Consider the following 56682-nt stretch of genomic DNA (forward strand, 5'->3'; position numbering starts at 1 on the left):
CGAAGCCCCAGATGCGCTGCTCGGGGTCGAGCATCGTGTCGTTGTGGCCGTCGGACGACTCCAGCTCGACGCTGAGGCAGTGCGCGACGACCTCGTCACCGGGCTTCCAGGAGTTGACGCCGGGGCCGGTGCGCAGCACCACGCCCGCGAGGTCGGAGCCGATGATGTGGTACGGCAGGTCGTGGCGCTTGGTCAGCTCGCTGAGCCGGCCGTAGCGCTCCAGGAAGCCGAACGTGGAGAGCGGCTCGAAGATCGAGGTCCACACCGAGTTGTAGTTGACCGAGGAGGCCATGACGGCCACCAGGGCCTCGCCCGGGCCCAGCTCGGGCAGCGGGACGTCGTCGAGGTGGATCGACTTGCGCGGGTCCTTGTCGCGGGTCTCCAGGCCCGCGAACATCTCCGTCTCGTCCTTGTGGACGGTGATGGCGCGGTACGACTCGGGGAGCGGCAGGGCGGCGAAGTCGGCGGACGTGGAGTCCGGCGACTGGATCGCGTCCAGGATGGCCTGTGTGGTCACGGTGTTGCCTCCGGCGATGAGCGCCCTGAGGGCGGGGCGCTGAGGGTTACGTCGGGTGTGCTGCTGAGGGTTTTGAGGGAGTGCCGTCGGTTCGGCGGTGGTGCTGGGTTCGGCAGCGCTTGGTGGCGCGGGAGGGTGCCTGTGACGCAGGCGTCCGGGCGCGCAGGCCATGTGCTTGCGGGGACAGCCGGCGTACGTATGGTCTCTGCACGCCGGCCGCCCGGACTCCTTCAACGTATGACACCGTGTGCCAGGCCGCAAGGCACTGAGTGCCACAACCTGGGCTCAGGTGAAATCTTTACGTAACAAATGAGCGATGATCGATCGAACGGGCTCCGAAACCCTCGGGAAATCCACGAGAAAAGGTGCCCTGACATGCCAAAACGGCCACCCCGTCGGGGTGGCCGTCGTCACAGCGCGGAAACGTGGGGGAGCGGCCCCTCAGCGCTCCTTGAGCGCCTGCTCGATGGTCCGCATGACCTCGTCCAGCGGGGCGTCCGTGCGGGCGACCGTCACCAGCACCTCGCCCCGGTCGGAGACCGCCGCGGGCGCCGGCCGCGGGGACGCCGCGGTGCTCCGCCCGGCCCCGATGCCCGTCCCGAAGGTCCGGCGCACGATCGCGAACGCGTGGTCGAGCTGCGCCTCCACGTCCCCCTGGCCGCCGGCCCTGAGCCAGCGCCGCAGCACATGGTTGTGGGCGGTGACCACCGCCGAGGCGGCGACCTCGGCCAGCAGCGGGTCGTCGTTGGCGTCGTCGTCGTGCGCGTGCTCGTCGAAGTGGCCCAGGAGATAGCGGGTGAACAGCCGCTCGTAGCGGGCCACCGAGGCGATCTCCGCCTCCCGCAGCGTCGGCACCTCACGGGTCAGCTTGTAGCGGGCGACCGAGATCTCCGGCCGGGCCGCGTACATCTTCATGACCTCCTTGATGCCCCGGCACACCGTGTCGAGCGGATGCTCGTGCGCGGGCGCCGCGTTGAGCACCGCCTCGGCGCGGATCAGGGTGTCGTCGTGGTCGGGGAAGATCGCCTCTTCCTTGGAGCGGAAGTGACGGAAGAAGGTGCGGCGGGCGACTCCGGCCGCGGCCGCGATCTCGTCGACGGTGGTCGCCTCGTACCCCTTGGTGGCGAACAGCTCCATGGCCGCGGCCGCCAGTTCTCGGCGCATCTTGAGGCGCTGGGCGGCCGCGCGGCCGCCGGCGGCACTCTCCGGCGCGTCGGGCGTGGCTGGTGTACGTGAGGACCTGGCGGGCTGGGGCATGACCCGAACGTACTGCATGTGCGCAGCTCGGTGCGCCTGTCCGGGGTTTCCCCCGCCCTCGACGGGCGGGGGTCCGCCGGTGGGGCCGAGCAGTCCGCCCCACTCCCGGTCGTCGGTGAACCAGTCGCCGACGCCGTCAGCGGCGGGCATATTCGCGGAAGCCACGGCCGGTCTTGCGGCCGAGGCAGCCCGCGGCCACCAGATGCTCCAGCAGCGGCGCCGGCGCGAGCCCGGGGTCCCGGAACTCGCGGTGCAGAACCTTCTCGATGGCCAGCGAGACATCGAGCCCGACGACGTCCAGCAGCTCGAAGGGGCCCATCGGGTAGCCGCCGCCCAGCTTCATGGCGGCGTCGATGTCGTCCAGCGAGGCGTAGTGCTCCTGCACCATCTTGATCGCGTTGTTCAGGTACGGGAACAGCAGCGCGTTGACGATGAAACCGGCCCGGTCACCGCAGTCCACGGCGTGCTTGCGGATCGTGCCGCAGACCTCGTGCACGGTCGCGTGGACGTCCTCGGCGGTCAGCACCGTACGCACGACCTCGACCAGCTTCATCGCGGGCGCCGGGTTGAAGAAGTGCATGCCGATCACGTCCTGCGGACGCGAGGTGGCACGGGCACAGGCCACGACGGGCAGCGAGGAGGTGGTGGTGGCCAGGACCGCGCCCGGCTTGCAGACCTTGTCCAGCGTCGCGAAGAGCTGCTGCTTGACCTCCAGGTCCTCCGCGACCGCCTCCACGGCCAGATCGACCTCGGCGAAGGAGTCGTAGGACCCGGCCGGGGTGATCCGCTCCAGGGTCTGCGCGGCGGCCTCCGCGGTGAGCCGCCCCTTGTCGACGGAACGGGCCAGCGACTTGCCGATCCGGGCCTTCGCCGTCTGCGCCTTCTCCTCGCTGCGGGCGGCCAGGACGACGTCGTAGCCCGCCTTGGCGAAGACCTCGGCGATCCCGGAGGCCATCGTGCCGGAGCCCGCGACCCCGACGCTGCGCACGGTCCGGCCGGCGGTGCCGGTGCCCCCGGCGGCCGGGGTGAGCGCGTCCGGCACGACCGTGGCGCTGCCCGGGGCCTCGTAGGTGTAGAAGCCGCGGCCCGCCTTGCGGCCGGTCAGGCCCGCCTCGCTGAGCTGCTTGAGGATCGGGGCGGGCGCGTGCAGCCGGTCGTGGGACTCGGCGTACATGGCGTCCAGGACGGTACGGGCCGTGTCGACGCCGATCAGGTCGAGCAGCGCCAGCGGGCCCATCGGCAGGCCGCAGCCCAGCCGCATCGCGGCGTCGATGTCCTCACGAGAGGCGTAGCGCGCCTCGTACATCGCGGCGGCCTGGTTGAGGTAGCCGAAGAGCAGCCCGTCGGCGACGAAACCGGGCCGGTCGCCGACCGCGACGGGCTCCTTGCCGAGGTCCAGGGCGAGGTTGGTGACGGCGGTGACGGCGGTCGGCGCGGTCAGCACCGAGGAGACCACCTCGACCAGCTTCATGGCCGGCGCCGGGTTGAAGAAGTGCAGGCCGAGGACCCGCTCCGGGCGGGCCGACTCGGCGGCGAGCCGGGTCACGGACAGCGCGTTGGTGCCGGTCGCGAGGATGGCGTCGGGACGCACGATCCCGTCCAGCTCACGGAAGATCTGCTGCTTGATCTCGTACGACTCCGGCGCCACCTCGATCACCAGGTCGGCGTCGGCCGCCGTGCGCAGGTCGGTGGAGACGCGCACCCGGGCCAGGGCCTCGGCGCGCTCCTGCTCGGTCAGCCGGCCGCGCTCCACGGCACGGGCGGTGGAGGCTTCCAGACCGGCGAGCGAACGCGCCGCCTGGGCCTCGCTGATGTCGATGCCGAGCACCGTGCGACCGGCCTTGGCGAGGACCTCGGCGATGCCGGTGCCCATCGTGCCGAGGCCGACCACGGCGATCGTCCGCAGCGGGGACAGAGAGGTGTCGGACAGGGGAGTGGCCATCGCGGGACTCCAGAAAAGAGGGTGACGACTGGGAGACACGCCCGGGTGCGCCGAGGGAGGCCCTCGCGGGCCGTGGCGCACCGGGGTGCGTGAAGAGAGATGCGGAGATGCGGGTGTGTCCGGGCTGCGAGCGCACACGCCCGGTGCCGTACGCCGCGGGCGCCCACACGCCCGGAGAGACGAACGGAGGAGATCCGGTGATCCGACCGGCCCTGTCCCGAGGCCGGGTCGTACTGCGGTACACGAGGTACCGAACCGACTGCGCTCACGACGGCTGCGTCACCAGGCCGTCATGAGGAGTACCGCGAGTGGGTAACTCGCTCGTCTGAGCTTAACCGGTGGGTAACGAGCGCGCCAGCCCCCGGGGTTTGTGATGTAGGTCCCGGCGGCCCCACGACCCCCATAAGCTCGGCTTCATGGACGAAGAGTTGCGGATGCTCACGGAGCGCTTACGGCGGGAGTCGGGCGGCACGGCGGCCTACGAGCGGCTCACCGGCCCCGTCGGCCAGGACGAACTGGCGGCCGTGCTCACCGAACCGGGACAGCCGCTGTGGGCCAGGGAACTGGCCGCGTTCCGGCTGGGGGTGGCGGGCGACCGGCGTGCCTTCGAGGCGCTCGTCCTGCTGCTCAACCACCGCGATCCGCCGCGCTGCGCCTCCGCCGCCCACGCCCTGGCCCGCCTCGGCGATCCGCGCACCGCCCGCGCGGCCGCCGCCCTGGCCACCAACGAACTGCGCGTCGCCTACGCCCTGCACCCGGTCCGGCTGCTGGTGGAGCTGCGCGCGCCGGAGTCCGTACCCGCCCTGATCACCACCCTGCGGCGGCGCCTGAAGCCGCACGACCCCTACCGCCGGGTCGCTCTCGCCTGCGTCGACGGCCTCGGCACCCTGGGCGACGACCGGGCCTGCCCCGTCCTCAACGAGGCCCTGGCCCACCCGCCCCTCGCGGAGGCGGCGGTGCGGGCCCTGACGTTGATCCCCCACCAGCGCTGACCCCGCCTCCCCCTCCTCAGCCCTGGAGCGGGCGCACGTACCGCACCTCCGGCACCACGGTCCCCTCCACCTCGAAGGGCTCCTCGGTGCCGTCGGCGTGGAAACCGGCGCGTTCGTAGAAGCGGCGGGCCGGGGTGTTCTCCTTCAGCACCCACAGGAACATCCGGGCCCGGCCGAGGGCACCGGCCCGCCGCACCGACTCCTCCAGCAGGGCGTGTCCGACGCCGCTGCCGAGGTGGTCGCCGGACACATAGAGCGCGTACAACTCGGCGTCCCCGGTGCGGACCTCGCCCTCCCGGTACGGCCCGAGCGCCGCCCACCCGACCACGGCCCCGCCCCGCTCGGCGACGAGGTTCACCACCTCACCGCTGCCACCTCTTGTGAACCGCTTCCGGCGCACCTCGGCGTCCTCGGCGACGCTCAGCGAGTCGAGGTACCCCTGCGGCATCAGCCCCCGGTAGGCGCGCTGCCAGCCACGAATGCGGATCTCGGAGACCCGGTCGCAGTCGGCGAGGGCCATCTCCCGCACCGTGACGGAGGCGGGGCCGCCGGGGGCGGGGGTCCTGGTCGGCTCGATCATGTGTCCCATGGTGGACCATGGCACCGACAACGCCCCCGGCGGCCGTCCCTCAGCCGCGGAAGCCCAGCATGCCGTGGAGCACCGTGCCGTGGGCCGTCCGCGAACCGACCTTCGAGCCCAGCGGCTTCGGTTCGGGCTGGGCCTTGCACTCCGCGTCGACCGAGCCGGTGCCGCGCGGGACGGTGCCGTCGGTCAGATAGGCCGTCAGATGCTTGTCCAGGCAGGAGTTGCCGCTCAGCGTGATGCCGTGGTTCCCGCCGCCGCGCTCCACCACCAGGCTGGAACCGCGCAGCAGCGCGTGCACCATGGCGCCGCCCTCGTACGGGGTCGCCGCGTCGCCGGTCGCCTGGAACAGCAGCACCGGCGGCAGTTGGCCGTTGGTGATGTCGACCGGGCCGAGCCGCCGGGTCGGCCAGAACGCGCACGGCGCGTTGTACCAGGCGTTGTTCCAGGTCATGAACGGCGCCTTGGTGTGCGTCGACCAGTTGTCGGTGCGCCACTCGTCCCAGTCGCGCGGCCAGTACGCGTCCCGGCACTGCACCGCCGTGTAGACGCTGTAGCCGTTGTCCCCCGAGGCGTCGACGGCGCCGAAGGTCTCGTACGCCTTGACCAGCGGCCCGGTGTCCTTCTTCTTCGCGTAGGCGGCGAACGCGTCGGCGAGGTAGGGCCAGTAGCCGTCGTAGTAGCCGCCCGGCAGGAAGGTGTCCTCCAGCTCCGAGGCGCCGACCCGGCCGCCCGCCGGCTTCTTCGCCAGCGCAGCCCGCATCGCGTACCAGCGGGCCTCCACGCGCGCGGGGTCCTTGCCCAGGCCGTACGCCTTGTCGTGCTTGGCGATCCACGCCATCAGGGCACGGTGACGGTCGTTGAAGGCGAGGTCCTGCGTGAGGTTGTCCTCGTACCAGACCCCGGTGGGGTCGACGATCGAGTCCAGCACCAGCCGCCGCACCCGCTCCGGGAAGAGCTTGGCGTAGACCGCGCCGAGATACGTGCCGTACGAGTAGCCGAAGTAGTTGATCTTCGGTGCGCCGAGCGCCGCGCGGATCAGGTCCATGTCGCGCACGGTGCTCTTCGTGTCGATGAACGGCAGCACACGCGCGTGCTTCTTCGCGCAGGACTCGGCGAAGGTGCGGGCGCGGTCGAGGTTGGCCCGCTCGATCGCCTCGGTCGACGGCACCGAGTCCGGCCGCACGGCCGCGAAGTGGTTCGGCCGGCACTTCAGCGCGGGCGTGCTCTTGCCGACCCCGCGCGGGTCGAAGCCGATGACGTCGTACTGCGCCGCGACCGCCTTGGGCAGCGCCGACGCCACGTACCCGGCGAGCGAGGTCCCGCTGCCGCCGGGGCCGCCGGGGTTGACCAGCAGCGGCCCCTGGAAGGTCTTCGCGGTGTGCGGGACACGGGACAGCGCCAGCGTGATCTTCTCCCCGCCGGGATCACGATGGTCGAGCGGCACCTTCAGGGACCCGCACTGGAGGGTCGGACGGCTCTCGGTGCCGCACGCCTTCCAGGCGATCTTCGCGGGCGCCCGCACGGCGGACGGCGTGCCGGCGCCGGCGGGCGCGGCGGCGCAGGTCCCGGCCGCTAGGGCGACGACGGTGGCGGCGCACAGCACGGCTGCGCGTGTGTTCATGAAGCCTCCCAGGACGGAGGTGGCGGTGGCCGGACCGCGTGGATCACGGCCCTCGCCGCATCGTCCCGGAAAGATCGTCCGTAAGAACCCGATCTGACGATAGTTGACCCGATCGGGCCGCCCGATGCCCTCGGACGCGCTCAGATCAGGGTGAGCTGGGTGGGCCCGGCCGGTGCCGGCTCCTCCTCCTGCCCGGGCGGCGGGATCCGGCGGGGCATCCCTCCGCGCGCGGGACCGATCCCGTACTTCTCGGCCAGCTCGTGCACCTGACGCGTGATCCGGCGCTGGTACCACTTCGGGGCGTAGGAGCCGTCCGCGTACAGCCGCTCGTAACGGCGCACCAGATGCGGATGGTGCTGCCCGAGCCAGGCCATGAACCACTCGCGGGCACCGGGCCGCAGATGCAGCGCCAGCGGGGTCACCGAGGTGGCCCCCGCCGCCGCGATCGCCCGTACGGTGGCCCGGAGCTGGGCGGGCTCGTCGGAGAGGAACGGGATCACCGGTGCCATCAGCACCCCGACCCCGATGCCGTGTTCGGTCAGCGTGCGCACCACGTCCAGGCGCCGCTCCGGGGCCGGGGTGCCCGGCTCCACGGTCCGCCACAGGCCGGGGTCGGTGAAGCCGACCGAGACGGAGACGCCGATCTCCGTCACCTCCGCGGCCTGCCGCAGCAGCTCCAGATCGCGCAGGATCAGGGTGCCCTTCGTCAGGATCGAGAAGGGGTTGGCGTAGTCGCGCAGCGCGGCCAGGATGCCCGGCATCAGCCGGTAGCGGCCCTCCGCGCGCTGGTAGCAGTCGACGTTGGTGCCCATCGCCACGTGGTCGCCGTGCCAGTGGGACGAGCCGAGCTGGCGGCGCAGCACCTCCGGCGCGTTCACCTTGACCACGATCTGGGTGTCGAAGCCGACACCCGTGTCCAGGTCCAGATAGCTGTGCGTCTTGCGGGCGAAGCAGTACACGCACGCGTGCGTGCAGCCCCGGTAGGGGTTCACCGTCCACTCGAACGGCATCCGGGAGGCGCCCGGCACCCGGTTGAGGACCGAGCGCGCCCGGATCTCGTGGAACGTGATGCCGGCGAACTCGGGCGTGTCGAACGTCCTGGTCGTGACCGCGTCCGCGCCGAACAGCGCGGCGTCGGCCGGCCGGTCGTGGCGGGCCTCCGCGGTGAGGTTCTCCCAGCGCATGAACGCCTCCTCGGTAGCACTCGGCCCCACAATAGAACATGTGTTCCCATGATCGTGCGGGACGGTCGTTCGACGCACCGTTTCGGTCGCTCTGCGACCGGTTCCGGGCCCCGATTTGGGCGCCCGAGTCCCGGGGTGGTTGGCTTGCCCCGACCCCGAGATACAAGGCCCTGGAGGAACTCATGGCGCAGGTCGAGGCCACCACCGAGCGCGTCGTCGCGGCGGACCCGGACAAGGTGTTCGACACGCTCGCCGACTACAGCGGCACCCGCGCGAAGCTGCTGCCCGAACAGTTCAGCGAGTACGAGGTGCGCGAGGGCGGCGACGGCGAGGGCACCCTCGTCCACTGGAAGCTCCAGGCCACCAGCAAGCGGGTCCGCGACTGCCTCCTGGAGGTCACCGAACCGACCGACGGCGAGCTGGTCGAGAAGGACCGCAACTCCTCGATGGTCACCGTCTGGCGCGTCACCCCGGCCGGCGAGGGCCGCTCCCGGGTCGTCGTCACCACCACCTGGACCGGCGCCGGCGGGATCGGCGGCTTCTTCGAGCGCACCTTCGCCCCCAAGGGCCTCGGCCGGATCTACGACGCGATCCTCGCCCGCCTCGCCACCGAGGTGGAGAAGTAGGGCGAACGGCCAACCCCCGGCCGCCCGCCGGGTGTTGAACCCGTTCACCGGTTCGGGTGGTTCTCCCTTGTGACCGGGTTGCTGCCGTAACTCGTCGCGCTTGCTCGGAGTTGTCGCTTTTGCGCGGGAACTGTGGGGCAGGTGCGACGAGGGGAGCGGTACATGGGCGGGACCACGCTGGTGCAGGACGAGCCGGTCACGGCCGCGCCTCCGCAGAACCCGCCGCCCCCGGCACCCGCCCCCGCACCGCCCGGCCTGAGCCCCCGCCGGGTGCGGCTGGTCTTCCTCGCCCTGATGCTCGCGCTGCTCCTCGCCGCGCTGGAGCAGATGATCGTCGCCACCGCGCTGCCGAAGATCGTCGGCGAACTGCACGGCCTGGACCGGATGTCCTGGGCGATCACCGCCTATCTGCTCACCGCCACCGTCGGACTGCCCGTCTACGGCAAACTCGGCGACCTCCTCGGCCGCAAGGGCGTCTTCCAGTTCGCCATCGTCGTCTTCGTCGTCGGCTCCGCGCTGGCCGGCCGGGCGCAGACCATGGACCAGCTCATCGCCTTCCGCGCGGTCCAGGGCGTCGGCGCCGGCGGCCTGATGATCGGCGTCCAGGCGATCATCGCCGACATCGTGCCGCCCCGTGAACGCGGCCGGTTCATGGGGCTCATCGGCGCCGCCTTCGGTCTCGCCTCCGTCGCCGGACCCCTGCTCGGCGGCTACTTCACCGACCATCTCTCCTGGCGCTGGTGCTTCTACGTCAACATCCCCTTCGGCCTGCTCACCCTCGCCGTCGTCGCCCTCGTCCTCGACCTGCCGAAGCCGGCCGTGAAACCCCGGTTCGACGTCCTGGGCGCGCTGTTGCTGGCCGCCGCCTCCACCTGCCTTGTCCTGCTCACCAGTTGGGGCGGCACCGAGTACGCCTGGGACTCCCGCGTCGTCCTCGGCCTCGGCGCCGGCGCGGCCGCGGCCGGCCTCCTCTTCCTGCTCGCCGAGCGCCGCGCCGCCGAACCCCTCATCCCGCTAAGGCTGTTCAGGGACTCCGTCTTCAACGTCACCGGACTCGTCGGCCTGGTGACCGGCGTCGCGCTGTTCGGCGCGGCCAGCTATCTGCCGACCTTCCTCCAGATGGTCGACGGCGCCACCGCCACCGAGTCCGGACTGCTGATGCTGCCCATGATGGGCGGAATCGTCGGCGCCTCCGTGATCTCCGGCCAACTCGTCAGCCGCACCGGCAGATACAGGCTCTACCCGGTCCTCGGCGGCGCGCTCTCCGCGCTCGGCATGTGGCTGCTCTCCCGGCTCGAGGCCGACACGCCCCGCCTCCACTACAGCCTGTGGATGGCCGTCCTCGGCGCCGGCATCGGCCTCGCGATGCCCGTCCTGATCCTCGCCGTGCAGAACTCCGTGCGCCCCGCCGACCTCGGCACCGCCACCAGCGCCAACAACTACTTCCGGCAGATCGGCGGCAGCGTCGGCGCCGCCGTCTTCGGCACCCTCTTCGCCGGCCGGCTCACCGACGCCCTGCACGACCGGCTGCCCGCCGACGCCGGACTGCCCGACCCCGAGTCCCTCACCCCGCAGCTCGTCCACGCACTGCCCCCGGCCCTGCGCGACGCCTACGTCGGCGCCTACGCCGACGCCATGCCGAGGATCTTCCTGTACCTCGTGCCCGTGCTCCTCGCCGGCCTGCTCATCGCCTGCTTCCTCAAGGAGAAACCGCTGGTGTCCCACCCCACCGCCGGCACGGAGCCCGCGCCCGTGCCCGTCCCGCAGGCCCGCACCCACCCCGCCGACGACCGGACGTCCCTCGCGTTCCGCCCGCCGTACACCGCCGGCATCCCCGTCTGCGGCACCGTGCAGCACCCCGACGGCACCGTCGTACCGCGTGCCGCGCTCACCCTCATCGACGTCTCCGGGCAGCAGATCGGACGCGGCGCCAGCGGCGACGACGGGCGGTACGCGCTGTCCACGCCCGGCACCGGCGCCTACGTCCTGATCGCCGCGGCCGGCGGCCACCAGCCGCAGGCCGTCTCCGTCACCGTCGGCGAACGCCCCGTCGAGCTGGACGTCGTCCTCGGCGGCGCCGGACGCCTCGCCGGGACCGTCGTCACCGCCGACGGCACGCCCGTGCGGGACGCCGTCGTCACCCTCACCAATGTGCACGGCGAGGTCGTCGCCGCCACCCGCAGCGGACGCGAGGGCGGCTATGTCATCACCGACCTGGTGGCCGGCGAGTACACCCTCGCCGGCAGCGCGCCCGCCTTCCGCCCGGCCGCCCTTCCGGTCACCGTCCAGGCGTCCCGCGAGACCCGCCAGGACGTCGAACTGGCGGGCGGCGCCGTCCTGCGCGGCACCGTGCGCGCGGGCGGCGGACGGCCCGTCGAGGACGCCCGCGTGACCCTGCTGGACGCCGCGGGCAATGTGGTCGACACCCTCACCACGGGCCCCGACGGCACCTTCCGTTTCGTCGACCTGTCCTCCGGCGAGTACACCGTCATCGCCGCCGGCTATCCGCCCGTCGCCACCGTCCTCCAGGTGGCGGGCGGCGGCCGCACCGAGCGTGACCTGCAACTCGGCCACGAGGACTGATCGCGCGCCCCGGCGCGAAGCACGGGCGCGTGCCCCGGCGCGTGCTGCCGAAACCAATTCCAGAATTGCCGCACATCCCCGCCGCCGCGCGCCGTACGGTGGTGGTTACGGGACAGATCTTGCGTAGCTCTGGGGAGAGAGGGCCTGGGCCGTGGACCGTGGCACCGAGAGAGACGCACCTCCCCGCGGCACGGCGGGGGACGCCACGGGCGACGGCACCGGCGGCGCCGGGCGCGTCCCGCTGGCGGCGGTCGTCGTCGACCGCGAGGGCCTCGTCTCGCACTGGAGCCCCGGCGCGCGCCGGCTCTTCGGCGTCCCCGAGGCCGAGGCGATCGGCCGGCCCGCGCTCGACCTGCTGCCCGTCTCCGGCGCTCTCCCCGACCCCGACGACGACCCGCCGTACGGCGCGTACGACGCCTACGACGGGCTGGGGCCGGGCCTGGAGCCCTCCCTCGACCGCGGGCTCGGCCACCCCGCCGCCGGACGGGCCCGGCTGACCGTGCCCGAACGCGACCGCGTCGACGTGCTGTGGTGGGCGTACCCGCTGGTCGGACCGGGCCCGGAGCGGCTGCTCGTGCTCGCCGCCGACGCGGGCGCGCTGCACCGGGCGGACGCCGTCGGCGGCGCGGCCGTCGAGCACATCGCGCCCGGCTTCGCCCTGCACACCGACGTCCCCGACGCCGAGGACTTCGCCCGCCGGCTCCCCGAGATGCTGCCCGGCATGAGCGCCGGCGCCGGTGCCCGCATCGCCGCGCAGATCCTCGAACTCGGCTACCCCGTCATGGAGTTCAGCCAGAACGAGCGGGTGGCCGTCACCCCCGACTGGGGCCTGGCCCGGCCCGTCGAACGCGCCGGCCGCCGGGAGCGGACCGCCCGGACCGTCACCGAGGGCCGGCCACCACCGGACGACTCCGCCGACCCCGACGGCTCCGACGACCCCGAGGGCTCCGACCGTTCCGACGGCGACCTGACGGACCTCGAACACCCCGCGCTGCGCGCCCGTCTGGCGTTCGTCGCCGGTCCCGGTCCGTGGCCGGCCGGCTGCTGAGGGATCAGGCCGAGGCCAGCCGCGTCAGCGTCTCCTCGAAGGGACGGGCGTCCTTCGGCGGCCGGTTGTACGGCAGCCGCGCGAGCAGCACGGCCATCCCGCAGGTGCCGGTCGCCCCCGAGAAGAACAGGCCCGCGCCGACCAGCCCGGACAGCCAGTGCGCGGGAGGCCAGACCAGCCCCGCGAGGAAGCCCACGAGGACCAGGGCACCGGCGACCAGCCGGACCTGACGGTCCATCGGCCAGCGGGTCACGGCTCCCGCCGGGCGCTCCACGGGCAGCCCGGCCGCCGCCCAGCCGCCGGTGCCGCCCTCCAGCGTCGCCGCCTCCACACCCAGCGCCACGAGCTGCTCGCAGCCCCGGGCCGACCGGTTCCCGGACGCGCAGACGATCAGCAGCGGCCCGCGCGCGGCGGCCGCCGCGAGGGCGGACGCGGCCTCGTCGAGCCGGTCCAGCGGGACGTTGAGGGCGCCGGGCAGCCGGCCGCCGGCGTACTCGCCGGGGGTGCGGACGTCGACGACGGTGAACTCGGCGTACCGGGCGCTCGCCTCGGCGGCGGTCAGCCGGGCCGGGACGGTCGGGGGAGGGGTCATGGAACAGATCCTTTCGGCGGAACGTTGCCCCCCGCGGGTAGGATACCCATGGGGGTATAGGTGGGGCACTGGAGGAGGAATCGTGCAACTCGACATGTCGGCCGAGGAGCTGAAGTCGGCGCTCAACCGGCTGCGGCGGGCCCAGGGCCAGCTCGCGGGCGTGATCCGGATGATCGAGGAGGGCCGGGACTGCGAGGACGTGGTCACCCAGCTCGCCGCGGTCTCGCGGGCGCTGGACCGGGCCGGCTTCTCGATCATCGCGACCGGACTGGAACAGTGCATGACCAGCGAGGACCCGGAGGTGCGGGACTCCGCGCAGATGCGGGCCCGGCTGGAGAAGCTCTTCCTGTCGCTGGCCTGACCCGGCCGGGACCGGTGTGACGTCGGCGTCCGTTCACCACACGGCCGTCACCGCCATCCCCGCCGCGACCGTCAGCAGCACCGCGCCGAAGGCCCGCCGCAGGGTCGCGGCCGGCACCTTCGCCGCGAGCCGGCCGCCGTCCCACGCCCCCAGGACGGCGGCCGCCAGGAACGGCAGGATCAGCGCCCAGTCCAGGTCCACGGCCGTGTACGCGCGGGCGCCCAGGGCGACCAGCGCGTTGGCGACGATCACCAGCAGGCTGGTGCCCACCGCCGCGTCCATCGGCACGGCCAGCACCCCCACCAGCGCCGGTACGGCGAGAAAGCCGCCGCCGACCCCGAGGAACCCGGTGACCGCGCCCAGCCCGGCCCCGGCGCCCAGCGCGCGCACCCCGGAGACCCGGCCGGTGCCGCCCGGCGCGCCGCCGCGCAGCATCCGGACGGCGGCCAGGGCGGCGAGCGCCGCGAACAGCGCCGTCAGCACCCCCGCCGGGATCCGCGCCGACAGCGCGCCCGCCACGGCGGCGGGGAGCAGTCCGGCCGCCGCGAACAGCAGCCCGGCCCGCCAGCGCACCGACCCGGTCCGCGCGTGGGCGGCCAGCGCGGTGACCGAGGTGACGATCACGATGACCAGGGCGCCGGTGGTGGCCGCCGCCGGATCGAAGCCCAGCAGATAGATCAGCGCCGGCACGGTCAGGATGCTGCCGCCTGCCCCGAGCGCGCCCAGCGCCAGCCCGACCAGACCGCCGGCCAGCAGCGCCAGAACCAGCGCGCTCATGCGTCGGGGGCTTCGACGGCTTCGACCGCTTCGGGGGCTTCGACGGCTTCGGCGGTGGCTTCGGCGGGGGCCGTGGCGAGGGGGAGCCCCGCCTCGGCGGCCGCGGCGAAGCCGTCGTCCACGGCGACCACCGGCCGTCCCGCCGCGTCCAGCAGCGACGCGGCGACGGCCGCGCGCATCCCGCCCGCGCAGTGCACCCATATCGTGCCCGGCGGCACCTCGGCGAGCCGCCGGGGGAGCTGGTGGACCGGGATGTGCGTGCTGCCGTCGATCCAGCCGCCCGCCCGCTCGGCGTCCCGCCGGACGTCCAGGACGACCACGTCCTCCCGGCGCGCCCGGGCGGCCGCCAGACCGGCGAACGTCGACCGCGGGAAGGAGGCGGGCTCCGCCCCGTCGGCGAGCCAGTCGGCGGGCGTGCCGACGGCCGCCGCGGCCGGGCGGTCGATGCCGACCCGGGCCAGCTCGCGCTGGGCGCGGGCGACGTCCTCGGCGGTCGCGGCGAGCAGGGTCACCGGCCGGCCCCACGGGACCAGCCAGGCCAGATAGGTCGCGAGCTGCCCGTCGACCTCGAAGTTGAACGAGCCGGACACATGCCCCTCGGCGAACGCCGTCCGGCTGCGCAGGTCCACCACCCACTCCCCGGCCGCCAGCCGGCGCGCGATCTCGGCCGCGTCGGCCCGCCGGGGCGGGGTCAGATCGAGAGGGGCGGGGCCCCGGGCGTTGGCCGGGCCCATGTGGGCGTAGTAGGCGGGGACGTCGTCCAGACCGGCCAGCAGCTCCTTCACGAAGGTGTCCACGTCCTGCGCGAGCACCGGGTTGGACGCCTTCTCGGCGCCGATCGTGCTGTGCGTGTGCCCGGCCGGGGCGGACGAGCAGAAGCTGCCGAAGCCGTGGGTGGGCAGGAGGGCGACCTCGTCGTCCAGAGCGGCCGCGAGCCGGTGCGCGGAGGCGTGCTGGGCGCGGGCCAGCGACTCGGTCAGCCGGGGTTCGACCAGGTCGGGGCGGCCCACGCCGCCGATCAGCAGCGAACCCCCGGTGAAGGCGGCCACCGCCCGGCCGGCGTCCTCCAGCACGTAGGCGGTGTGGTGCGGGGTGTGTCCCGGGGTGGCCACGGCCCGCAGCACCAGGTCCTCGTCCACCGGCTCGACGTCCCCGTCCGCGACCGGCACGCGCGCGTACGCCACGTCGGCGCCGGCCGGCACCAGATAGCGGGCCCCGGTCAGCCGGGCCAGCTCCAGGCCGCCGGACACGTAGTCGTTGTGCACATGGGTCTCGGCGACGGCGACGATCCGCACCCCGCGCCGGGCCGCCGCGGCGATCACCCGGTCGATGTCGCGCGGCGGGTCCACGACGACGGCCGCCCGCGCGCCGCCCGCCAGATGGCTGCGGTTGCCCAGCCCCTCGGTCTCCAGGACGTCGGCAAAGAACACGGCACTCTCCCTCACTGCGATCCGCTGAGAAATTACCCCCGGGGGTATCCGAACCCGTTCTCCACGGTAGCAGAGATACCCCTAGGGGTATTTTCGGGAGCGGTGGGCGGTGCCGTACGGGCCGCCCGGCCCCGGCCCGCTAAGCTCGGGGCCTGCCGGACGGATCAGGACGGAGCCGCGCATGAAGATCCTCATCAGCGCCGACATGGAAGGCGCCACCGGCGTCACCTGGCCCGCCGACGTCCTGCCCGGCACCCCCCAGTGGGAGCGCTGCCGGGCGATGTTCACCTCGGACGTCGACGCGGCCGTGCGCGGCTTCTACGACGGCGGCGCCGACGAGGTGCTGATCAACGAGGCCCACTGGACCATGCGCAACCTGCTCCTGGAGCGGCTCGACGAGCGCGCCCAGATGCTCACCGGCAAGCACAAGGACCTCTCCATGGTCGAGGGCGTGCAGCACGGCGACGTGGACGGCATCGCCTTCGTCGGCTACCACGCGGGCGCCGGCATGGAGGGCGTCCTCGCCCACACCTACCTCGCCAACTCCATCACCGGGGTCTGGCTGAACGGCGTACGGGCCAGCGAGGGCCTGCTGAACGCGCATGTCGTCGCCGAGTACGGCGTCCCGGTCGTCCTCGTCACCGGGGACGACGTGGCCTGCGAGGACGCCCTCGGCTACGCGCCCGGCGCGCTGAAGGTCGCCGTCAAGGACCATGTCTCGCGGTACGCGGCCGTGTGCCGGACCCCCGCGCGCACCGCCGCCGACATCCGGGCCGCCGCCAAGGAGGCCGCCGCGCTGGCGGTCCGCCGCGAGCCCGGGAGCGACGGGCCCGGGAGCGACGGGCCCTTCACCGTCGAGGTGGAGTTCGACGCCGAGCACCTCGCCCGGGCCGCGACCGTCGTCCCCGGGGTGGGCCTGGCGGGCGAGCGCCGGATCGCGTACACCAGCGGCACGATGTACGAAGGCATCCGCACCTTCAAGGCGGTGACCACGATCGCCTCCGCGGCGATCGAGGAGCAGTATGGCTGAGGAGCACCATGGCTGACGCACAGGCGAGGGACGAGGTCGTCCGTTTCACCTCCGACCTCATTCGCATCGACACCACCAACCGGGGCGGCGGCGACTGCCGGGAGCGGCCCGCCGCCGAGTACGCGGCCGCGCTGCTCGCCGACACCGGGGTGGAACCGGTCCTCCTCGAACGCACCCCGGGACGCGCCAACGTCGTCGCCCGGATCGAGGGCACCGACCCGTCCGCCGACGCGCTGCTCGTCCACGGCCACCTCGACGTGGTCCCCGCCGAGGCCGCCGACTGGAGCGTCCACCCCTTCTCCGGGGAGGTGCGCGACGGCGTCGTGTGGGGGCGCGGCGCGGTCGACATGAAGAACATGGACGCGATGATCCTGGCCGTCCTGCGCTCCTGGGCCCGCGAGGGCGTACGGCCCCGCCGCGACCTCGTGGTGGCCTTCACCGCCGACGAGGAGGCCAGCGCCGAGGACGGCTCCGGCTTCCTCGCCGACCGGCACGCCGCGCTCTTCGAGGGCTGTACGGAGGCGATCGGCGAGTCCGGGGCGTTCACCTTCCACGACGGCGCCGGACGCGAGATCTACCCGATCGCGGCGGGGGAGCGCGGCACCGGCTGGCTGAAGCTCACCGCGCGCGGCCGCGCGGGACACGGCTCCAAGGTCAACCGGGACAACGCGGTGACCCGGCTGGCCGCCGCCGTCACCCGGATCGGCGAGCACCGCTGGCCGCTCCGCCTCACCCCGACCGTGAGCGCCGCGCTCACCGAACTCGCCGCCCTGTACGGCGTCGACGCCGATCTGAGCGACGCGGCGGGCGTCGACGCGCTGCTCGACAAGCTCGGCCCGGCCGCCTCCCTCGTCGAGGCGACCGTCCGCAACAGCGCCAACCCGACCATGCTGAGCGCCGGTTACAAGGTCAACGTCATCCCGGGCGAGGCCACGGCCTTCGTCGACGGACGCTTCCTGCCGGGCGGCGAGGACGAGTTCCGCGCCACCCTCGACGACCTCACCGGCCCCGACGTCGACTGGGAGTTCCACCACCGCGAAGTCGCCCTCCAGGCACCGCTGGACACCCCGCTCTACGCACAGATGCGGGCCGCCGTCGAGGAGTTCGCGCCCGAGGGGCACGTGGTGCCGTACTGCATGTCCGGCGGCACGGACGCCAAGCAGTTCTCCCGGCTCGGCATCACCGGCTACGGATTCGCCCCGCTGCGGCTGCCGTCGGGCTTCGACTACCAGGCGATGTTCCACGGCGTCGACGAGCGCGTCCCCGTGGAGGCGCTGCGCTTCGGCGTGGACGTCCTCGACCGCTTCCTGCGCACGGCCTAGGGGAGCGGGGAGAACGTGCACATCCTGCCGTACGGGTCCTGGCCCTCACCGATCGACGCCGCGCTCGCCGCCGCGCACGACGGGCGGCCCGAGTACGTCGGTCTCGTCGGCGACGAGATCTGGTGGACCGCGCCCCGCCCCGCCGAGGGCGGCCGCCGCACCCTGGTGCGCCGTCACCCGGACGGCACGGAGGAGTCCGTCCTGCCCGCCCCCTGGAACGTCCGCAGCCGGGTCGTCGAGTACGGCGGCCTGCCCTGGGCCGGCGTGACCCGCCCGGACGGCGAACCCCTCGTGGTGTTCGTGAACTTCGCCGACCAGCGGCTGTACGCCCTCGAACCCGGCTACGAGCCGCGTCCGCTCACCCCGGTCTCGGCCGTGGGCGGCGGACTGCGCTGGGCCGAACCGCAGTTGCTCCCCGGGCGCGACGAAGTGTGGTGCGTCCTGGAGGAGTTCACCGGCGACGCCCCCACCGACGTCCGCCGCGTCCTGGCCGCCGTACCGCTGGACGGCTCCGCCGCCTCCGACCGCGCGGCCGTGCGCGAACTCACCGATGACCGGCGGCGGTTCGTCACCGGGGCCCGCGTCTCACCGGACGGCCGCCGGGCCGTCTGGCTGGCCTGGGACCATCCGCGGATGCCGTGGGACGGCACCGAGGTGATCGTCGCCGACGTCGGCGACGACGGCACGCTCACCGGGGCCCGCGCGGTGGCCGGCGGACCCGAGGAGTCCGTCGCCCAGGCCGACTGGGCCGCCGACGGCTCCCTGCTCTACACCAGCGACCGCGGCGGCTGGTGGAACCTCTACCGCGACCACGAGCCGGTCTGCCCGCGCGAGGAGGAGTTCGGCGGCGCGCTGTGGAAGCTCGGACTGCGCTGGTTCGCGCCGCTCGCCGACGGACTGGTCGCCGTCGTCCACGGGCGGGGCGCCACCGCCCTCGGCGTCCTCGACCCCGAGACCGGCGAACTCGTCGACGCGGCCGGACCCTGGACCGAGTTCGCCCCCGCCCTCGCCGTACGCGGCGAACGGGCCGTCACCGTGGCCGCCTCCCCGCGCAGCGCCTACGAGGTGGTCGAACTGGACACCCGCACCGGGCGCGCCCGGGTGATCGGCGCCGCGCACGACGACGCGGTGGACCCGGCGTACTACCCGGAACCGCAGATCCGCGCCTTCACCGGCCCCGAGGGCCGCGAGATCCACGCGCACGTCTACCCGCCGCACAACCCCGGCTGCGCCGCGCCGGGACACGAACTGCCGCCGTACGTCGTATGGGCGCACGGCGGGCCCACCGACCGGGCGCCGCTCGTACTGGACCTGGAGATCGCCTACTTCACCTCCCGGGGCATCGGCGTCGCCGAGGTCAACTACGGCGGCTCCACCGGGTACGGGCGCGCCTACCGCGAGCGGCTGCGCGAACAGTGGGGCGTGGTCGACGTCGAGGACTGCGCGGCCGTCGCCCTCGCGCTCGCCGACGAGGGCACCGCCGACCGCGCCCGGCTGGCGATCCGGGGCGGCAGCGCGGGCGGCTGGACCGCCGCCGCCTCGCTGACCGGCACCGACGTGTACGCGTGCGGCACCATCAGCTACCCCGTCCTCGACCTGGCCGGCTGGGCCGGGGGCGAGACCCACGACCTGGAGTCCCGCTACCTGGACGGCCTCGTCGGACCGCTCGCCGAGGTGCCCGCCCGCTACGCCGAGCGCTCGCCCGTCACCCACGCCGACCGGATCACCGCCCCGTTCCTGCTGCTCCAGGGCCTGGACGACGTGATCTGCCCGCCCGTCCAGGCCGAACGCTTCCTCGCCCGGCTGGCCGGCCGGGGCGTGCCGCACGCCTACCTCGCCTTCGAGGGGGAGGGCCACGGCTTCCGGCAGGCGGCGACCGTCGTCCGCGCGCTGGAGGCCGAACTGTCCCTGTACGCCCAGGTGTTCGGGCTGCGCCCGCCCGGCGTCCCCACCCTGGAGCTGGCACCGTGAGAGAACTCGTCCGGCCGGCCCGGCTCGCCCCCGGCGCCCGGGTCGCCGTCGTCGCCCCCAGCGGGCCGATCGTGGAGGAACGCCTCCAGGCCGGCCTGGACCTGCTGCGCGGCTGGGACCTCGACCCGGTGGCCGCGCCCCATGTCCTCGACCGCGACCCCGCCCTCGGCTATCTCGCGGGCACGGACGCCGACCGGGCCGCCGACCTCCAGGCCGCCTGGTGCGATCCGGCCGTCGACGCGGTGATCTGCGCCCGCGGCGGCTACGGCGCCCAGCGCGTCGTCGACCTCCTCGACTGGGACGCGATGCGCGCAGCCGGGCCCAAGGTGTTCGTCGGCTTCAGCGACAGCACCGCCCTGCACGAGGCGTTCGCCGTCCGTCTCGGCCTGGTCACGCTGTACGGGCCCGTCGCGGCGGGCGTCGACTTCGTCAAGAGCGCCCGCGCCCAGGACCGCCTCAGGGCCACGCTTTTTGCCCCCGAGACGGTCCGCACGCTCACCTCCGCCGGTACCGCCCTGGCCCCCGGCCGGGCCCGCGGCGTCACCCTCGGCGGCTGTCTGACCCTGCTCTCCAGCGGCTACGGCACCCCGCACTCCCGCCCCGGGGCGCGCGGCGGACTGCTCCTGATCGAGGACGTCGCGGAGCCGCCGTACTCCGTCGACCGGGCCCTCACACAACTGCTGCGCACCGGCTGGCTGGACGGCGTCGCCGGGATCGCCCTCGGCTCGTGGAAGGACTGCGGGCCCTACGGCAGCCTGCGGCCGGTGTTCGCCGACCGGCTCGGCGCCCTGGGCGTCCCGGTCGTCGAGGAGCTGGGCTTCGGACACTGCGAGGGGGCGCTGACCGTGCCCTTCGGGGTGACCGCCGAGCTGGACGCGACGACGGGCACCCTCACGCTCGACGAGCCCGCCCTGCTCTGACCCTTTTCACCCGCCGGACCGCCCTCACCGTGCGTGAGGGCCGCCGCGGGCCCACCCTGGAGACATGAGTCCGAAGTCCTCGAAGACCTCCGAGCGCGGCGGCAGGCGCATGGAGGTGACACCCGCCCGGATCACGGTGCTGGTGCTCGCCGTCCTCACCCTGATCTTCATCTTCCAGAACACCGGCGAGACCACCATCAGACTCCTGATCCCCGAGGTCGTCATGCCCCTCTGGGCAGCCCTCCTCGCCACCGCACTGGTCGGAGCGATCTGCGGCGCGTACTTCATGCGCCGCCGCCGTTAGCCGCCCGGCCTTAAGGTGACCGGATGCCGCACACCGCATCCCCCTACCTCGCCGAAGGCCCCCGCGTGGGTATACGTCACTTCAGCTACGCGGACGGGGCGGAGTTCACCGTTCGGGTCCGGGAGAGTGAGGGGCTGCATCGGCCCTGGTTGTTTCCGCCGGCCAGCCGTGAGGCGTATGCCGCGTATGCGGGGCGGCTGATCGAGGATCCGACGAAGGCCGGGTTCCTGGTGTGTGATCGGGCGGACGGGTCGCTCGCCGGGTTCGTGAACATCAACAACATCGTGCACGGCGGCTTCCAGTGCGGCGCCCTCGGATACGGCGCGTTCGCGCACGCGGCCGGGCGGGGGCTGATGCGCGAGGCGCTCGGGCTCGTCGTGGACCACGCCTTCGGGCCGCTGCGGCTGCACCGGCTGGAGATCAACGTCCAGCCCGGCAATGCCGCGTCCATCGCCCTCGCCCGCTCCTGCGGCTTCCGCCTCGAAGGGTTCTCCCCGCGGATGATCTACATCGACGGGGACTGGCGCGACCACGAGCGCTGGGCGATCACGTCCGAGCAGTGGAAGTCCGGCTGACCGCGGGCGACCCGGAGGGTCAGGACGGGCGGCGGTCCGCGTACTCGTAGACCGTGCCGTCGGGGTGACGGGCGATCAGATTGCGGCCCGCCGGGGTCGCCACCGGGCCCGCGAGGACGTCCGCGCCCAGCTCGGTGAGCGTGCGGTGCACCTCGTCGACGTCCGTGACCGCGATCGTCGCACCGACCTTGCGCAGCACCTCCAACTCGGCCTCGGGGCCGCTCATCAGGAGGAAACAACCGACCGCGGCGACCGCCACCCCGCCACGCTCGAAACGCAGCGCCCCGGTGCCCGCGAGCCGCTCGTAGAAGGCGACCGAGGCGTCCAGGTCGTCGACACAGACACGCAGTGTGGCTCCCAGAATGTCCATACGGACGAGCCTAGTTGGACCGACGGCACCACGGTGATCCCTTCACGCGATCCCCTTCCCGGCGGGCCCGCCACCGTGTGTGAGATTTGCTGAGCGGTGGGTGACCGAGGGTCGGTTTCCGGGGGCCGAGGACGTTTGGGCGGGGCCTGCCGGGGGACGCGGGGAGCTTCGGGGGCGGGAGCGAGTCGCCCTCGCGCAGACGCCCAGACCGCCGCGCCCCGAGCGTGGATCAGTCGGCCCGAACGGAGGAGCACCGTGAGCCGAGCCCGCATCGTGATCGTCGGAGCGGGGTTCGCCGGATACCGCACCGCCCGCACCCTGGCCCGGGAGGCCCGTGGGCGTGCGGACGTCACCCTGCTCAACCCGACCGACTACTTCCTGTACCTGCCCCTGCTGCCCCAGGTGGCCGCGGGCATCCTGGAGCCACGCCGGGTGACCGTGTCTCTGCCGGACACCCTGCGCGGGGTGCGCCTCGTGCTCGGCGAGGCCGGCCGGATCGACCTGGACGCGCGCACCGTCCACTACACCGACCCCGAGGGCGGCGAGGGCACCCTGGGCTACGACCGGCTCGTGCTCGCCGCCGGCAGCGTCAACAAGCTGCTGCCCGTCCCCGGCGTCGCCGAGCACGCCCACGGCTTCCGCGGTCTGCCCGAGGCGCTCTATCTGCGCGACCACATCACCCGCCAGGTGGAACTGGCGACCTCCGCCGACAGCGCGGAGGAGTGCCGGGCGCGCTGCACGTTCGTGGTGGTCGGCGCCGGCTACACCGGCACCGAAGTCGCCGCGCACGGCGCCCTGTTCACCGACGCCCTGGTCCGCACCCACCCGCTGCACCGCGGCATGCGGCCCCGCTGGCTGCTCCTCGACCTCGCACCCCGCGTCCTGCCCGAACTGGGCGAGCACCTCTCGCGCACCGCCGACCGGGTGCTGCGCGAACGCGGCGTGGAGGTACGCACGGAGACCTCCGTGAAGGAGGCCACCCGCGACGGAGTGCTGCTCACCGACGGCGAGTTCGTCGGCACCCGCAGCCTCGTGTGGTGCGTCGGCGTACGGCCCGACCCGCTCGCCGAGTCGACCGGGCTGCCCCTGGAGCGCGGCCGGATCCTGGTCGAGCCCACCCTCCAAGTACCGGGCAGGCCCGAGGTGTTCGCCCTCGGTGACGCCGCCGCCGTACCCGATCTGGAGAACCCCGGACAGTACACGCCGATGACCGCCCAGCACGCCTGGCGGCAGGGCAGGACGGCCGCGCGGAACATCGCCGCGACCCTCGGCGACGGCAGGGCACGGCCGTACCGGCACAAGGACCTCGGGGTCGTGGTGGACCTGGGCGGTGTGCGGGCCGCCGCCGATCCGCTGGGCGTCCCGCTGTCCGGGCTGCCGGCGCATCTGGTGACCCGCGGCTACCATCTCGCCGCCCTCCCCGGCAACCGGGTCCGGGTCGTCTCCGACTGGCTCCTGGACGCCGTACTCCCGCGCCAGGCCGTCCAGTTGGGCCTGGTCAGGTCCTGGTCGGTGCCGCTCGACACGGCCTCCCCCGAACTGGCCCGCGTTCCGACAGGCCCGCCCCCGCACCCGACGGACGCCCCCGACACGGACGGACAGCCCGCCCGGGGCGGCGGCGGGGGCGAGGACACGTCCCGCACGATCACGTCCCCGACACCCGGGCCCGTGAAGGAGGAGGGGGAGCGGCGCCGCCGGGAGCAGGGGCCGGACGGGGCGGCCGCGACCGGTGGCGGCGGGGGTGCGGACACCTCCCGCACGATCACCGCTCCGACGCCCGAACCCGTGAAGCACGAGGGAGACCACTGACCCCATGGACACCGCCGAACTCACCGACCTCGGACAGCAGTTGCGCGTGGACAGCGTGCGCGCCTCCGCCGCCGCGGAATCCGGTCACCCGACGTCCTCGATGTCGGCCGCCGACCTGATGGCCGTCCTGCTGGCCCACCACCTCCGCTACGACTTCGACCGCCCCGCCCACCCGGGCAACGACCGCTTCGTCCTGTCCAAGGGCCACGCCTCGCCGCTGCTCTACGCCGCCTACAAGGCGGCCGGCGCGATCGACGACGACGAACTGCTCACCTTCCGCACCCTCGGCAGCCGTCTGGAGGGCCACCCCACCCCGCGCCGGCTGCCCTGGGTCGAGACCGCCACCGGTTCGCTCGGCCAGGGCCTGCCGGTGGGCGTCGGCATCGCGCTCGCCGGGAAACGGCTTGAGCACTCCGACGCCCGCGTCTGGGTGCTGTGCGGGGACAGCGAGCTGGCCGAGGGCTCCGTCTGGGAGGCCGCCGAGCACGCCGGGCACGAACGGCTGGACAACCTGGTCGTGATCGTGGACGTCAACCGGCTCGGCCAGCGCGGCCCCACCCGCCACGGCCACGACCTCGACGCCTACGCCCGCCGCTTCCAGGGCTTCGACTGGCACACCGTGGAGGTCGACGGCCACGACGTGGACGCCGTCGACCGCGCCTACGGCGAGGCCCTCTCCACCCGCGGCCGGCCCACCGCGATCCTCGCCCGCACCCTCAAGGGCAAGGGCGTCGCCGCCGTCCAGGACCGCGAGGGCCTGCACGGCAAGCCGCTGCCCGACGCCGACGAGGCGATCACCGAACTCGGCGGCGTCCGCGACCTGCGCGTCCGCGTGCAGGAACCGCCCGCCGCCCGCATGCTGCACTCCGTGCCCACCGGCCGCCCCGAACCGCCGCGCTGGGAGCGGGGCGAGGAGGTCGCGACCCGCGACGCCTACGGCAAGGCCCTCGCGGCCCTCGGCACCGCCCGCGCGGACGTCGTCGCCCTCGACGGCGAGGTGAGCGACTCCACCCGCGCCGAATACTTCGCGAAGGACCACCCCGAGCGGTTCTTCGAGTGCTACATCGCCGAACAGCAGCTCGTCGCCGCCGCCGTCGGGATGGCGTCCCGCGGCTTCGTGCCGTACGCCTCCACCTTCGCCGCCTTCCTCACCCGCGCCCACGACTTCGTGCGGATGGCGTCGATCAGCGGCGCCGGGATCAACCTGGTCGGCTCGCACGCCGGGGTGGCGATCGGGCAGGACGGGCCGTCGCAGATGGGCCTGGAGGACCTGGCGATGTTCCGGGCCGTGTACGGCTCGACCGTGCTCTACCCGTGCGACGCCCACCAGACGGCCCGCCTCGTGGCCGCCATGGCCGGACTCGACGGCGTCCGCTATCTGCGCACCTCGCGCGGCGCCGGGCCGGTGCTGTACGGGCCCGACGAGGAGTTCCCGATCGGCGGCAGCAAGGTGCTGCGCTCCTCCGACGCGGACCGGCTGACCGTCGTGGCCGCCGGGATCACCGTGCACGAGGCGCTGCGCGCGGCCGACGCGCTCGCCGCCGAGGGCATCGCCGTCCGGGTCGTCGACCTGTACTCGGTCAAGCCGGTCGACCGGGCCGTGCTGCGGCGCGCGGCGGAGGAGACCGGCGCCCTGCTGACCGTCGAGGACCACCACGAGGAGGGCGGCCTCGGGGACGCCGTCCTGGACGCCTTCACCGACGGCCGCCCCGTGCCCCGCCTGGTGCGGCTCGCCGTACGGACCATGCCGGGGTCGGCGTCCCCGCGGGAGCAGTTGCACGCCGCCGGCATCGACGCCGAGTCCATCGCCGTCTCCGCACGGCTGCTGGTGGAGAACGCGGTGGTGGCGTGAGCCCGCCGTCCGGCGCGCTCGCGCACGGCGGCGGCCGGGAGGACCATGAGGACGGTCGGGAGGAGTCCCCGTGACGGGTCTGCGGTACGTCTACGCCGTCTGCCGGCCGCTCGGCGCGCCGCTCCAGGCCGATCTCGGCGGCGTCGCGGGCGATCCGCCGCGCCTCCTCGCCCACCACGGCCTGATCGCCGTCCTCAGCCATGTCCCGGAGCGCGACTTCGCCGAGGAGCCGCTGCGCGACCACCGCGCCGACCGGTCCTGGCTGCTGGAGACCGCCCGCTCCCACCAGCAGGTCGTCGACGCGCTCACCGCCGTCACCACCCCGCTGCCGCTGCGGCCCGCCACCGTGTTCCCCGACGACAGCGCGGTGCGCGTGATGGTGCAGCGGCACGAGGACGACTTCCGGGACACCCTGGAGCGGCTCGACGGGCGCGTCGAGTGGGGCGTACGCGTGTACGACGACACGGGCGGCGGGCCGGGGGAGACCGAGGAGGCCCGGGAGATCCACGACTTCGCCGACCGGCTGCACCGTACGCTCACTGCGCACGCCGACGACGTCCGGCTCCGCCCGCCCCGGATCACGGCCCCGCCGAACCGCCCGCGGAGCGTCCTGGACGGCGCCTATCTGGTGCCCCGCGCGCGGTCCGAGGAGTTCGTGGAGGCGGTGCACCGGGCGGAGGGGGAAGTGCCGGGGGCCCGGGTCGAGCTGGCCGGGCCGTGGGCGGCGTACTCCTTCGTGGACGTCGGCGACCTGTCGTGAGCCGGAGGACGGCCTGTCACGAGCCGGAGGCGGCCTGTCAGGAAGCGGGACGCGTGTCCTTGCGGCACAGGATCTCGCCGTGCAGCACGCAGAACCAGCCGTCCTCCCGCTCGCCCCACTCCCGCCATGCCCGGGACACCGCCGTGAGCTGCTCCTCGGTCGCGTGCCCGCCCTCCGTGGCGCGCTCGGCGTAGGCGGAGGCCAGGGTGCGGTCGGCCCACAGGCCGCTCCACCACGCCCGCTCCTCGGCGGTGCTGAACGTCCAGGTGGCGGAGGTCGCGGTGATGTCGGTGAACCCGGCCGCCAGCGCCCAGGACTTCAGCCGGCGCCCGGCGTCCGGCTCGCCGCCGTTGGCCCGCGCCACCCGCTCGTACAGGTCCAGCCAGTCGTCCATCCCCCGGGACGGCGGGTACCAGGTCATCGCCGCGTAGTCCGAGTCGCGCACCGCCACCAGGCCGCCCGGCACGGTCACCCGCAGCATCTCGCGCAGCGCCTGCACCGGATCGCCCACGTGCTGGAGCACCTGGTGGGCGTGGACCACGTCGAACGAGCCGTCCGGGTACGGCAGGGCGTGCACGTCGGCGGTCTCGAAGCGGACGTTGGCCAGTCCGCGGCCGGCCGCCGTGGCGCGGGCCTGGTCCAGGACGCCCGCCGCGTGGTCGACGCCGGTGACGTGCCCGTCGGGGACCAGGGCCGCGAGGTCGGCGGTGATGGTGCCGGGGCCGCAGCCGATGTCCAGGATCCGGTGGTGCGGCTCCAGCGAACCGAGCAGGTAGGCCGCGGAGTTGGCGGCGGTCCGCCAGGTGTGCGACCGCAGCACCGACTCGTGGTGCCCGTGCGTGTAGACGGCGGTCTCCTGCGCTTTCGGCATGGCTCTACCTACCCCTTCTCGGCGTACCCCTCCGGGCTCCCGGGAGCCTCGGGCGACAGGGATCACCGTACGCCCATGGCCGCATGCTGAGACCATTTGTTTCACCATGCGGACGACCGATGGTGTCCGGGCGGCGGGCCCGCGCGTACGCTGGGGTGGCCGTTCCGGGGTGCGGAGCGGGTCCGACCCAGGAGGCTCACCGCATGCGACTGCTGCTCGTCCGTCACGGCCAGACCCCCACCAACGTGGACTACCTGCTGGACACCGCCGCACCCGGCCCCGGCCTGACCGAGCTGGGCGCACGGCAGGCGGCCGCCCTGCCGGAGGCCCTCGCCGACGAGGACATCGAGGTCCTGTACGCCTCCACCCTGGTGCGCACCCAGCTCACCGCCGCGCCGCTGGCCGCCGCCCGCGGTCTCGACGTACGCGTGCGTGACGGCATCCGGGAGATCTCCGCGGGCGACCTGGAGATGCTGCCCGGCGACTCCCCGGACGCCGTGCGCTACATGCGGACCGTGTTCGCCTGGGCCGACGGCGACACGCAGGCGCGCGTGCCCGGCGGGGAGAACGGCGTGGAGTTCCTCGCCCGCTACGACGCCGTGGTCGCCGAGGCCGCCGCGTCCGGCGCCGGCACCGCCGCCCTGGTCAGCCACGGCGCCGCGATCCGCGCCTGGTCCGCCGCCCGCGCCCACAACGTCGACGTCCCCTTCGCCGCGGGACACCGCCTCGCCAACACCGGCACGGTGATCCTGGAGGGCTCGCCGGCCGACGGCTGGAAGGCCCTGACCTGGGCGGGTGCCACCGTGTCCCCGGCCGGGGACAGCGGACCGGCCGGAGCGGAACCCGGCGTCCGCTAATCGGTTTGCCGCCCGTCGCAGCCGGACCGCAGAATGCGCCTCATGGGACATCTGGAAGCCGCGCACCTCGAGTACTACCTCCCCGACGGGAGGGCGTTGCTCGGCGACGTGTCCTTCCGGGTCGGCGAAGGGGCCGTGGTCGCCCTGGTCGGACCCAACGGCGCCGGCAAGACCACCCTGCTGCGGCTGATCTCCGGCGAGCTGAAGCCGCACGGCGGCACCGTCACCGTCAGCGGCGGCCTCGGCGTGATGCGCCAGTTCGTCGGCTCCGTACGGGACGAGACGACCGTCCGCGACCTGCTCGTGTCGGTGTCCTCGCCCCGTATCCAGGAGGCCGCGAAGGCCGTCGACAGGGCCGAGCACGCGATCATGACCGTCGACGACGAGGCCGCCCAGCTCCAGTACGCGCAGGCCCTCTCCGACTGGGCCGAGGTGCGCGGCTACGAGGCCGAGACCCTCTGGGACATGTGCACCACGGCCGCGCTCGGCGTGCCCTACGACAAGGCCCAGTTCCGGCTGGTGCGCACGCTCTCCGGCGGCGAGCAGAAGCGGCTCGTCCTGGAGGCGCTGCTGCGCGGCACCGACGAGGTCCTGCTGCTCGACGAGCCCGACAACTACCTCGACGTCCCCGGCAAGCGCTGGCTGGAGGACCGGCTCAAGGAGACCCGCAAGACGGTCCTCTTCGTCTCCCACGACCGCGAACTCCTCTCCCGCGCCGCCGAGAAGATCGTCTCCGTGGAGCCCTCGCCCACCGGTGCCGACGCCTGGGTGCACGGCGGCGGCTTCGCCACCTACCACGAGGCCCGCCGTGAACGCTTCGCCCGCTTCGAGGAGCTGCGCCGCCGCTGGGACGAGAAGCACGCCCAGCTCAAGAAGCTCGTCCTGAACCTCCGTCAGGCCGCCTCCATCAGCCATGAGCTGGCCTCCCGCTACCAGGCGGCACAGACCAGGCTGCGCAAGTTCGAGGAGGCGGGACCGCCGCCCGAGCCGCCGCGCGAGCAGGACATCACCATGCGCCTCAAGGGCGGCCGCACCGGCGTCCGCGCCGTCACCTGCCAGGACCTCGAACTGACCGGCCTGATGAAACCCTTCGACCTGGAGGTCTTCTACGGCGAGCGGGTCGCCGTCCTCGGCTCCAACGGCTCCGGCAAGTCGCACTTCCTGCGCCTGCTGGCCGGCGAGGACGTGGCGCACACCGGCACCTGGAAGCTCGGCGCGCGGGTCGTCCCCGGGCACTTCGCCCAGACCCACGCCCACCCCGAACTCCAGGGCCGCGCCCTCCTCGACATCCTCTGGCAGGAGCACTCCCAGGACCGGGGCGCGGCCATGTCCCGGCTGCGCCGCTACGAGCTGACCCAGCAGGCCGAACAGACCTTCGACCGGCTCTCCGGCGGCCAGCAGGCCCGCTTCCAGATCCTGCTCCTGGAGCTGGAGGGCGTCACCGCCCTGCTCCTCGACGAGCCGACCGACAACCTCGACCTGGAGTCCGCCGAGGCGCTCCAGGAAGGACTCGAGGCGTTCGAGGGCACGGTCCTCGCGGTCACCCACGACCGCTGGTTCGCCCGCTCCTTCGACCGCTACCTGGTCTTCGGCAGCGACGGCCGGGTCCGCGAGACCCCGGAGCCGGTGTGGGACGAGCGGCGGGTGGAGCGGGCCAGGTGAGCGGCCCCTGAACCGTGCGGGGGCCCGTGGGGCCGAATCTTCGTACAGTGGAGGCACACGTCGGAACGACGAGCGGGGTGCCACGATGACCGGAGTCGACCCTGACCGGCTGGACGACCAGCAGCTCATGAAAGAGCTGGAGACGATCCACCGCACGCGCCACGACACCCTGCTGTACGGCTCGAACGACGCCCTGCGCGCCCACAACGACCGCATGGCGCGGCTGGAGGGCGAGTACCTGCGCCGCAACCCCCGCCGTTTCGTGGCGCCCGGCCGCACCCGCGAGGGGGCCCGGGAGCGCGCCGCCGCGCCCGACGGCGCCCGCCGGGGCCCGGCCGGGCGCGGGCGCGAGACCGGCACCCCGGTGGGCAAGTGGGGCCGGGAGTCCTTGGGCGGCGGCTGACCGTACGACGTCCTCGGTGCTCCTTCCGCCACGCCGGAACGTCACCCGCATGGCGGACCCCTGTCCCGCGAATGGGGTCCGGCCGCGCGCGGCACGGCCTCGGGCGGGCTGTGATGGTGCGCGGGACCGCCTCGGCGGACCCGCCCCGCAGCCGCCGGCCGAAGGAGCCGCTCCATGCGCCGCACCGCACCCCTGCTGTCCGCCGTCGCCCTGGCCGGTGCCCTGCTGGCCGCCGCCGGCCCGGTCGCGTCGGCGGATCCGGCGGCCGAGGTCAGCCCCGGCAGCGTCGACCCGGGCGGCAGCGTCACCGTCTCGGTCACCTGCGACCCGCCGGGCGGCACCGCCCCCGAGACCATCGACGCCTCCTCCCTGGCCTTCGCGGACGGCACCGTCCGGCTCACCCGGGTCACCGGCACCGACGACCCGGCCGCCGGGCTCTCCTACCGGGGCACCGCCCGCAGCAGCGGCGCCGCCGACCTCGACGCGGACGAGGGGCTCGGCCCCGACACCGCCTGGACCGTCGACGGCACCTGCCCGGCGCCGCCCGACGGGGAGGGCAGCCCCTGGAGCGCCACCTTCGACATCACCCGCGCGAGCGGCGGCGGATCCTGTCCGCCGGAGTACGGCGACACCGGCGCGCCCTGCGACACCGGCCGGCCGACCCCCGCGCCCACCCACCACACGTGCTCCCCCTCCGCGCCGCCCCACGGCGGAGGGGACCGCACCGACCCCTGCGCGCCCCCGACCGTCGAGCACGGCGTACGGGCCGGCGCCGGCGGCTCCCTCGGCGACTCCGTGCCCGCCCTGATCGCCGGCGGGGTACTGATCGCCGGCGCGGCGGGCGCGGCCGGACACCGGCTCTACCGGCGCGCACGGGACACCTGACCGCACCGGCGCGCCACGCACCACCGGGCACACGTGACACGCGGGGGGCCATAGGTCACGCACCACAGGGCACATGTCACGCAGCACCGGGCACTGGCCACGCAGCAGCGGGCACAGGCCACCAGGGACGGACCGCGCGGAGGACCCATGCCGAGCACGGAACCCGAAGGACACGGGCCGGTCCGCTACGGCCCGCCGTTCCCCGTGGACGGACTGCCCGTGCCGCCCGGACTCGCCGCCGTCCTCGCCGGGGCCGCCGGCCGCGGCGACGGCGAACCCGTCGGCGGCGGACCCGCGCTGCGGACGGCCGCCGCCGGCTACTGGGCGCGGCGCGGCACCCCCGTCGACCCCGCGGGCGTCGTGGCCGGGCCCGGCGCGCCCGCGCTGCTGCTCGCGCTGACCGCCGCGCTCGGCGGCGACGTCCTGGTACCCCGGCCGTGCGCGGCCTGGTGGGCGCCGTACGCGCGGCTGCTGGGCCGCCGGGTGTTCCATGTCGCCACGCCCGCGGAGTGCGGCGGCGTCCCCGACCCGTACGCCCTGCTGGAGACCGTGCGCCGGCTGCGGGCCGAGGGCGGCGACCCGCGGCTGCTGGTGCTGTCCGTCGCCGACGACCCCACCGCGACCGTGGCCCCGCCCGAGGTGCTGCACGAGGCCGTGGAGGCCGCCGCCGCGGAGGGACTCCACCTGATCAGCGACGAGACCTGGCGCGACACCGTGCACGCCCCGCAGGACACCGTCCCGGTCGGCCCGGCCGAGATGCTGCCCGACCGGGTCACCGTCGTCACCGACCTGGCCGGCGCCCTGCTGCCCGCCGGCTGGCCGGCCGCCGTCGCCCGCCTGCCCGCCACGGCCGCCGGGGACGATCTGCACGCGCGCGTGCTCGACGTCCTCACCGCCCTCGACGCGCGCGTGGCCGCCCCGGTCGCCGCGGCCGCCGCGCACGCCCTGTCCGAGCCCGCCGAGGTCACCGAGCGGGTCGCCGCCACCGCACGGCTGCACGCGCTGCTGGCCCGGGCGGTGCACACGGCGGTGACCGGCGCGGGCGCGCTGGCCCTGCCGCCGCGCGCGGGACGGCATCTCTACGTCGACCTGGAGCCGCTGCGCGAGGCGCTGTCGCCGCGCGGCGTCGGCGACGCCCAGGACCTGGAGGACTTCCTCTCCGCCCGGCTGCGGATGCCCGCGCCGGGCGGACACCGCTTCGGCGACGACCTCGCCGCGCTGCGCGTCCGGCTGACCACCGGCCCGCTGCTCGGGGACCCGGACGCACGGCGCACGGAATGCCTCACGTCCCCCGCGCCGTTGGAACTGCCGCACGTGCACCGCGCGTTGACCCGCCTCACGGCGGTCTTCGACGATCTCCGCGACGACGCCCGGCGAGGGGAGCCCTCTCGATGACGCAGCAGTCCGAGTCGACCACGGCGGAACCGGCGCCCTCCGGGGACACCGCCGCCCCCGCCTCCGCGCCCTCCCCTTCCGCACCCCCGTTCCCGCCGCTCGCCGAACCCCGTCCGCCCGGTGAACGGCGGGTGTGGCCACGCACCTTCCACGACCGGCTGACCGCCCCGCTGCCCGGCCTCAAGGCCCTCGCCCGGTTCGCCCGCGAGGGCTCCGTCCGCCCCGGCAAGGAGGGCCTCGCCGACATCCCCCGGCTGCCCTTCGCGCCCGCCCCGCTGCCCCGCGCCGACGCCGGGACCGTCGCCGTCTCCTGGGCGGGGCACGCCAGTTGGGTGCTGCGGATCGGCGGCCTGACGATCCTGACCGACCCGGTCTGGTCCCGCCGGATCCTCGGCACCCCGGCCCGGATCACCCCCGTCGGCATCCCCTGGGAGACCCTGCCGCCCGTCGACGCGGTCGTCGTCAGCCACAACCACTACGACCACCTGGACGCGCCCACGCTGCGCCGACTCCCGCGCGACACCCCGGTGTTCGTGCCGGCCGGTCTCGGAGTCTGGTTCCGGCGCCGCCGGTTCACCCGGGTCACCGAGCTGGACTGGTGGGAGGCGTCCGAACTCGGCGGTGTACGCCTCGACTTCGTCCCCGCCCACCACTGGTCCAAGCGCACCCTCACCGACACCTGCCGTTCCCTGTGGGGCGGCTGGGTGCTCACCGCGCCCGACGGCCGGCGGGTGTACTTCGCGGGTGACACCGGGTACGGCCACTGGTTCTCCCGGATCGGCCGGCGGTACCCCGGTATCGACCTGGCCCTGCTGCCCATCGGCGCCTACGATCCGCGCTGGTGGCTCAGCGACGTGCACTGCGACCCGGACGAGGCGGTCCGCGCCGTGCTCGACCTGGGCGCACACCGGATGGCCCCCATGCACTGGGGCACCTTCGTCCTCTCCGCCGAGCCGGTCCTCGAACCCCTGCACCGGGTCCGGGCGGCCTGGACGGCGGCGGGCCTCCCCCGCGACCGGCTCTGGGACCTGCCGATCGGCGGCTCCCGCGTGCTGCCGGACTGAACGGCGGGCGAGGCCGGGCGCGCGCAGCGGTACGGCGCACTCGCCGTGCGTGTTCCGAGGCCGCACCAGCGGCGCGGACAACGGGCCCTATACGCGAGGCGGTTCGGGGTCGCGGTTCGCGCAGGGGGCGCCGAGCAGGGCGGCGGCCTCGCGGACGGCGGCCTCGGTGCGGCCGGTCAGCAGCAGGACGTAGTCGTCGGCGATGCCGCGGTCGTGACGGACGATCAGATCCGGTCCGCCGTAGAGCACGACGTCACCGGCCAGTTCGCGCCACGGCAGCAGCCCCATGTCGGGGTAGGCCGCGGTGAGCCGGGCGAGGGCGGCCGGGTCGCGGTCGAGGTCGTTCTGCTGGACCGCCAGCGTCCAGCCGAGCCGGGACGGCAGCCGCATCAGCGCGAGATGCAGAAGGTGCTCGGAGACCGAACGGTCCTGCACCACCCAGCCCTCGTCCCCGACGCTCACCAGCACCCGCGGGTCGTCCTGGCCGGCCTCGGCGGCCGCGTAGCCCCACTCGTTGCAGTACTGGTACTCCGCCATGAAGACACAGACCCGCCGGTCCCCGCCGGGCGGCAGCAGCGGGCTGCCCTCCGGCACCTCCTTCGCGACTCCCCAGCCGGTGGGGTCGGGGCGCAGCGTCGGCGGCATCTCGGGGTGGGTCCAGTACCAGCGGGCGTTCGCCATGAAGGTGTTCTCGGGCCAGGTCCACCACTCCCGCAGCGCGACCGGCACGGGCAGGCTCCGGTCGATCCGGGCCTCCTCGTCGTCGTCCTCGTCCTTTTCGTCTTCGTCTTCGTCCTCGTCGTCCTCGTCCTCCCACAGCTCCGGGTCCCAGTCCTCGGGGTCCCACTCCTCGGGCTCGAAGCCCCATTCGCGCTGCACCTCGGACAGCAGCTCCCAGCGGGACGTCCGGGGTGCCGCGAGCCGCGCGGCGAACTGCCCGTAGTCGACGACGTGTTCGGTGCTCGATGTCATGGGCGGGACCCTAGTGGGTCCCTGTGACAATGCCGTACGACAACCGGCGCGCGCTCAGCCCGGCTGCGGTCCCCGCAGCCGCCGCCACACGCTCGGGGCCGCGCTGATCAGCAGCGTCAGGGCGACCGCCGCGACCACGCCCTGCCAGGGTTCGGGGAACAGCGAGCCGCCGACGATCCCGATGAGCTGATAGGTCAGCGCCCAGGCCAGACAGGCGGGGAGATTGCCGCGGACGAAGCGGCGCAGCGGCCACTCGGCCATCAGACAGGCCAGCATCACCGGGATCCGGCCCGCCGGCACCAGCCGGGACAGCACCAGCACCGTCGTCCCGTGCTCGGCGAGCTTGTCCTGCGCCTGCGTCAGCCGCTCCTCCGGGGCCCGCGACCGGATCGCCTCCAGCCAGCGCGAGCCGCCCCGCGAGCGCATCCCGCGCCGGCCCAGCCAGTACAGCGCGGCGTCCCCGCAGAACGCGGCGAGCGACGCCGTCAGGAACACCAGGGCCAGTGAGAACGGTGCCGCCCGGTGGAACGCCACCACGGCCGCCGAACTCACCAGCGCCCCCGTCGGCACCACCGGCACCAGCGCCCCGATGAACACCAGCAGGAACAGCGACGGATAGCCGAGCGCCTGCTGTGTCGACGCCGTCGGCGCGGTCGTCGCGGCGGCGGCGAGCCACCACCATCTCACCGCGCGGCCTCCAGACGCACGCTCTCGCCGTGCCCGAGCCGGTGCACCGCCACCCGGGGCGCACGCTCGGCCGCGAGGCGCACGAATTCATCGCCCGGCGCATGGAACTCATGGGGGCGCACGGCGTCCATGCCGATGGGCCAGTACGTGCCCCAGTGCACCGGCACCGCGCTGTGCGGCGCCAGCCGGGCCAGCGCCTCCGCCGCCCGCCCCGCGTCCAGATGCCCGGCGCCGAGGTACGGCCCCCAGCCGCCCACCGGCAGCAGCGCCGCCTCGACCGGCCCGACCTCGTCGGCCAGTTCGTCGAAGAGCCCGGTGTCCCCGGCGAAGTACGTCCGCGCCTCGCCCTCGACGACGTATCCGAGGGCGGGGGAGCGGTGCGGTCCGACCGGCAGCCGCCGTCCGTCGTGTCGGGCGGGCACGGCACGTATCCGCAGGCCGTCGACGGTGACCACGTCACCCGGCGCCATCTCGTCGATCCGCAGATGGTCCAGTCTGCGCAGCGCGGGGACGGCGCGCGAGGCACCCAGGGGCACCAGCAGGCGCGTGCCCGGCGCGAGGCGCGCCAGCGAGGGCACATGGAGATGGTCGGCGTGCAGGTGGGAGACGACCGCGACGTCCGCCTGCCAGGCACGGGGCGGGGGCGGCGCGCCCCGGCGGCGGCGCAGATGGGCGAGCCGGCGGGCGAACAGAGGATCGGTCAGCACACGCACGTTCGAATCCTCGACCGTGCAGGTCGCGTGACCCCACCAGGTGATCTCCACCGGCACCTCTTTGCCTCCTTCGCGCGACTCCCCCGAAGCCTACGGGCAGGAGTAGGGTCGGCGGCGAAACCCGGAGGTGAGGGGGACCCCATGGGACCGGTGCGGGTCACGGCGATCGCGAGTCTGACGCCGCTGGAGGAGCTGGACGCCGATCCCTTCCTGGTGGACTCCCGCAGCCAGCACGCGATGTGCGCGCGCTGGGCCGCCGAGCGCGGCTATGTGGTGAGCAGGGAGCTGCTGGTGCGCGGGCTGCGCGCCGACCACTGCGTGCTGTGGGACGGCGTCCGCCCCGGGGCCGACCTGTTCGTCGCGCCCAGCCGCCGCGTCCTGGAGAGCGCCCTGTCGGACGTCGAGGAGTTCACCGAGGAGTGCGCCCGGCGCGGGGTGCGGGTGGAGACCGTCGGCTTCGCCGAACCCTCCTACGACGCCCAGATGAAGGCCCGCGTGCACCGCCGTCTGTCGATGCCGACCGCCGGCTACGACGGCCGCTGAGCAAGCCGTCCGCCGAGCGAGCCGCCCGCTGAGCGAGCCGCCCGCCGGGCACGCCGTCCGCTGAGCGAGCCGTCCGCCGGGCACGCCGTCCGCCGGGTGCGCCGCCCGCCGACCGGCCCGACCACCGGGTGCGCCGTCCGTCCATCAGGCCGTGCTCCCGCCCGGTGTGACAGGGTGGGGGAGGGACCCCGCCGGCGTCGGGGCCGGAACGCGAGGTGGACGGGGCGTGCGTGGGGTGCGGTGGCGGCGAGCCGTCAGTCAGGCCGGGCGGAGTCTCACCGTGTGGGCCGTCTCCACCCTGACCATGCTGGTCCTCGCCGGGATCCTGCCCGACTTCCGCCTCCAGTCCGCCGACGGCGACAGCGCCACCGTCATCGCCGTCACCGCGGCCGTCGGCGCCGGTGTCTTCGGTGTCCTGTCGGCGCTGGTCTGGCCGCTGATGGTCCGGCTTCTGCTGCTCGTACCGGCCCTGGTGCTCGGCCTGCTGGTGTTCTTCCTCAACGGCTCCCTGCTGCTCATCGCCCTGCGGCTGACGCCCTCGGGACAGACCGAGGCCGCGCCCGAGACCGCCGTGATCGTCGCTGCCGTGATGTCCGCCGTCGCCTCCGCGACCGGCGGCGCGCTCGCCGTCCGCGACGACGACGCCTACCGCCGTCGGCTGTACCGGCTCGCCGACCGGCGCCGCCGCGGCGGACCGCCAGGACCCACCGGCCCCGGCACGGTCTTCCTCCAGCTCGACGGCGTCGGCCACGACGTGCTGGCCGACGCCGTGCGCGCCGGACTGATGCCGACCGTCGCCCGCTGGCTCGGCGAGGACGGCACCGGCGCAGCCCCCACCCACCGGCTCACCCCCTGGCGCACCGACTGGTCCAGCCAGACCGGCGCCAGCCAGCTCGGCATCCTGCACGGCAGCAACCACGACGTCCCCGCCTTCCGCTGGTACGAGAAGGAGACCCGGGAGGTGATGGTCTGCAACCGCCCCACCAGCGCCGCCGAACTCCAGCGCCGCGCCGTCGAGCGCACCGGCGAGGGCGGACTGCTGACCGGCGACGGCGCCAGCCGCGGCAACCTCTTCAGCGGCGGAGCCGGCGAACAGGCCCTCGTGCTGTCCATCGCCGCCCGCCGCCGCGGCCGCGAGAACCGCTCCCGGGCCGGCTACTTCGCCTACTTCTCCGACCCCGCCAACGCCGTGCGCACCGCCCTGTCGTTCGCCGCCGAGGTGGGCCGCGAGATCGGCCAGTCCACCCGCGCCCGGCTGCGCAAGGAACGCCCCCGGGTCGGACGCGGCGGCCTCTACCCGCTGGTGCGCGCCTTCGCGACCGTCGTCGAACGGGACGTCGTGGTCGCCGCCGTCACCGGCGACCTCCTCGCCGGCCGCGGCGCCGTCTACGCCGACCTGGTCGCCTACGACGAGGTGGCCCACCACTCCGGGCCGCTCGGCCGCGACACCGCCCAGGTCCTCGGCCGCCTCGACCGGGCGCTCGCCCTGATCGAGAAGGTCGCCGAGCACGCCCCCCGCCCCTACCGGATCGTCGTCCTGTCCGACCACGGGCAGAGCCCCGGCGAGACCTTCCGCGCCCGCTACGGCCTCACCCTCGGCGATCTGGTCCGGGCCGGCTGCGGACTGCCCGTGCCGCGGAAGGCCGAGCGCACCCACAGCGGCGCCGAGGCCCGCGCCGCCGTCCGCGCCGCCCTGCGCCGGCCCGTCGAGGAGGGCGGCGAACGCCACCGGCCCGCCCGTCGCCGCTCCGAGCCGATCGTGCTCGCCTCCGGCAACCTCGGCCTGATCTCCTTCCCCGACGTGCCGCACCGGATGAGCAAGGAGGAGATCGACGCCCGCCACCCCGCCCTCCTCCCCACCCTCGCCAACCACCCCGGCGTCGGCTTCCTGCTGGTGCGCAGCGAGGAGCACGGCGGGCTCGTCCTCGGCGCCGCCGGCGCGGCGATCCCGCTGGACCGGCTCGACGAGGAGCCGGGACCGCTGGCCGCCTTCGGGCCCGGCGCCGCCGACGCCGTCCGCCGCACCCACGGCTTCCCGCACACCGCCGACATCATGGTCAACTCCAGCCACGACCCGGCCGACGGCGAGGTCCTCGCCTTCGAGGAGCAGATCGGCTCCCACGGCGGCCTCGGCGGCGCCCAGTCCCGGCCGTTCCTGCTGTCCCCGCTCGCCCTGTCCGAGCCGGTGACGGACGGGGAGGTGCTGGCCGGCGCCGAGCACGTGCACCGCGTGCTGCGCCGCTGGCTGCGCGAGTCCGAGGGGCCCCAGGTGCCGGTGGAGCCGGTGCGCCAGGAGCGGGCCGCCTGAAAATCGGCTGCGCCCGGGAAGCCGTACGCACACACTGACCGTGTCGTCCACTCCCGAACGCTCCCGAGGAGCCCCCGCCTTGCAGGCTGCCGTCACGGTCACCCCCTCCCGCGTCCCCGAACTCCTCCTCGGCCTGGCCACCGTCCGGCCGGTGTTCCTCTGGGGCGCCCCCGGCATCGGAAAGTCCTCCCTGGTCAGGGAGTTCGCCGAGTCGCTCGGACTGGAGTGCGTGAGCCTGCTGGGCACCCAGCTCGCCCCGGAGGACCTGATCGGCGTCCCGCAGATCCGCGACGGCCGCTCGGTGTTCTGCCCGCCCGAGGCCATCGCCCGCGACGAGCCGTACTGCCTCTTCCTGGACGAGCTGAACGCGGCCACCCCCGACGTACAGAAGGCGTTCTACTCGCTGATCCTGGACCGCCGCATCGGCAGCTACGAACTGCCCGCGGGCTCGATCGTGATCGGCGCCGGCAACCGCGCCACCGACAACGCGCTCGCCCGGCCGATCGCCTCCGCGCTCGTCAACCGCCTCGCCCACGTCCATCTGGAGGCGTCCCCGCGGGACTGGCTGGCCTGGGCCGCGGGCCACGGCATCCACCCCTGGATCCTCGACCACCTCACCGACCGCCCCGACCATCTGTGGTCCAGGCCGCCCAAGACCGAGGAGCCGTTCTCCACGCCCCGCTCCTGGCACATGCTCTCCGACGCCCTCCACTCCTTCGGCCGCGACCTCGACGAGGACACCCTCAAGATCCTCGCCCACGGCACCCTGACACCCGCGCACGCCACCGCCTTCTGCGGCTACGTCAAGATCGTCCGCAGCCGGTACGGCATCGAGGCCGTCCTGCGCGGCGACGCCCCCTGGCCGCACCGCGTCGAGGACCGCGACCTGCTCTACTACCTCGCCGACTCGTTCCGCGGCCGTCTCGTCAAGGAACTCCCCGCCGTCAAGGAGCACATGTCGGCGAACGGCCGGCAGACCGCCCACCGCGCCAAGTCGCTGCTCGTCCAGCTCGCCGAGATATCCGTCGAGGTCGCCCAGACCGTCATCGCCTCCGACGCCGACGGCAACCCCGTGCTGCCCGCCTGGTTCCTGGTGGAGGCGGCCCGGGACATGCCCCGCCTCGTCGAGGCGCGCCGATGAGCCGCCCCGGCCGCGGCAAGAAGAAACGCGATCTCGCCCAGGAGGCGTTCGAGGCGGGCCTCGCCCTGCTGCGCGGCCACCCCGCGCTGAACGCCGTCTCCTTCACCGTCTGCCGCGACGAGAAGTGCCCGGCCGCACCCCGCGACGGACTCGTCCGCGTCGACTCCGACGGCGTCGCGCACGTCCACCCCGCCCGCCTCGCCGAACCCGCGCGGTGGGCCTGGGCCCTCGCCCACGCCGCGCTCCACCTCGGCTTCGGCCACCTCCCGGCCGCCGCCGGCCCGCGGGTCCAGCCCGACCGGTTCGACCTCGCCGCCCGCTGCGTCGTCGTCAACCGTTTCCTGCTCAGCTCGCCGCTGGGCACCCCGCCCGAGGACCATCCGCTCACCTACCCCGACGGCGACGAGGAACGGCTCGCCGCCCGCTGGCGCCGCGCCGGACTGCCCGCCGCCTACGAGCACTGCGGCACCGCGGGATCCGAACCCGACCAGATGCTGACGCCCTGGGACCTCTGGCGCCAAGGGCCGCCCCCCGACCGTCAGTCGGCCTTCGCCACCGCCCTCACCCGGACCGTGTCCGCCGCGATGGACATGGCCGGCGGCCGCCGCGCCACCCTCCACGACGACCTGGCGCCCACCCGCTCCTGGGAACGCGCGCTGAGCTGGTTCATCTCCTCCTACCCGCTGCTCGGCGGCATCGCGGCCGGCATCCGGCTCGTCGCCGACGCCGAACTCGCCCGCGCCCACGGCATCCGCGTCGCCGCCGTCGACACCGAGGCCGGCGAGATCTACGTCAACCCGCTGTATCAACTCGACGACGACGAATGGCGGTTCGTCCTCGCCCACGAGATGCTGCACGCCGCCCTGCGCCACGGCGACCGGTGCGGCACCCGCGACCCCTACCTCTTCAACGTCGCCTGCGACTACGTCGTCAACGGCTGGCTGAACGAGATGCAGGTCGGCACCATGCCCCACGGACTGCTCCACGACCCGGAGCTGAGCGGCCTGTCCGCCGAGGAGGTCTACGACCGGATCGCCGGCGATCCGCGCCGGATGCGCCGGCTCGCCACCCTGCGCGGCAAGGGACTCGGCGACATCCTCGGCGGCCCGCTCGGCCCGCCCCGCGACCACGTCGACCTCGACGGCTTCTACCGCCGCGGCCTCGCCCAGGGCCTCGATCTGGACGAGCGGCAGGAACGCGGCTTCCTGCCCGGCGGGTTGGTGGAGGAGATCCGCGCGCTCAGCCACCCGCCGCTGCCCTGGGACGCGCGACTCGCCCGCTGGTTCGCCGAGTTCGTGCCCCGCCCCGAACCCCTGCGCTCCTTCTCCCGCCCCTCGCGCCGCCAGGCGTCCACCCCGTCCATCCCGCGCGCGGGCCGGTGGTTCCCGCCGGAGGAGGTCGCCCGCTGCACCTTCGGGGTGGTCCTGGACACCTCCGGCTCCATGGACCGCACCCTCCTCGGCAAGGCCCTCGGCGCCATCGCCTCCTACGCCGAGGCCCGGGACGTCCCCGCCGCCCGGGTCGTCTTCTGCGACGCCGCGCCCCACGACGCCGGCTATCTGCCGGTCGCCGACATCGCGGGCCGGGTCCGGGTGCGCGGCCGCGGCGGTACGGTCCTCCAGCCCGGCGTCGATCTCCTGCTGCGCGCCGAGGACTTCCCGCGCGGGGCGCCCGTGCTGGTCATCACCGACGGCTGGTGCGATGTCCTGCGGATCCGCCGCGAACACGCCTATCTGATCCCGCAGGGCGCCCGGCTGCCGTTCACGGCGCGGGGGCCGGTGTTCCGGGTGCGGTGAGCGAGAGTGTGATCGGATGGGGGACACAGAGACCCGTCCGACGGGACACCCACGCGAAAGGAACAACCGTGGCCACCACGCGCTCCGCACACACCGTCTGGGAAGGCAACCTGCTCCAGGGCAACGGCGTCGTCACCTTCGACTCCTCCGGTATCGGGGAGCAGCCGGTGTCGTGGCCGTCGCGCGCCGAGGCGGCGAACGGCAGGACCAGCCCGGAGGAGCTGATCGCCGCCGCCCATTCGAGCTGCTTCTCCATGGCCCTCTCGCACGGACTGGCCGGCGCGGGCACCCCGCCCACCAAGCTGGTCACCTCCGCCGACGTGACCTTCCAGCCGGGTGAGGGCATCACCGGCATCCACCTCACCGTGGAGGGCACCGTCCCCGGCCTCGACGAGGAGGCGTTCACCGCGGCCGCCGAGGACGCCAAGAAGAACTGCCCGGTCAGCCAGGCCCTCACCGGCACGACGATCACCCTGTCGGCCAAGCTCGCCTGACCCGCCGGCCCGCTCCCGGCTCACCGGCCCCCTAGGTCCCCGGGGGCCGGGAGCGCGGCGCACACCGCGTCCAGGACGGCGGCGTACGGCGTACCGGAGCCGGTGAGCCGGGAGCGCAGCCGCTCCAGCCCCTCGCGGTGCCCGGCGAGCAGCTCCGTCTCCCCGGTACGGGCCGTGAACTCCAGTACGGAGGGCAGGAAGTCGGGGAGTTCCTCGCCGGTGAACGTCAGGCCGTGCACCCGGTAGAGGTCCTCGAAGCGCGCCAGCGGCAGCCCGCCGGGCCAGCGGCTGAGGTACAGGCCGTGCGGGTCCGCCCCGTCGAAGACCCGCGCGTAGTGCGCCTGGAGCTCGCCGGGCGGGGTGACGGCCGCGTGGTCGGCGAACTCCCGTAGCTGCGGCGCCGCTTCGCGCAGCAGCGGCAGCCGGTCGCGCAGGGCGTCGTCGGGATACGTCAGACACAGCGCGGCGGCCTGGTACAGCACGGCGTCCGAGGGCATCACGCCTCCTTCGAGTCGCTCGGGGGCGACACCCGCGTGTCGGGCACCTGCGCTCCCTCGCCCGCCCCGGTCTACGACGCTAGGGGCGGGCGCGGGAGCGCACCCGTTCACCGCACCCGTACGGGTGCCGGGACCGCGCTGACCAGGCACGACGAGCCTCGGTTGCCAGGCCCCCCGGTCAGGGCTTGGTGGCGACCCCGGCGTACACCGGGACGATGCCCTCGGCCTGGAGCGCCACGTCCTCGGGGTCGGGGCGCCAGCCCGAGACCGGGATCAGGCCCGGGCCGAGCAGTTCGAGACCGTCGAAGAAGCGGGCGAACTCGGCCATGGACCGCGGATGGAAGGGCGTACCGCTGCGCCGGAAGGCGTTCGCCGCCTTCTCGATGGCCTCCGGGCTGAGGTCCGGGGTCACCTGGGAGAGGATCAGCCGGCTGCCCGGGGCGAGCCGCGCCATGTACTCCCGCACCAGCGCGTACCCGCTGTCGTCCAGGTAGTGCGTCAGCGCCACCAGGGAGAGCGCCACCGGCCGGGTGAAGTCGAGGGACTCGGCGGCCCGTTCGAGCAGCGCGTCCAGATCGCGGACGTCGGCGTGCACGTACTGCGTGGACCCCTCGGGCGAGCTGTGCAGCAGGGCCTGCGCGTGCCGCAGCACGATCGGGTCGTTGTCGGCGTACACGACCCGCGCCTCGGCCGCCACGCCCTGGGCGACCTGGTGCAGATTGGGTTCGGTGGGGATCCCGGTGCCGATGTCGAGGAACTGGCGGATCCCGGACTCGGCGGAGTCCCGCACGGCCCGGATCATGAAGCGCCGGTTGGCCCGCGCGCCGCGCCGCACCGTGCCGTCCACGGCGAGGATGGAGCGGGCCAGTTCCTCGTCCACCGGATAGTTGTCCTTCCCGCCCAGCCACCAGTCGTAGACGCGGGCCGGGTGGGGACGGCTGGTGTCGATGCGGGGTACCGCGGACTCGGTCATGCGGGGTCTTCTCCTGGGGGGACTGAAGGGGGAGCGAGTGGGGCGGGCGTGGGGGTCACAGACTGTCGCGGACGTCCCGCAGCATCTGCACGGTGCGTTCGGCGGACGCGGCGTGCGCCGTCATGTGGTCGAGGACCTCCAGATGCGCGGAGACCTCCTTGCGCGAGTCCAGATAGAGGGCGCCGGTCAGATACTCCGTCACCACCATGTCGGGCAGTTCGGGTTCGGCGAAGCGGAACAGCGTGAACGGCGCGGCCGTCCCGGGGTGCGGGCCGTCGGCGAACCGGGCCACCTGGAGCGTGATCCGGTCGCGCTCGGACAGCTCCAGCATCCGGTCCAACTGGGCGGCCATCACGGCGGGATCGAGACTCGCGGGGCGGCGCAGCACGGTCTCGTCCAGCACCGCCCACAGATGCGGCGGGTCGGGTTTGTCCAGCAGTCGCTGCCGCGCCATGCGCAGCGACACATGCCGCTCCAGCGACTCGGGCGTGGTGCGGCCGACGGTGCCGGCCTCCAGCACGGCCCGCGCGTAGTCCTCGGTCTGCAACAGGCCGGGTACGAAGTGGGGTTCGTAGGAGCGGATCAGCCGGGCCGCGCCCTCCAGGCTCACGTACAGGCTGAACCACTCGGGCAGGACGTCGTGGAACCGCTGCCACCAGCCGGGCCGGTTGGCGTCCTCGGCGAGCGTGATGAAGGCGGCCGCCTCTCCCGCCGGCACGCCGTAGGCGTCCAGCAGCACTTGTACGTACGGGATCTTCAGCGAGACCTCCGCGGTCTCCATGCGCCGGACCGTCGCCGGGGCCACCCGCAGTGCGCGGGCCGCCTCCTCGCGGGCCAGTCCGGCCGTCTCGCGCAACTCCTGGAGCCTTCTGCCGAGTACCACCTGCCCCACCGTGGGCGCGGGCCGTCGTTCACTCACGCCACGTCTCCCCTACGTGTCGGCACGCGGGCCAGTGTGCCATGTCCGGGGCGGGGGCTCACCGGGACCGAGGGAGGTCTTCGCCACATCCGGAGAGCCACCTTCCGCCGGTTGTGGACGGACCGTGCCGACTGTCCTGAAGCTCCGTCAATCCGCCTTCATGCGCAGGTACTTGACCGTCTCGGGGTCGGCCGGGAGGAAGGTCTCGACGGCCAGTTCGGCGACCGTCACGTCCATCGGTGTGTTGAATGTGGAGATCGACGACACGAACGACAGGACCCGTCCGTCGTGCTCGATCCGCAGTGGCAGCGCGAAGTGCGGGACGGCTCCCGAGGGTTCGTCGTCCCGGCCCTCCGGCACGGGGTACGCGGCGACCTCCTCGTACAGCCGGCGCAGCGGTGCCGAGCGGTGCAGGGCGATCTGCCGCTCCATCTGGTGCAGCAGATGGCCGCGCCACTCACGGAGGTTGCGGATACGCGGCGCGAGGCCCTCCGGGTGAAGGGTCAGCCGCATCGCGTTGAGCGGCGGCGTCAGCAGGGACTCCGGGACGCCGTCCAGCAGCGTCATGATCCCGCGGTTCGCGGCGACCACGTCGTACACCCCGTCCACCACCAGCGCCGGATACGGCTCGTACCCCGTCAGCAGCGTCTCCAGCCCGGCCCGCAGCGCCTCCAGCGCCGGGTCGTCCAGCGGGGTCTCCGGGTAGCGCGGGGCGTGACCGGCCGCCAGCAGCAGCGCGTTGCGCTCCCGGACGGGCACGTCGAGATGCTCGGCCAGCCGCAGCACCATCTCCTCGCTGGGCCGGGAGCGGCCCGTCTCCACGAAGCTGATGTGCCGCGCGGAGGACCCCGCGCGCAGGGCGAGTTCGAGCTGACTGATCCGCCGCCGCTCCCGCCAGGCCCGCAGCAGCGGACCGACCCCCGGTGCGGTGGTGGCGGGGGAGGGGGCGTGCGGACCGGTCGCGACGGAGGCCATGCGTACGACCGTAACGGAGGGGCGGTCCGGTACGCCCCGGCGGGCTTCCGCGCGCCCCGGGCCCGCGTATGCGCCCGCCGACCTGACCAGGGCCGCTTCCGGCCGGCTGTGGCACGCTGGAAGGTACGCGACACCCACGGAGGGAGTCAGGCCATGGCCGCGGAACCGCTGGCGCAGAAGGAGATCGAGGACCGGCTCGCCGAGCTGCCCGGCTGGTCCCTGGACGACGGCCTGCTCACCCGCTCCTACCGGCTGGACTCGCATGTCGCCGCGGCCGCCCTGGTCGTCCATGTCGCGCGCATCCAGGACGAGCTGAACCACCACGCCGAGATCACCCTCGGCTACGACACGGTCCGCCTCGCCGTCAGCACGCACAGCGCGGGCGGCGCGATCACCGATCTGGACATCGCGCTCGCCCGGCGGGTGCGGGACGCGGCGCCCGCCCACGGAGCGCGCTGACCCGCAGGCCGACGGGGCGAGGAGACGGGGGGCGCGCGTGCTGGACTACGACGAGGAAGCCGAGCGCTACGACGCCATGCGCGGCGGTGAGCCCCGGGCGGCCGCCGCCGCGGAGGCCGTCCTCGGCCTGCTGCCGCCGGACGCGGCCCGGCTGCTGGACGTCGCCTGCGGCACCGGCATCGTCACCCGGCGGCTCGCGGCCGGCCGCCCCGGACTGCGGGTGACCGGCGTCGACCTGTCCCCGGCGATGGCCCGGCGGGCCGCCGCCCGGCTGCCCGGCACGATCGTGCGCGCCGACAGCCGCCGACTGCCCTTCCCGGACGGCGTGTTCGACGCCGTCACGAGCGTATGGCTGCTGCATCTCGTCGAGGACGACGGCGACGCGCGCCGGATCGTCGCCGAGTGCGCCCGGGTGCTGCGGCCCGGCGGGGTCTACGTCACCACCGTCGACAAGGGCGCCTCGCACAACGTGGGCAGCGACATCGATGTCGTCCTCGCCTCCCGCCCCCACCGGCCCGCGTCCGACGCGGAGGCCCTGGTCGAGGGGTACGCCGCCGGCCTCGGGCTGCTGCCCGCGGGCCGGGCCCGGTTCCCCGGCCGTGGGCAGGGCCGCAGCCCGCGCCGCGCGATCACCGATCTGCGCCGCGGCTGGTTCGTCACCCTGCCGCCCGGCCACCCCCTCGCCGACGACTTCGCCGCCCGGCTCGCGGCCCTCCCCGACCAGGAACGCCCGCGCCCGGAACCGGAGTTCACCCTGCGGGCGTTCCGGAAGCCGGCCGGCTGAAGGCCATCGTCCAGTGGGACAGCCAGGGAGCCCGTTCTCGAAGCGGCGCCCACGACCGGCGGGAACCGGCAGGTCGATCTCGTCCCCGGTCGCTCATGCGCGTTCCCCCGTGGTTCCGTCGGGCAGGGCGTCGGCCAGATAGGCCGGGAGGTCGGGTGCTTCGGGGCGCAGCACGTGCCGTACCCAGGCGTGCCGTTCGTGCAGGACCGGGGGCAGTTCCCAGACGCAGCCGATCCACGGCAGGTCGTGGCGGACGAAGCGGGTGGGGTCGAGGTCGGGACAGCCCAGCGCCGGCTGCCCCGCCGCCGCGCCCCGGTAGTGCAGCACGTTGTCCCACACCCAGCTATAGGCGTTGAGATAGGCGCCGGTGTCCCCGCCCCGGTGCAGGACGACGAAGGTGGCCGGCGGGGTGCCGTCCGGCTCCGGCAGCAGCTCGGGCAGCACCGCGTAGGCCGCCCGCTCCACCTCGGGCGCGATGCCCGCCGGGTCGGCGGTGACGTGGTAGCGCTTGATCCACCGGCCCGCCACCTCGATCGGCGGCCGCGCGGTCAGTGTCTTCTCCTGGAAGGCCGTGAAGGTCATGAACGCGACGCTAAGCGCCCTTCACTGCCACCATATGTCAGTGAAGTCCAGCCGACTCGTCTCGATCCTGCTGCTGCTCCAGACCCGGGGCCGGATGACCGCCGCCCAGCTCGCCGGGGAGCTGGAGGTGTCGGTGCGCACGGTCTACCGGGACGTCGAGGCGCTGGCCGCGGCGGGCGTCCCGCTGTACGGCGACGCCGGGCACGCGGGCGGCTACCGACTCCTGGACGGCTACCGCACCCGGCTCACCGGACTGACCACGGCCGAGGCGGAGGCGCTCTTCCTCGCGGGGGCGCCGGGGCCCGCCGCCGACCTCGGTCTCGGCCCGGTGCTGGCCGCCGCCCGGCTCAAGGTGCGGGCCGCGCTGCCGGCGCCGGTCCGTGAGCACGCCGACCGGATCAGCGGCCGCTTCCATCTCGACGCACCCGGCTGGTACGCGGACACCGACGCGGTGCCGTGGCTGCCGGCGGTCGCCGACGCCGTGTGGAACGACCGGGTGCTCGACGTCTCCTACCGCCGCTGGCGCGAGCCCACCGATGTGCGCCGCCGCCTCGAACCGTACGGCCTGGTCCTCAAGGCGGGCCGCTGGTACGTCGTCGCCGGACCCGGACCGCGCACCTTCCGGGTCGACCAGATCCTCGAACTCTCCGTACGGGACGAGGCGTTCACCCGGCCGGACGGCTTCGACCTGGCGGACTGGTGGACCGGCCACCAACGCGACTTCCGTCAACGCCTGTACACGGGCCGGGCGGTGGTCCGCCTGGCGCCGGGGGCGACACTCGGACGCCCGATGACGGCCGAGGAACCGCCCGACACGGACGGCTGGATCCGGGCCACGGTACCCATCGAGTCCCTGGACCACGCCCACGGCGAGTTCCTCCGCCTCGGCACCGACATCGAGGTTCTGGAACCCGCCGGACTACGCCACCGAATCGCCCGTACGGCAGCCGAGTTGGCCGAACGGTACGGCAACGCGCCCGGGGAACCCGGCGACCGGGAGGCCCCCAGGTCGTGAGTGGGTGCGCACAGACCGGGCGGCCCCCGGGAAGGGGCCGCCCGGTGTGGTGCGCGGAGCCGGGCGGGGCTATTCGAGGAGCTCCGCGTACGAGCCCATGGCCAGGGCTATGTCGGCCTGGGCCCAGAATCGGTGGTAGGTGAAGACGGGGGCGGCGCCGCCCGCCAGGTAGGTCTCGATCTTCGAGAAGTTCGGGTCGGACTCGTAGAAGGAGCGGATCGAGGTGAAGGTCGACGACGAGGTGATCGGGTCGCCGTTCGGCATCGTGCCGGTCCAGCCGGTGGGGACGGACACCGTGTCGTCGAAGCGGTCGTAGTCGGTGCGGGTCTCGGGGACGGCGACGCCCAGGGCGTCCTGGTGGTGGGTCCACATGCCGTCGAGGAGGGCCTTGGCGGTCGTCGCCGCCCCGGTGTCACCGGAGCGGTCGGCGTAGTAGGTCAGGGTCCTGGCGTACGCGGCGGCCACGCCGACGTCGTCGGTGTAGTCGGCGACGGTGACGTGCAGTCCCGTGTTGGCGCCGGGGCTGGAGGCGTTCCAGGTGTCGGGCCGGCCCGACCACCGGAGGGTGGAGGGGATCCGGTAGCTGCCGTCCGGGTTGACCGTGGTGTGCGCGAGCGCCCAGTCCACCCACTTGTCGAGGACGGTCTTGGCCTGCGCGTTCCCGGTCTGCTGGTAGTACTCGGCGACCCGCTCCATCGACCACGCCTGGAAGCCGAACCACTGGTTGGACGGCGGGTCGTGGTAGACGGGCTGCTCGTCGTAGTACATGCCGTAGAAGGTGGGCGTCCCGGCCGGCGGGGTGGCGTAACGGCCCGCCCAACTGTTGGTCGCCCCGCCCGCGATGGCGCCCTCGTCGGACTGGAGCCAGCGGTAGAACTCCAGTTGGCGGGTGAGCGACTTCGCCCAGTCCGCCTGGCCCGTCGCCGACTTCGGCCTGAGGTCGGCGTAGGAGCTGAGCGCGTAGGCGGCCAGCGGGTTCTGGTAGCCGCCGTGCGCATGGCTGGAGCCGATCCGCCAGGCCCAGCCCGCACTGGTGTCGGTGGCCCCGCCCCAGGCGTAGTACCAGGACATCAGATAGTGCGAGGCGTCCTTGCCGGTCCCGGCCGCACACGTGGTCGGACCGACGCAACCGCCGATTTTCTTGAAGTACTTGTCGTACATCGAGTAGCGCAGATAGTCGCCCATCTTCGCCGCCTTGCCGACGGTCGCGGACACCTCGGCACCCTTGCCCTGCTGCCCGGCCCAGACGTCCGCCCAGTACGCGGCCTGCACCGCCCGTGCGTCCGCGTCCGGCGCGTTGGTGAACTTCCACTGCTTCGCGTAGGACGCGTCACCGGTGAACAGGTCCAGATACCCGTTCGTGCCGCCGTACGTGAAGGCGTCGCAGGTCGGCTGCGGCACCGTCTCCCACACCGACTCCTGCGCGCCGCGCTGGAAGGTGTTGATGGAGGAGGGGCCGGTGTCCGCCGGGCCCGCCTCGCACCTGCCGGGTGAATTGCCGTACCCGTACACGTTGTCGACGTCCTGGAGCCAGTGCATGCCGTACACGTCGTCCGTGCCGTACGCGGACTTCAGCTCCGCCGCGATCGGGTCCAGGCCGACCGAGACCCCCGAGTCGAGCCGGGCCGGATACTCGGCGGGCGTGTCCAGTTCGGGCGCGTAGGTCGCCGGTTTCCACGCGGTGTAGAAGGAGTTGGTCGGCTGGTCGGCGTGGGTGGGGATCATGTACCGCTCCATGAGGTCCCACGCCCCGTTGAACCGGGTCCAGTCGCCCGTCACCTTGCCGTACATGGCCTGGAGCCACAGCAGATAGCTGTACGCCTCCGACGTGGTCTCGTGCCCGTGGTCCGGCGCCTCCACGATCAGCGTCTCGACCGAGTGGTACGGGATCCCCTCCGGCGAGAAGTAGCCGTTCGCCGGATCGGTGATCTTGCCGTAGAGGTCCAGGAACCGGGCGTCGTACACCGTGCCCCCGGCGATCTGCGTGACCGTCACCGTCGCCTTCGCGTGCCCGGTCGCCGTCGACTCGAAGGTGGCCGCACCCGTGCCGGTGGCGTCCGCCGTGACGGTCACCGTCTGCGCGGTGTTCCAGTTCGACGGCGTGAAGGTGAGCGAGGACCCGCCGGTCACCGCGAGGCCCGTGTTGCCGCCGGTACGGGCGGTCGTCACGGTCACCGCGGCGGACGGCTGCGTGGACAGCCGCACCTGATAGGTGCCCGACTTCCCTTGCTGCACGGCCAGTTGGTTCGCCCCGGCGACCACCGCGGGCCCCGAGGCGACCGTGATGCCGACCGGCGGCGACGACCCGGCCGCGCCCAGACTGTCGTACGCCTTCGCCACCAGCGAGTGGGCGCCCACGGCGAGCCCGCTCGCCGACAGGGTGAACGGCGCGCTCGTGTCCGTGCCCAGCAGCGCCGTGTCGTCGTAGAACTCGACCTTGGTGACCGTCGCCCCGTCGGCGGCCGCGGCGGTCGCCGCGAGCGGCACCGCGTCCCCCTGCGTGTAGACGGCGCCCGCGGCCGGACTGGTCAGCACGGTCACCGGCGGCTGGTGCGCGCCCGCGCAGACCGTGCCGTTGACCGAGAAGGACGTGGGAGCGGCGTTGGTGCCGCTGTAGGTGAACTGCGCGCCGGTGCTCACCGCCGCGCCCGCGGCGATCGTGCCGTTGTAGGCGGCGTTGACCACCGTGATCTGCCGGCCGGACTGCGACCAGGTCCCGTTCCAGCCGTTGGTCAGCCTCTGGTCGCCTGGGTAGGCGTAGGTCAGGGTCCAGCCGTCGATCGGGTCCGTGCCGCGGTTGGTGAGGGTCAGCTCCGCGGTGAAGCCGGACCCCCAGTCGTTGGCCCGGTGGTCGACGCTGCACTGGAGCGCCGCCGCCCGGGCGGGAGTCGTCGTCGTGCTCAGCATGGCCAGCGGGAGCGCGAGGGCCGCCACGAAGGCGGTCCACAGGCGCCGCGCCCCGCGGCGTCTGCGTGCGGGATCCATGGTGCTGGTTCCTCCTTGCGGCTCGGGAGTGGGGGAGGAGCAACAAGCCTTGAACCAGTGGGAGCGCTCCCATAGTGGGGATGCCGGGTGAAGGGGTCAAGGTGCTTGAAGAGTCGAAAACATTCGACTCGCGTTGTTGAGGGAAAGTCAGCAACTCCCCTGTCCTTTCAAGGTGCTTGGCGCTAGCTTCGAGACACCAGTGGGAGCGATTCCATCAGTCGACGCGTCCGTCACACGGCGCTGAACTGCAAGGAGTCGCTCATGCGACACCCTCCGCGGCAGAACTCCCCACCGGAGCCCACGGCTTCCGGAACGCCGTCACGCCCGCCGCCGCGTCGACGCATCCGGCACCTCTCATGCACCTCGCGTCTCTGATGCACCCCGCATCTCTCATGCACCTCGCACCTTCACCGCGTTCGCCATCGGGCCGCGCGCTCGTCCGCGTGCCCCCGAGCGAAATCCGTGTGCCCCCGAGCGAAAGGCGCCACCGCACGACCGGACCGACACCACCCGCGACGGAGAAGGAAACCCGCACTCATGAGCCGTAGCAGAACAGCGATACTCGCCGCGCTGGCGCTGGTCGCCGGGGCCTCCGGGACCGCGCTCGCGGTGGTCCCCGGCGACCCGGGCATCGCCGCCGTCCCCTGCACCGTCGACTACCAGGTGCAGAACCAGTGGAGCACCGGCTTCACCGCGAACGTCACCGTCACCAACCTCTTGGCCGCGAAGACGAGTTGGTCGGTGAAGTGGGCCTACGCCGGCAACCAGCAGATCACCAACGGCTGGAACGCCAAGATCAGCCAGTCCGGTACGGCCGTCACCGCCGCCAACGAGTCCTACAACGGCACGCTGGCGAACGGCGGTTCGGTCAGCTTCGGGTTCCAGGCGTCGTACAGCGGCGGCAACGCGCTGCCTACAACGTTCACCCTCGACGGCGTCACCTGCAATGCCGACGGCGGCACCGGCGGACCCACCGACCCCGGACCCACGGACCCCGGCCCGACCGACCCCGGCACCCCCTCCACCCGCGTCGACAACCCGTACGCCGGCGCCAAGGTGTACGTGAACCCGGAGTGGTCGGCGAAGGCCGCCGCCGAACCGGGCGGCAGCCGTGTCTCCGGCCAGCCCACCGGTGTCTGGCTGGACCGGATCGCCGCCATCGAGGGCGTGGGCGACGGGATGGGCCTGCGCGACCACCTCGACGCGGCCCTCGCCCAGAAGGGCAGCGGCGAGGAGGTCGTCCAGCTCGTCGTCTACGACCTGCCAGGGCGGGACTGCGCGGCCCTCGCCTCCAACGGCGAACTGGGCCCGACCGAGATCGGCCGCTACAGGAGCGAGTTCATCGACCCGATCGCGGCGATCCTCGCCGACAGCAAGTACGCCTCGCTGCGGATCGTCACCACCATCGAGATCGACTCGCTGCCCAACCTGGTGACCAACGTGGGCAGTCGGCCCACCGCCACCGCGGCCTGCGACACCATGAAGGCCAACGGCAACTACGTGAAGGGCGTCGGCTACGCGCTGAACAAGCTCGGCGCGATCCCCAACGTCTACAACTACATCGACGCCGGCCACCACGGCTGGCTCGGCTGGGACGACAACTTCGCCCCCTCCGCCCAGCTCTTCTTCGAGGCCGCCAACGCGGAGGGCGCGACCGTCGACGACGTGCACGGGTTCATCACCAACACGGCGAACTACAGCGCCCTGAAGGAGAACAACTTCACCATCGGCGACTCGGTGGCCGGCAAGTCGGTCCGTGAGTCGAAGTGGGTGGACTGGAACCGGTACGTCGACGAACTGTCGTACGCCCAGGGGTTCCGCAACCAGCTCGTCACCGCCGGCTTCCGGCCGGGCATCGGCATGCTGATCGACACCTCCCGCAACGGCTGGGGCGGTTCCGCCCGGCCCGCCGGACCGGGCGCCACGACCAGCGTCGACACCTATGTCGACGGCGGCCGTTACGACCGCCGTATCCACATCGGCAACTGGTGCAACCAGGCGGGTGCCGGGCTCGGTGAGCGCCCGCAGGCCGCCCCGGCCACCGGGATCGACGCCTATGTGTGGATGAAGCCGCCGGGCGAGTCGGACGGCTCCAGCTCCGCCATACCGAACGACGAGGGCAAGGGCTTCGACCGGATGTGCGACCCGACGTACACCGGCAACCCGCGCAACGGCAACAACCCGTCGGGCGCGCTGGGTGACGCACCGGTGTCCGGGCACTGGTTCTCGGCGCAGTTCCAGCAGTTGATGCAGAACGCGTACCCGCCGCTGCCGTAGCGGCGGACGCGGTGCCGCCGGGGCCGGCCGCCCTTTCCCGGGCCGGTCCCGGCGGGCCGCGGTTTTTGCCGTGGGACGGTGGCTGTTTTGCCGTACCGGCAACAGGAGTGGCCTTCTCCCGGTGCGTCGGCGCACGCTGTCGGCATACCGAGCGAGAGGCTGACCCCATGGCGCACGACCCGCATCCGCACGCATCCGACGACACCCCCGGCCACGGACACGGGCACGACCACGGCGGTGGCCACGGCCACGGTCACGGCAGTGGTCATGGCGGCGGCCACGGCAGTGGTCATGGGCTCGGCCACGGCCATGGTCACGGCACCGACATCGACTGGGCCGAGATGGCCCCGCACCTCGAGGCCCAGGCCGAACTGTTCACCCCGCTGTACGAGCGGGCCCTGTCCTGGCTCGCCAAGGAGATCACCGAGCCGGGTCTGATCGTGGACGCGGGCAGCGGACCCGGGGTCGTCTCGTGTCTGATGGCCGAGACCTTCCCCGGCGCCCGCGTCCTGGCCGTCGACGGGTCCGCGCCGCTGCTGGTGCGGGCCGAGGAGCGGGCCGCCCGGCTCGGCTACAGCGACCGCTTCGGCACGCTCGCCGGTGATCTGCCCGGGGTGCTGGAGGACATGGACTACCCCGCCGACCTGCTGTGGGCCGGGCGCAGCCTGCACCACCTGGGCGACCAGCGGGCCGCGCTCGCCGCCTTCGCGGACCGGCTGGCTCCCGGCGGCACGCTGGCGATCATGGAGGGCGGGCTGCCGTCCCGGTTCCTGCCGCGCGACCTCGGTTTCGGCCGCCCCGGTCTGGAGGCCCGGCTCGACGGGCTGGAGGCGGAGTGGTTCGCGCGGATGCGGGCCGATCTGCCGGGCTCGGTCGACGAGGTCGAGGACTGGTCGGCGCTGCTCGCCGCCGCCGGCCTCAAGCACGCCCGCAGCCGCAGCTTCCTGCTCGACCTGCCCGCCCCGCTGCCCGACCGGGGCCGCGCCTATGTGATCGACCAGCTCTCCCGGCTCCGGGACAGCTACGCCGACGCCCTGGACGCCGACGACCGCGCCACCCTGGACCGGCTGCTCGACCCCGCGGACCCGGCGGGCCTGCACCGCAGGACGGACCTGTTCGTGCTGGCGGCCCACACCGTCCACACCGCCGTGAAGGCCGTCTAGACCGGGTCGCCCGGACGTACGAGGGGGGCGTGACCGCGCGGTCACGCCCCCCTCGTACGGACAGGTCCGGTCAGCCGACGTTGAACGTGGCCGGGTCCGGGCCGATGCGCCGGTCCTCGTTGAGCGCGCTGATCGCCGCCAGGTCCTCGGTGTCGAGGCTGAAGTCGAACACGTCGATGTTCTCCTTGATCCGCGACGGCGTCACGGACTTGGGGATCACCACGTTGCCGAGCTGGAGATGCCAGCGCAGCACGATCTGGGCCGGGGTGCGGTTGTGCTTCTGGGCGATGGCCACGATCGCCGGGACCTCCAGGAGGCCCTTGCCCTGGCCCAGCGGGGACCACGCCTCGGTGGCGATGCCCTGCTGCGCGTGCAGCTCGCGCAGGGCGTGCTGCTGGAGGTGCGGGTGCAGCTCGATCTGGTTGACCGCCGGGATCACCGAGGTCTCCCCGATCAGCCGCTCCAGGTGCTCGGGAAGGAAGTTGGAGACACCGATGGCCCTGGCCCGGCCGTCGGCGTTCAGCTTCTCGAGCGCCTTGTAGGTGTCCACGTACGTGTCACGGGCCGGCAGCGGCCAGTGGATCAGGTACAGGTCGACATGGTCCAGGCCCAGCTTCTCCAGGGAGGCGTCGAACGCGCGGAGCGTGGCGTCGTACCCCTGGTCGGCGTTCCAGAGCTTGGTGGTGACGAAGATGTCCTCGCGGGGCAGCCCGGCGGCCTCGACGGCCCGGCCGGTGCCCTTCTCGTTGCCGTAGATCGCCGCTGTGTCGATGCTGCGGTACCCGGCCTCCAGCGCGGTGGCGACCGCCCGCTCCGCCTCGTCGTCCGGCACCTGCCAGACGCCGAAGCCCAGCGAGGGCATCTCGACGCCGTTGTTGAGGATGATCGGGGGGACCTTGCTGCTCACGAGCTCTTGATCCTTCGGTTGTCCGTCAGGGAATTGATACGCCCATCGTCAACGATCACAGGCCGTGATGCATTCCTGACAGCGGAATTCGGGCCCCGGAGCCTCATGTGCTGTACAGCGCGTCCACCTCGTCGGCGTAGGTGTTCTCGATCGCCTTGCGCTTCAGCTTCAGCGACGGTGTCAGCAGGCCGTGCTCCTCGGTGAAGGGCTGGGCCAGGATGCGGAAGGTGCGGATGGACTCGGCCTGCGAGACCAGCGTGTTCGCGGCCACCACGGCCCGCCGCACCTCCGTCTCCAGGTCGTTGTCCCGCACCAGTTCGGCCGGGCCCGCCTGCGGTTTGCCGCGCATCTGGAGCCAGTGCTCGACGGCCTCCGGGTCGAGGGTGATCAGCGCGGCGACGAACGGCCGGTCGTTGCCGACGACGATGCACTGGTTGACCAGCGGATGGTCGCGCACCCGCTCCTCCAGCACGCCCGGCGAGACGCTCTTGCCGCCGGAGGTGACGAGGATCTCCTTCTTGCGGCCGGTGATGGTGAGATAGCCGTCCTCGTCGAGGGAGCCGATGTCGCCGGTGGCCAGCCAGCCGTCGTGCAGGGTCTCGTCGGTGGCCTTGGGGTTGTTCAGATAGCCCTGGAAGACGTTGCCGCCGTGCAGCCAGACCTCGCCGTCGTCCGCGATGTGCACGGTCACGCCCGGGATGGGCTGGCCGACGGTGCCGTAGCGGGTGCGTTCCGGCGGGTTGGCGGTCGCGGCCGCGGTCGACTCGGTCAGCCCGTACCCCTCGTAGATCTGCACCCCGGCGCCCGCGAAGAACAGGCCCAGCCGGCGGTCCATCGCCGAGCCGCCCGACATGGCGTGCCGGACCCGGCCGCCCATCGCCGCGCGCACCTTGGAGTAGACGAGCTTGTCGAAGAACTGGTGCTGC

The 56682-nt window shown here is 73.7% G+C and carries 50 protein-coding genes and 2 pseudogenes (1 of these 52 only partly in view); 30 read left to right on the forward strand and 22 right to left on the reverse strand.

The window, feature by feature from the left end; all coding sequences use genetic code 11:
* The 3 genes from G6W55_RS11585 to G6W55_RS11595 all read right to left on the reverse strand — a co-directional run.
* A partial coding sequence (locus G6W55_RS11585) for an alcohol dehydrogenase catalytic domain-containing protein (RefSeq protein ID WP_175520733.1) occupies positions 1-517 on the reverse strand: 517 nt, incomplete at its 3' end.
* 441 nt (positions 518-958) lie between these two features.
* A complete protein-coding gene (locus G6W55_RS11590) occupies positions 959-1774 on the reverse strand; it encodes a TetR family transcriptional regulator (RefSeq protein ID WP_205069191.1) in 816 nt (271 codons plus the stop codon).
* 136 nt (positions 1775-1910) lie between these two features.
* Positions 1911-3716 carry a 3-hydroxyacyl-CoA dehydrogenase family protein gene (locus G6W55_RS11595; RefSeq protein WP_175520735.1) on the reverse strand — a complete coding sequence of 602 codons (1806 nt, stop codon included), beginning with the start codon at positions 3714-3716 and terminating at the stop codon, positions 1911-1913.
* 416 nt (positions 3717-4132) lie between these two features.
* On the opposite strand from G6W55_RS11595, the gene G6W55_RS11600 reads away from it, so the two are divergent.
* The gene (locus tag G6W55_RS11600; RefSeq protein WP_175520736.1) at positions 4133-4708 is read left to right on the forward strand and encodes an adenylosuccinate lyase; all 576 of its coding nucleotides are present in this window, start codon (positions 4133-4135) and stop codon (positions 4706-4708) included.
* 16 nt (positions 4709-4724) lie between these two features.
* Here G6W55_RS11600 and G6W55_RS11605 read toward each other — a convergent pair whose 3' ends face one another.
* The 3 genes from G6W55_RS11605 to G6W55_RS11615 form a co-directional block, all read right to left on the reverse strand.
* A complete protein-coding gene (locus tag G6W55_RS11605; RefSeq protein ID WP_175520737.1) occupies positions 4725-5288 on the reverse strand; it encodes a GNAT family N-acetyltransferase in 564 nt (187 codons plus the stop codon).
* A 49-nt stretch (positions 5289-5337) separates the two neighbouring features.
* A complete protein-coding gene (locus tag G6W55_RS11610) occupies positions 5338-6915 on the reverse strand; it encodes an alpha/beta hydrolase (protein ID WP_175520738.1) in 1578 nt (525 codons plus the stop codon).
* A gap of 140 nt (positions 6916-7055) precedes the next feature.
* On the reverse strand, positions 7056-8099 hold the full coding sequence (locus tag G6W55_RS11615) for an Rv2578c family radical SAM protein (RefSeq protein ID WP_175520739.1): 1044 nt from the start codon (positions 8097-8099) through the stop codon (positions 7056-7058).
* A 182-nt stretch (positions 8100-8281) separates the two neighbouring features.
* Between G6W55_RS11615 and G6W55_RS11620 the strand changes: the two genes are divergently transcribed.
* The 3 genes and pseudogenes from G6W55_RS11620 to G6W55_RS11630 form a co-directional block, all read left to right on the forward strand.
* Entirely contained in the window at positions 8282-8725 is a 444-nt protein-coding gene (locus G6W55_RS11620) for an SRPBCC family protein (RefSeq protein ID WP_030789144.1), read from the forward strand.
* Between the two features lie 162 nt (positions 8726-8887).
* Positions 8888-11308 (forward strand): MFS transporter, encoded by a 2421-nt coding sequence (locus tag G6W55_RS11625; protein ID WP_175520740.1) that lies wholly within the window; start codon positions 8888-8890, stop codon positions 11306-11308.
* Between the two features lie 151 nt (positions 11309-11459).
* A pseudogene (locus G6W55_RS11630) lies at positions 11460-12323 on the forward strand (PAS domain-containing protein); the annotation flags it as partial.
* Positions 12324-12360: 37 nt separating this feature from the next.
* Here G6W55_RS11630 and G6W55_RS11635 read toward each other — a convergent pair.
* On the reverse strand, positions 12361-12948 hold the full coding sequence (locus G6W55_RS11635) for a rhodanese-like domain-containing protein (RefSeq protein ID WP_175520742.1): 588 nt from the start codon (positions 12946-12948) through the stop codon (positions 12361-12363).
* A gap of 82 nt (positions 12949-13030) precedes the next feature.
* Between G6W55_RS11635 and G6W55_RS11640 the strand changes: the two genes are divergently transcribed.
* Positions 13031-13309, forward strand: coding sequence for a metal-sensitive transcriptional regulator (locus G6W55_RS11640; RefSeq protein ID WP_030789151.1), 279 nt, complete (start codon positions 13031-13033; stop codon positions 13307-13309).
* A gap of 33 nt (positions 13310-13342) precedes the next feature.
* Here G6W55_RS11640 and G6W55_RS11645 read toward each other — a convergent pair whose 3' ends face one another.
* Entirely contained in the window at positions 13343-14086 is a 744-nt protein-coding gene (locus G6W55_RS11645; protein WP_175520743.1) for a sulfite exporter TauE/SafE family protein, read from the reverse strand.
* The gene (locus G6W55_RS11650; protein WP_175520744.1) at positions 14083-15516 is read right to left on the reverse strand and encodes a rhodanese-like domain-containing protein; all 1434 of its coding nucleotides are present in this window, start codon (positions 15514-15516) and stop codon (positions 14083-14085) included. Before G6W55_RS11650 ends, G6W55_RS11645 begins: the two co-directional genes overlap by 4 nt.
* Before the next feature lie 181 nt (positions 15517-15697).
* On the opposite strand from G6W55_RS11650, the gene G6W55_RS11655 reads away from it, so the two are divergent.
* From G6W55_RS11655 to G6W55_RS11680, 6 genes are all read left to right on the forward strand, one after another.
* Entirely contained in the window at positions 15698-16546 is an 849-nt protein-coding gene (locus G6W55_RS11655) for a M55 family metallopeptidase (RefSeq protein WP_175520745.1), read from the forward strand.
* A gap of 8 nt (positions 16547-16554) precedes the next feature.
* On the forward strand, positions 16555-17868 hold the full coding sequence (locus G6W55_RS11660; protein WP_175520746.1) for a M20/M25/M40 family metallo-hydrolase: 1314 nt from the start codon (positions 16555-16557) through the stop codon (positions 17866-17868).
* Between the two features lie 15 nt (positions 17869-17883).
* Positions 17884-19839, forward strand: a complete 1956-nt coding sequence (locus tag G6W55_RS11665; RefSeq protein ID WP_175520747.1) for a prolyl oligopeptidase family serine peptidase — start codon at positions 17884-17886, stop codon at positions 19837-19839.
* Positions 19836-20759 (forward strand): LD-carboxypeptidase, encoded by a 924-nt coding sequence (locus tag G6W55_RS11670; RefSeq protein ID WP_175520748.1) that lies wholly within the window; start codon positions 19836-19838, stop codon positions 20757-20759. The genes G6W55_RS11665 and G6W55_RS11670 overlap by 4 nt, the downstream gene beginning before the upstream one ends.
* Positions 20760-20823: 64 nt before the next feature.
* On the forward strand, positions 20824-21063 hold the full coding sequence (locus tag G6W55_RS11675) for a DUF1049 domain-containing protein (protein WP_175520749.1): 240 nt from the start codon (positions 20824-20826) through the stop codon (positions 21061-21063).
* A gap of 23 nt (positions 21064-21086) precedes the next feature.
* Positions 21087-21638 carry a GNAT family N-acetyltransferase gene (locus G6W55_RS11680; RefSeq protein WP_175520750.1) on the forward strand — a complete coding sequence of 184 codons (552 nt, stop codon included), beginning with the start codon at positions 21087-21089 and terminating at the stop codon, positions 21636-21638.
* A gap of 19 nt (positions 21639-21657) precedes the next feature.
* On the opposite strand, the gene G6W55_RS11685 is transcribed toward G6W55_RS11680, so the two are convergent.
* The gene (locus G6W55_RS11685) at positions 21658-22008 is read right to left on the reverse strand and encodes a VOC family protein (protein ID WP_175520751.1); all 351 of its coding nucleotides are present in this window, start codon (positions 22006-22008) and stop codon (positions 21658-21660) included.
* Between the two features lie 255 nt (positions 22009-22263).
* Here G6W55_RS11685 and G6W55_RS11690 point away from each other — a divergent pair, with 255 nt between their 5' ends.
* From G6W55_RS11690 to G6W55_RS11700, 3 genes are all read left to right on the forward strand, one after another.
* Entirely contained in the window at positions 22264-23817 is a 1554-nt protein-coding gene (locus tag G6W55_RS11690; RefSeq protein WP_309243686.1) for an NAD(P)/FAD-dependent oxidoreductase, read from the forward strand.
* Positions 23818-23821: 4 nt separating this feature from the next.
* Positions 23822-25669, forward strand: a complete 1848-nt coding sequence (locus G6W55_RS11695) for a transketolase (protein WP_175520752.1) — start codon at positions 23822-23824, stop codon at positions 25667-25669.
* Between the two features lie 70 nt (positions 25670-25739).
* The gene (locus tag G6W55_RS11700; protein ID WP_175520753.1) at positions 25740-26429 is read left to right on the forward strand and encodes a GvpL/GvpF family gas vesicle protein; all 690 of its coding nucleotides are present in this window, start codon (positions 25740-25742) and stop codon (positions 26427-26429) included.
* Positions 26430-26466: 37 nt separating this feature from the next.
* Here the strand turns inward: G6W55_RS11700 and G6W55_RS11705 are convergent, their stop codons facing one another.
* Entirely contained in the window at positions 26467-27300 is an 834-nt protein-coding gene (locus G6W55_RS11705) for a class I SAM-dependent methyltransferase (protein WP_175520754.1), read from the reverse strand.
* A gap of 203 nt (positions 27301-27503) precedes the next feature.
* On the opposite strand from G6W55_RS11705, the gene G6W55_RS11710 reads away from it, so the two are divergent.
* The 6 genes and pseudogenes from G6W55_RS11710 to G6W55_RS11735 all read left to right on the forward strand — a co-directional run bounded on the left by G6W55_RS11710 (position 27504) and on the right by G6W55_RS11735 (position 33566).
* Complete coding sequence (locus G6W55_RS11710; protein WP_175520755.1) at positions 27504-28157, forward strand: histidine phosphatase family protein; 654 nt, start codon at positions 27504-27506, stop codon at positions 28155-28157.
* Between the two features lie 42 nt (positions 28158-28199).
* Entirely contained in the window at positions 28200-29819 is a 1620-nt protein-coding gene (locus tag G6W55_RS11715; protein WP_175520756.1) for an ABC-F family ATP-binding cassette domain-containing protein, read from the forward strand.
* Between the two features lie 85 nt (positions 29820-29904).
* Positions 29905-30138: pseudogene (locus G6W55_RS11720) on the forward strand (DUF6158 family protein); the annotation flags it as partial.
* A 258-nt stretch (positions 30139-30396) separates the two neighbouring features.
* The gene (locus G6W55_RS11725) at positions 30397-31107 is read left to right on the forward strand and encodes a hypothetical protein (RefSeq protein WP_175520758.1); all 711 of its coding nucleotides are present in this window, start codon (positions 30397-30399) and stop codon (positions 31105-31107) included.
* A gap of 147 nt (positions 31108-31254) precedes the next feature.
* Positions 31255-32502, forward strand: a complete 1248-nt coding sequence (locus G6W55_RS11730; protein ID WP_175520759.1) for an aminotransferase class I/II-fold pyridoxal phosphate-dependent enzyme — start codon at positions 31255-31257, stop codon at positions 32500-32502.
* Positions 32499-33566: an MBL fold metallo-hydrolase gene (locus G6W55_RS11735; protein WP_175520760.1), complete on the forward strand. Its 1068-nt coding sequence runs from the start codon at positions 32499-32501 to the stop codon at positions 33564-33566. The genes G6W55_RS11730 and G6W55_RS11735 overlap by 4 nt, the downstream gene beginning before the upstream one ends.
* A gap of 87 nt (positions 33567-33653) precedes the next feature.
* Here the strand turns inward: G6W55_RS11735 and G6W55_RS11740 are convergent, their stop codons facing one another.
* Genes G6W55_RS11740 through G6W55_RS11750 form a run of 3 tightly spaced genes read right to left on the reverse strand, consistent with a single transcriptional unit; the run spans position 33654 to position 35995 of the window.
* Positions 33654-34538 carry a hypothetical protein gene (locus G6W55_RS11740; RefSeq protein ID WP_175520761.1) on the reverse strand — a complete coding sequence of 295 codons (885 nt, stop codon included), beginning with the start codon at positions 34536-34538 and terminating at the stop codon, positions 33654-33656.
* Positions 34539-34592: 54 nt separating this feature from the next.
* A complete protein-coding gene (locus G6W55_RS11745) occupies positions 34593-35225 on the reverse strand; it encodes a VTT domain-containing protein (protein WP_175520762.1) in 633 nt (210 codons plus the stop codon).
* Positions 35222-35995 (reverse strand): MBL fold metallo-hydrolase, encoded by a 774-nt coding sequence (locus G6W55_RS11750; protein ID WP_175520763.1) that lies wholly within the window; start codon positions 35993-35995, stop codon positions 35222-35224. The genes G6W55_RS11745 and G6W55_RS11750 overlap by 4 nt, the downstream gene beginning before the upstream one ends.
* An 84-nt stretch (positions 35996-36079) precedes the next feature.
* Between G6W55_RS11750 and G6W55_RS11755 the strand changes: the two genes are divergently transcribed.
* The 5 genes from G6W55_RS11755 to G6W55_RS11775 all read left to right on the forward strand — a co-directional run bounded on the left by G6W55_RS11755 (position 36080) and on the right by G6W55_RS11775 (position 42220).
* Positions 36080-36481, forward strand: coding sequence for a hypothetical protein (locus G6W55_RS11755; protein WP_175520764.1), 402 nt, complete (start codon positions 36080-36082; stop codon positions 36479-36481).
* Positions 36482-36761: 280 nt separating this feature from the next.
* Entirely contained in the window at positions 36762-38789 is a 2028-nt protein-coding gene (locus G6W55_RS11760; protein WP_309243687.1) for a phage holin family protein, read from the forward strand.
* A gap of 79 nt (positions 38790-38868) precedes the next feature.
* Entirely contained in the window at positions 38869-39930 is a 1062-nt protein-coding gene (locus G6W55_RS11765; RefSeq protein ID WP_175520766.1) for an ATP-binding protein, read from the forward strand.
* Entirely contained in the window at positions 39927-41726 is a 1800-nt protein-coding gene (locus G6W55_RS11770) for a hypothetical protein (protein WP_175520767.1), read from the forward strand. The genes G6W55_RS11765 and G6W55_RS11770 overlap by 4 nt, the downstream gene beginning before the upstream one ends.
* A 68-nt stretch (positions 41727-41794) precedes the next feature.
* Positions 41795-42220, forward strand: coding sequence for an OsmC family protein (locus G6W55_RS11775; protein WP_175520768.1), 426 nt, complete (start codon positions 41795-41797; stop codon positions 42218-42220).
* 20 nt (positions 42221-42240) lie between these two features.
* On the opposite strand, the gene G6W55_RS11780 is transcribed toward G6W55_RS11775, so the two are convergent.
* From G6W55_RS11780 to G6W55_RS11795, 4 genes are all read right to left on the reverse strand, one after another.
* The gene (locus G6W55_RS11780) at positions 42241-42717 is read right to left on the reverse strand and encodes a nitrate reductase molybdenum cofactor assembly chaperone (protein ID WP_175520769.1); all 477 of its coding nucleotides are present in this window, start codon (positions 42715-42717) and stop codon (positions 42241-42243) included.
* A gap of 178 nt (positions 42718-42895) precedes the next feature.
* Positions 42896-43690 (reverse strand): SAM-dependent methyltransferase, encoded by a 795-nt coding sequence (locus G6W55_RS11785; protein WP_175520770.1) that lies wholly within the window; start codon positions 43688-43690, stop codon positions 42896-42898.
* Between the two features lie 55 nt (positions 43691-43745).
* Positions 43746-44609, reverse strand: coding sequence for a helix-turn-helix transcriptional regulator (locus G6W55_RS11790; RefSeq protein WP_085207097.1), 864 nt, complete (start codon positions 44607-44609; stop codon positions 43746-43748).
* A 147-nt stretch (positions 44610-44756) separates the two neighbouring features.
* Positions 44757-45584: a helix-turn-helix domain-containing protein gene (locus tag G6W55_RS11795; protein WP_175520771.1), complete on the reverse strand. Its 828-nt coding sequence runs from the start codon at positions 45582-45584 to the stop codon at positions 44757-44759.
* Positions 45585-45737: 153 nt separating this feature from the next.
* Between G6W55_RS11795 and G6W55_RS11800 the strand changes: the two genes are divergently transcribed.
* Both G6W55_RS11800 and G6W55_RS11805 read left to right on the forward strand, forming a co-directional pair.
* Positions 45738-46043: a 4a-hydroxytetrahydrobiopterin dehydratase gene (locus G6W55_RS11800; RefSeq protein WP_175520772.1), complete on the forward strand. Its 306-nt coding sequence runs from the start codon at positions 45738-45740 to the stop codon at positions 46041-46043.
* Between the two features lie 37 nt (positions 46044-46080).
* Positions 46081-46827 carry a class I SAM-dependent methyltransferase gene (locus tag G6W55_RS11805; protein WP_175520773.1) on the forward strand — a complete coding sequence of 249 codons (747 nt, stop codon included), beginning with the start codon at positions 46081-46083 and terminating at the stop codon, positions 46825-46827.
* A gap of 93 nt (positions 46828-46920) precedes the next feature.
* Here the strand turns inward: G6W55_RS11805 and G6W55_RS11810 are convergent, their stop codons facing one another.
* Positions 46921-47409, reverse strand: coding sequence for a hypothetical protein (locus G6W55_RS11810; protein ID WP_175520774.1), 489 nt, complete (start codon positions 47407-47409; stop codon positions 46921-46923).
* Positions 47410-47449: 40 nt separating this feature from the next.
* Between G6W55_RS11810 and G6W55_RS11815 the strand changes: the two genes are divergently transcribed.
* The gene (locus tag G6W55_RS11815) at positions 47450-48424 is read left to right on the forward strand and encodes a YafY family protein (protein ID WP_175520775.1); all 975 of its coding nucleotides are present in this window, start codon (positions 47450-47452) and stop codon (positions 48422-48424) included.
* Positions 48425-48493: 69 nt separating this feature from the next.
* Here G6W55_RS11815 and G6W55_RS11820 read toward each other — a convergent pair whose 3' ends face one another.
* Positions 48494-51409: a glycoside hydrolase family 48 protein gene (locus G6W55_RS11820; RefSeq protein WP_175520776.1), complete on the reverse strand. Its 2916-nt coding sequence runs from the start codon at positions 51407-51409 to the stop codon at positions 48494-48496.
* A gap of 537 nt (positions 51410-51946) precedes the next feature.
* Between G6W55_RS11820 and G6W55_RS11825 the strand changes: the two genes are divergently transcribed.
* Both G6W55_RS11825 and G6W55_RS11830 read left to right on the forward strand, forming a co-directional pair.
* Positions 51947-53686 carry a glycoside hydrolase family 6 protein gene (locus G6W55_RS11825; RefSeq protein WP_175520777.1) on the forward strand — a complete coding sequence of 580 codons (1740 nt, stop codon included), beginning with the start codon at positions 51947-51949 and terminating at the stop codon, positions 53684-53686.
* Positions 53687-53853: 167 nt separating this feature from the next.
* The gene (locus G6W55_RS11830; protein WP_175520778.1) at positions 53854-54849 is read left to right on the forward strand and encodes a trans-aconitate 2-methyltransferase; all 996 of its coding nucleotides are present in this window, start codon (positions 53854-53856) and stop codon (positions 54847-54849) included.
* 70 nt (positions 54850-54919) lie between these two features.
* On the opposite strand, the gene G6W55_RS11835 is transcribed toward G6W55_RS11830, so the two are convergent.
* Positions 54920-55756, reverse strand: a complete 837-nt coding sequence (locus G6W55_RS11835) for an aldo/keto reductase (protein ID WP_175520779.1) — start codon at positions 55754-55756, stop codon at positions 54920-54922.
* A gap of 103 nt (positions 55757-55859) precedes the next feature.
* On the reverse strand, positions 55860-56682 hold the 3' end of the coding sequence (locus tag G6W55_RS11840; protein WP_175520780.1) for a long-chain fatty acid--CoA ligase. The gene runs 1007 nt beyond the window's last position; 823 of the gene's 1830 nt are visible here — the last part of the coding sequence; the start codon falls outside the window, past its right edge; the stop codon is at positions 55860-55862.

This window comes from Streptomyces sp. CAI-85 (assembly GCF_013363615.1).
GTDB lineage: Bacteria > Actinomycetota > Actinomycetes > Streptomycetales > Streptomycetaceae > Streptomyces > Streptomyces antibioticus_B.

Excerpts from the sequence above, each read along its gene's own strand:
- G6W55_RS11590 (WP_205069191.1), bottom strand. The coding sequence starts at position 1,774 with ATGCCCCAGCCCGCCAGGTCCTCACGTACACCAGCCACGCCCGACGCG.
- G6W55_RS11595 (WP_175520735.1), bottom strand. The coding sequence starts at position 3,716 with ATGGCCACTCCCCTGTCCGACACCTCTCTGTCCCCGCTGCGGACGATC.
- G6W55_RS11600 (WP_175520736.1), top strand. The coding sequence starts at position 4,133 with ATGGACGAAGAGTTGCGGATGCTCACGGAGCGCTTACGGCGGGAGTCG.
- G6W55_RS11605 (WP_175520737.1), bottom strand. The coding sequence starts at position 5,288 with ATGATCGAGCCGACCAGGACCCCCGCCCCCGGCGGCCCCGCCTCCGTC.
- G6W55_RS11610 (WP_175520738.1), bottom strand. The coding sequence starts at position 6,915 with ATGAACACACGCGCAGCCGTGCTGTGCGCCGCCACCGTCGTCGCCCTA.
- G6W55_RS11615 (WP_175520739.1), bottom strand. The coding sequence starts at position 8,099 with ATGCGCTGGGAGAACCTCACCGCGGAGGCCCGCCACGACCGGCCGGCC.
- G6W55_RS11620 (WP_030789144.1), top strand. The coding sequence starts at position 8,282 with ATGGCGCAGGTCGAGGCCACCACCGAGCGCGTCGTCGCGGCGGACCCG.
- G6W55_RS11625 (WP_175520740.1), top strand. The coding sequence starts at position 8,888 with ATGGGCGGGACCACGCTGGTGCAGGACGAGCCGGTCACGGCCGCGCCT.
- G6W55_RS11635 (WP_175520742.1), bottom strand. The coding sequence starts at position 12,948 with ATGACCCCTCCCCCGACCGTCCCGGCCCGGCTGACCGCCGCCGAGGCG.
- G6W55_RS11645 (WP_175520743.1), bottom strand. The coding sequence starts at position 14,086 with ATGAGCGCGCTGGTTCTGGCGCTGCTGGCCGGCGGTCTGGTCGGGCTG.
- G6W55_RS11655 (WP_175520745.1), top strand. The coding sequence starts at position 15,698 with ATGAAGATCCTCATCAGCGCCGACATGGAAGGCGCCACCGGCGTCACC.
- G6W55_RS11660 (WP_175520746.1), top strand. The coding sequence starts at position 16,555 with ATGGCTGACGCACAGGCGAGGGACGAGGTCGTCCGTTTCACCTCCGAC.
- G6W55_RS11675 (WP_175520749.1), top strand. The coding sequence starts at position 20,824 with ATGAGTCCGAAGTCCTCGAAGACCTCCGAGCGCGGCGGCAGGCGCATG.
- G6W55_RS11680 (WP_175520750.1), top strand. The coding sequence starts at position 21,087 with ATGCCGCACACCGCATCCCCCTACCTCGCCGAAGGCCCCCGCGTGGGT.
- G6W55_RS11685 (WP_175520751.1), bottom strand. The coding sequence starts at position 22,008 with ATGGACATTCTGGGAGCCACACTGCGTGTCTGTGTCGACGACCTGGAC.
- G6W55_RS11695 (WP_175520752.1), top strand. The coding sequence starts at position 23,822 with ATGGACACCGCCGAACTCACCGACCTCGGACAGCAGTTGCGCGTGGAC.
- G6W55_RS11705 (WP_175520754.1), bottom strand. The coding sequence starts at position 27,300 with ATGCCGAAAGCGCAGGAGACCGCCGTCTACACGCACGGGCACCACGAG.
- G6W55_RS11710 (WP_175520755.1), top strand. The coding sequence starts at position 27,504 with ATGCGACTGCTGCTCGTCCGTCACGGCCAGACCCCCACCAACGTGGAC.
- G6W55_RS11715 (WP_175520756.1), top strand. The coding sequence starts at position 28,200 with ATGGGACATCTGGAAGCCGCGCACCTCGAGTACTACCTCCCCGACGGG.
- G6W55_RS11725 (WP_175520758.1), top strand. The coding sequence starts at position 30,397 with ATGCGCCGCACCGCACCCCTGCTGTCCGCCGTCGCCCTGGCCGGTGCC.
- G6W55_RS11730 (WP_175520759.1), top strand. The coding sequence starts at position 31,255 with ATGCCGAGCACGGAACCCGAAGGACACGGGCCGGTCCGCTACGGCCCG.
- G6W55_RS11735 (WP_175520760.1), top strand. The coding sequence starts at position 32,499 with ATGACGCAGCAGTCCGAGTCGACCACGGCGGAACCGGCGCCCTCCGGG.
- G6W55_RS11740 (WP_175520761.1), bottom strand. The coding sequence starts at position 34,538 with ATGACATCGAGCACCGAACACGTCGTCGACTACGGGCAGTTCGCCGCG.
- G6W55_RS11755 (WP_175520764.1), top strand. The coding sequence starts at position 36,080 with ATGGGACCGGTGCGGGTCACGGCGATCGCGAGTCTGACGCCGCTGGAG.
- G6W55_RS11770 (WP_175520767.1), top strand. The coding sequence starts at position 39,927 with ATGAGCCGCCCCGGCCGCGGCAAGAAGAAACGCGATCTCGCCCAGGAG.
- G6W55_RS11780 (WP_175520769.1), bottom strand. The coding sequence starts at position 42,717 with ATGCCCTCGGACGCCGTGCTGTACCAGGCCGCCGCGCTGTGTCTGACG.
- G6W55_RS11785 (WP_175520770.1), bottom strand. The coding sequence starts at position 43,690 with ATGACCGAGTCCGCGGTACCCCGCATCGACACCAGCCGTCCCCACCCG.
- G6W55_RS11795 (WP_175520771.1), bottom strand. The coding sequence starts at position 45,584 with ATGGCCTCCGTCGCGACCGGTCCGCACGCCCCCTCCCCCGCCACCACC.
- G6W55_RS11800 (WP_175520772.1), top strand. The coding sequence starts at position 45,738 with ATGGCCGCGGAACCGCTGGCGCAGAAGGAGATCGAGGACCGGCTCGCC.
- G6W55_RS11810 (WP_175520774.1), bottom strand. The coding sequence starts at position 47,409 with ATGACCTTCACGGCCTTCCAGGAGAAGACACTGACCGCGCGGCCGCCG.
- G6W55_RS11820 (WP_175520776.1), bottom strand. The coding sequence starts at position 51,409 with ATGGATCCCGCACGCAGACGCCGCGGGGCGCGGCGCCTGTGGACCGCC.
- G6W55_RS11825 (WP_175520777.1), top strand. The coding sequence starts at position 51,947 with ATGAGCCGTAGCAGAACAGCGATACTCGCCGCGCTGGCGCTGGTCGCC.
- G6W55_RS11830 (WP_175520778.1), top strand. The coding sequence starts at position 53,854 with ATGGCGCACGACCCGCATCCGCACGCATCCGACGACACCCCCGGCCAC.